Here is a 43,696-nt window from a genome sequence, read left to right as displayed (position 1 = left end):
CGTCAAAACATGAAAGGCTCTAAGAGCGCGGTCGCAATGTCGACAAACCCAAGGCCCGCCGGCTCCGAGGAAACCCATCGGGGTCTATGCGGGAGCTTGTCCAGGATAGGCACGATGTTGCGCACGCCAAAGGAATTGCGGATGTAGCCGAACATCGGGGCGTCGTTGCGTGAATCGCCCACGAAAGCCGTTAGGGAAGGCGTATTGACGGGATCCACGCCGAATGCCTCACGAAGCACCCGCTCGCTCATGGCCCGCTTGTCGTAGTTACCGATCCATGTGTTGATATGAATGGAACTGATGGCGACGGTCGCACCCGTTTCCCGGATTTGAGCGGCCAGGATCTCGACGTCTTCGTGCGCTACTCCACCAATGTCGATAGCAACGTCGGCCAGCCGGAACGGCTGGTCGTGGGCAATCTTGAAGGGTAGGGTGCTCAGGCTCAGAAGCGCCCTAATGGTCTCCAGATGCTCTCGCTGGCGTTTCGCCTGCGCGATACCGTCCTCCCAGTAATCGAAGCAGACCTGGCCATTTCGCCGGAAGGCCGCGAAGGCACCGCTCTCGCCGATGACCGCAGCCACCGGCCAGGCCCGGACGATATGTTCGCACCAGCCAGCCGATCCTCCGGTGACGGGAACGATCGAAACGCCGGCATGGTAGAGATCCCAAAGCGCCTGGTACGTCTGCGGCAACAGCTGGCCCTCGGTGGTCAGCGTGTCGTCAACATCGGTGAACAGGTAACGCACGTCGCGCAGGTCCACCGGCGATGGCGCAGCGCCTATGAATGTCATGAATGCTCCTCGCCGCACACCACGATGTCGATGCTGCTTGCCGCGCATGCGGCCACAACACCGGGGTCATCAGGCAGTCGGTCGGTATAGAACCGGGTCAGTTTGTTGAAGGGGGCAACGCGCACCGAAGCGTTGCGCGTCCACTTGCTGGCGTCGGCTGCCAAAAAGCAGCTCTTGGAGTTTTCGATAATGGCGTTGGTGATCTGGGCTTCGCTGTAGCTGAAGTCCATCAGGCCGTGAACGGGACTGAGCGCACCGGCTCCGACAACCGCATGCGTGGCATAGAACTTCTCGAAAAACCGGATGACGTCGGCGCCGACTACATCCCGGTCGTCGTGACGCAACAGGCCACCAGTCAGATGCACCTCGATGTTTGACGCGTCGCAAAGGATCAGCGCGACATGGATATTGTTGGTGACGACCGTGAGGCCGCGGTGATCACGTAGCGCCTCGGCCACAAACTGGACGCTGCTGCCGATCCCCAGAAAAACCGTGGAGTCCGGGCCGATATCGGCTGCGACGCGTTTGGCGATGCGCCGCTTTGCAACGCTGTTGAGCTGTGTGCGCGCATTGACGGAGATGTTCCTGCCCTCGACAGGCACATCGACGCCGCCGTGAAACCGCCTGGCATAACCGAGGTCGCAAAGCGCATTGATATCGCGCCGGATCGTCTGCGTCGTCAGGCCGTAACGACGCGCAAGATCCTCAATGAACTGTGTCCCCTCGTTCTCAATCAGCGCGAGGATGTCGCGTTGTCTGCTCGATATCATTTCCGGCCCCCTGCACGCCTTCAAGTCAGAAAGAGATTTGGGTCGTCAGTAATGACACCTGTCAAGCCAGCGTCCCAGAAAGGAACAAGAAGATGTGGTGCGTTGCATGTCCAGGCCCTTACCTTGACCCCGCGACGGCTCGCCTCCTCGAGAAGGCCGAAGCTCAGCGCCTTGTAGTTCAGGTGGATCGTCGTTGCCGGGATCGAGGTCAGGATATCGGCCCAGTCACGCGGAAGCTCGCTCCAAAGCATGGCGAGATCATAGCTTGGATCGAGCTTGTGCATCGCCTTCAGCGCTTCTGAATCGAAGCTCGAAATCATGATCTCGGTATGTGGCGCACGCTGGCGCAGGTGCGCATGCACGGTCTCAGCCAATTGCGCCAGGGATATGTGATGCGCATGCTGCTTGATCTCGACATTGGCGCTGAGCCCAAGGTCGCCCAGCTTCTCGATCGCATGTGCGAGTGTCGGCAGCGCCTCTCCGCTGAAGGCTTCAGAGAACCAGGAACCGGCATCGATGCGGGCAAGATCAGTCGCCACCATGTCGGCAAGATGGCCACGCGAGCAAGAGCAACGGTCGACGCTGACGTCGTGGATGACCACCGCCGTTCCGTCCTTGAGGAGGGCGACGTCGAGTTCGACCCATTTGCTGCCTTGCTCGGCTGCTGCCTTGAAGGCGGCAATCGTATTTTCGGGAGCAACGGCGGAAGCGCCCCGATGCGCCTGGACCTCGTTGCGTGTTGGGCCGGACCGGCGCTGCGGAATCGTCATTTCGTTACGTCTTTCATCAAGCTGCAGGGCAGACGTGTTTGCATTGTCGTTACAGTGCGGATGCGACATCTGTTCGCTTGCCGGTTTCGCGGCTGAACGGATGCATCCCCTTGACGCGGGCATAGACCGGAAACTTCGCTGCCTCTGCGACGTCGGGACGTCCGGGGACGCTGAGGATGGCGGTGTGGTGAGTGTCACCAAGGCGCACGTGAAGATGGCTTTCTCCACCAATCGGCTCCAAAAGTTCGGCCGTCGCCTCCAGCCGGATCGATGGCTCGGACAGCTCGACAAGCGACAGTTCATCGGGGCGAAGCCCAACAATGTCGGTTCCGTCAGGCAGGTCGAGTGCATTCGCCCCGTTGGAACCGGTGACTATCTCGATTGGCATCAGGTTCATCGGCGGCGAACCGATGAACCCCGCGACGAATAAGCTGGCAGGTCGATCATAGACCTCTACAGGTGAACCTATCTGTTCGACGAGCCCGCCGTTCATCACCACCAGCCGGTCGGCGAGCGTCATCGCCTCGAGCTGATCATGGGTGACGTAAATGCTCGTCGTCTTAAGCCGCCGCTGCAACCGTCGGATTTCCACGCGCATCTGCACGCGCAGCTTGGCATCAAGGTTTGAGAGTGGTTCGTCGAATAAAAACGCTGCAGGCTCGCGCACGATCGCCCGACCCATTGCAACGCGCTGGCGTTGGCCACCCGACAGTTCCCGCGGCTTGCGCTCCAGCATCGGTCCGATCTCCAGAATCTCGGCCGCTTCCTGCACACGCCGATCGATTTCGGCCCGTGGCGTTCCTCGGTTTTTCAGCCCGTATTCCAGATTACCGCGCACCGTCATGTGCGGATAGAGCGCATAGTTTTGGAAGACCATCGCGATGTCGCGTTGTGCGGGCTCGGCATTGTTGACGTTGCGGCCGGCAATTTCGATCTTGCCTTCGCTAACGGTTTCAAGCCCCGCAATCATCCGCAGCAAGGTTGATTTGCCGCACCCAGAGGGACCGACGAGGACGATGAGTTCGCCATCGGCAACAGAGAGGCTCACGCCCCTGACGGCGGGTACGGAGCCGTAGTTCTTCTTCAGGTCGACGATATCGATCGTGGCCATTTTTCTTATTTCTCCGTTTCAACCAGGCCTTTGACGAAAAGGCGTTGCATGGCGAGGATGACAAGCACGGGTGGTAGGGCTGCGAGGATCACGGCTGCCATCACGAGGTTCCAGCGTGGCTCCGCGTCTGCGACGGCCGCCATGCGCTGAATGCCCATGACAACGGTGTAAAGGCTCTGATCGGTGGTGATCAGCAGCGGCCAGAGGTACTGGTTCCAGCCAAGCACGAAGAGAATGATGAAGAGTGCCGCGATATTGGTGGTCGAGAGCGGCAGGAGGATATCGCGAAAGAACTTCATCGGGCCAGCGCCATCGACGCGCGCAGCTTCCATCAGTTCTTCCGGCACGGTCAGGAAGAACTGGCGGAAAAGGAAAGTCGCGGTCGCCGAGGCAATCAGCGGAATGATGAGGCCGCCATAATTGTTGAGAAGCCCGAGATCCGCGACGACCTTGAACGTCGGCACAATACGAACTTCGACCGGCAGCATTAGCGTGATGAAGATCATCCAGAAGGCAAGCGTTCGAAAAGGGAACCGGAAGTAGACGATCGCAAAGGCCGAGAGGATGGAAATGACGATCTTCCCGACCGCCACGCCAACGGCCATGACCAGCGAGTTGACGATCATCGGCCAGATCGGCGGGGCGCCCGAACTCGTCATCCCGGCTGACAGCATCGTGGCATAGTTCTCGACAAGATGAGGGCCTGGAACAAGCGGCACGATGCCGGAGAGGAAGTCATTGCCGCCATGCGTGGAAGCGATGAAGGCAACGTAGACCGGAAAGACGACGACGGCGGCACCGATAATCAACACAAGATGCGCCAGAAAATTCAGGAATGGACGGTTCTCAACCACGGCAGAACTTTCTCAGTATTGAACGCGCCGCTCGACGAAGCGGAACTGGATAGCCGTGAGGCCGATGACAATCAGCATCAGGATGACGGACTGTGCTGCGGACGATCCCAGATTGAGGCCGATAAACCCGTCGAAGTAGACCTTGTAGACGAGGATTTCCGTTGCGCGCGCCGGGCCACCCTGTGTCGTTGCGTGAATGATCCCGAAAGTGTCGAACATCGCGTAGACGATATTGATGACCATCAGATAGAAAGTCGTCGGCGAAATCAGTGGGAAGACGATCGTCCAGAAACGCTTGACCGGACCGGCGCCGTCGATTGCGCCGGCCTCCTGGAGCGACCGCGGCACCGATTGCAAACCCGCGAGGAAAAACAGGAAGTTATAGGAAATCTGCTTCCACGTCGCGGCAATGACGATCAGCGCCATGGCGTCGGTGGAGTTGACGAGATGGTTCCAATTGATCCCGACAGCGCGCAGCATGTAGGCGACGATGCCAATCGACGGATTGAACATGAACCACCAAAGAATGCCGGCAATCGCGGGCGCGACCGCATAGGGCCAGACCAGCAAGGTAGAATAGATCCGCGATCCCCGCAGAACCCGCATTGCTGCAACAGCCAGAAGCAGCGAGATCGACAGCGACAGGAACGTGACGAGGACGGCGAATACAATCGTATTCCCGAATGCGCTGATGTAGATCGGATCGGCAAACAGCCGTCGGTAATTCGCGAACCAGACGAAAGTGGTCTTGAAACCGAAAGCATCGTTACGGAGAAACGACTGCCAGAACGCCGTTCCGGCCGGCCAGACAAAGAAAACAATGGTCACCAACATCTGCGGTGCAAGCAGCAGATAAGGCAGCAGTTTGTTTGGGAAGACGGTTCGCTTGGTCTGCATGGGTCCCCTCACGCAAGAACAGATGGCAAGGAGGAAGCCGGCTGGGCCGGCTCCCTGTGTCGGGGACTATTGATTGGCCGATTGGAAATCGCGCAGCTGCTCGTTGCCACGGCTAACGACGAAATCGAGCGCCTCCTTGGCGGATTTCTTGCCGCCGAGCAAAGCTGCGAACTCGTCATCGATAATGCCGCGCACCTGCACGTAGTTGCCGAAACGAATGCCCTTGGAGTTTTCCGTAGGCGCGACCCGCGTCAATTGCTTGATGGCAACATCCGAGCCGGGATTCTTCTCGTAGTAGTCTTGGTCCTGGCCAAGCTTGTAGGCCGCTTCCGTGATCGGAAGGTAGCCTGAGAACTGGTGCCAGCCGGCCTGAACTTCGGGCTTTTGGAGATAGGTGTAGAACTTCGCTACGCCCTTGTATTCTTCTGCCGGTCTGCCCTGCAGGGTCCAGAGGGTCGCCCCGCCGATGATTGAGTTCATCGGTTGCTTGATGACATCGTCATAGTAGGGCAGCGGCGCGAAGCCGACCTTGAAGTCCTTTGCGTTGTTGACCACGCCGGCGCGCCCAGCCGAAGAATTCATGTACATGGCGCATTCCTGCGAATAGAACATTGGAGGCGCGTTATCGCCACCACCTGGGCCGCCATATTTGAACAGCCCGTCATCCTGCCACTTTTTGAGGTTGCCCCAATGGCGTTCCGTGAGGTCGTTGTTGAAGGTGAACTCGGCATCGAGACCACCAAACCCGTTGGCCTTCGTCGAAAACGGCTTGTCATGCAGCGCGTTCAGATTTTCAGTCTGGATCCACGAGATCCATGCGCTGGTGAAGCCGCACTTGGCAGCACCCGACATAACGATCTTGCGCGAGAAGGATTCGACGTCTGCCCAGGTCTTCGGCGGAGTCTCCGGGTCGAGACCGGCTTTCTTGAAGACATCCTTGTTGTAATACATGATCGGGGTCGAGGAGTTGAACGGCAACGACAGCACGTTCCCATCCGTGTCGGAGTAGTAGCCAACGACCGGAGTAATGAATTTGCTCTGATCCCAGGCTTCGCCCTGATCTTTCATCAACTGGTAAATCGGGTAAATGGCACCCTGCGCGGCCATCATCGTGCCGGTGCCAACTTCGTAAACCTGCACGATTGCAGGCTGCTGGTTGGCTCTAAAGGCCGCAATGGCCCCCGTTAGCGTCTCGTCATACGTTCCCTTGAAGACCGGAACGATCTCGTAGTCGCTCTGCGATGCGTTGAACTTCTTTGCGATCTCTTCGAGCTTGGCACCGTTTTCGCCCCCCATGGCGTGCCACCACTGAATCTTGGTTGCTGCGTATGCCGCCTGCGATGCCAGAAGCACTGCCGCCACACCTGCGGACAGGAACAAAGCCGTCTTTTTCATGCTCACTCCCTTTTTGGTTCAGAGCCTCCCGCTCCAAACTTGCGGGGACCGTATCAGGCGATGTTCATATTGCAAGAACAAATATTCACATGAACATTGCCAATGAAAATAACGCCAACAGCACCGCCACCGATGGAGAAAAACTTATCGGGAGCTGACGTCTATGGGCGCGGATGCCGCATATCTCATTCATATGAACCTTTTGCGACTACAATATCGAAAGGGCGCAAAGGTCGGGCGAATGCCGTGGCGGAGGTCCCGCTAGAGATGGAGTTCCATCCTCGATCGAACTGGCCAAGGCGAAAGACTGTGGAAAGTCACCCTGCCACACCCTATCTAAAAGTATGCTGGGTTTCCGGTGCCCGATGCTGTGATATTGCCCGATCTCAATCGGGAGAGATTCGATGGCCTTGATCGATATTCTGACGTCCGTGGCTCTCGCGGCAACTGCAACGGTCACCGCGTCCATTTCGCCGGCTCAGACGTCAACTCCTGCCTTCCGGCCATTCGGTGTTTCGCAAGATGCCCTGCCCTCCGCGCTCGGCTGCACGCCGATTTACGGCAACCCACCCGATGCGACAGGACAATATTCGTGCAACAGCTTGCCGGACGGAAATGACCTCTACGACCAGTATGTGCTCGCCTATGTCCGCGGGATGGGAATCTGCAACGTCGTTGCGGTCTCTCGCTACATCAACGATGACCAGCGCGGCACTACGACGCGGCAGGTCTATAAGGAGGCGGCTTCCTTGCTCGCATCCCAATTCGGTCCCGCGGACGAGAAGATCGACCATGTTGCCACGTCCAAATTCGGAAAGGATGGGATGTTCAAAGAGGCGGTCATCGCCCAGGAACGACAGATCTTCGAGCAGTGGGACAATCTGAACACTAAGTTTCAAAATGCTCAATCTGCCAGCGTGACCATTTCCGGAAGTGAGGACGCGGGGTTGGCGGTCTACAGTATTCTCCGCTTCGCCCACAACGATGCGTGCCTCAGCAATCTCGAGCAGCAGACGGGACTGTCCGGCGACGATGCACAGTGATTGGTGTTGGCAGATTTCGGACAAAAGGCCGCCAGCCGGCGGCCTCAAGGCAAAGCAGCTCAGGCGTCCGATCGAGCCCGACCCGTTTGTGGTCAGGATATGAACAATGCCCGCAAGCGAGAGAATAAGCCCGGCCGTTCTGCGCCGAGGATCCCGCGCACATAATGGGCTGCCGTTGCGGCGTTGACCGTCGCGCCGAAATGGCAATAGCAAAGCACATTGTGCAGTTCACTATCGGTAAGACTGAAGAATTTCCTGGCCTGACCGTAAGTGTCATTTTCCAATCCAGCAGCCCGCAGGATCGGATCCTCGAAGGCGACAGAAATCGGCGAGTTATCACTGCGCAGCAGCGACAAGACTGAAGTCGGCTGATGTTCCGTCTGGTAGAGGGTCGCCAGTCGTCGATGCGGACTCAGCTCGAGAAGCTCCACCCAGCGCTCGAGACGCTCGTTTCGCGACATGATGCGGTGCGGATATGTCTGGTCGATATCCGCAATATTTTGCAGTTGCTCCAATGTCTGATGTTTCATGGTGGGCTCCATTCGGCTGAAATTTGCGCAGCCCCAATCACGCGTACGCCCTGTATAATTGAGCTAGGGGACAGGGAAGCCCAATCAAGATAGCTTCGAAGGATTTATGCAGGCTTCGAGCAAATTGAATGACAGGCCGCTTTGGTGCCGCGCTCTGTTACACGGCGCATCCGGCCGCAACGCGCTCTTTGGGCCAGCCTTAAGGATATCAAAAAAAGCCCAGGCTGTCGGAAACTGAGCGGCCGAAAAGCCCTCAAGCCGTATGAATTTCATTCATAAAGGGTTTCGCGCGACGAACAATATAAGTTGACATCAATAGTAAAGTTTCGCAGGAGCGTACGAACCGGCAATTGCTATCCGAATGCGAACAAAGAGACACCGCATGTCGACGCCCTTCCTGACCATGTCACAGATTGCATATCAAGCCGAAGGAAAGACTATCCTTGCGGCAATCGACCTGACATTGAAGAGCGGACGCGTCTATGGCCTGGTTGGGCAGAACGGTAGCGGCAAGAGTACGCTTCTGAAGATCATGGCCCGACAGATCACTCCGACCGCTGGCGCCATCGATCTGAAAGGACAAGCGCTTGCGCGCTGGGGCGGCAGAACCTTTGCCCGGCAGATCGCCTATATGCCGCAGTTTACGCCGGCAACCGACAGTATGACAGTTCGAGAACTGGTGGCACTCGGCCGCTTCCCCTGGCACGGCACGCTCGGCCGATTTACCAGCGTCGATCAGAAACTGGTCGATGAAGCCATAGAGCGCACCGATCTCGAGCGCTTTGCACACAGCTCGGTTGCCCACATGTCTGGCGGCGAGCGGCAACGGGCCTGGATTGCCATGATGCTGGCACAGAATGCGCAGTGCCTGCTTCTCGATGAACCGACTTCCGCGCTAGACCTTCTGCATCAGGACGGTGTCCTGGCACTGCTGCGCGAACTCAGCCATGAGCGCCGTCTGACAATCGTCGTCGTCCTCCACGATATCAATCTGGCCGCCCGCTATTGCGATGAGATTATGGCCCTGAAGAATGGTCGTGTCTCGGCTCACGGCACGCCCGCCGACATCATAAAATCCGATGTGCTGAAATCGGTCTTCGATTTGGAGATGGGTGTATTTTCGCACCCGGTCAGCAACGATCCGATCAGCTATATCCTCTAACAACGGCATTGTGGTCGTCATGCGCGTCGACGGGACCGGGATTGGCGGGTTCACCGTATTCACGCCTATAATCTATTATTTCTATGGACTAAGAAATACGCAGCCGCCACGGCCGTCAAATAGGAAAAGTCTTTCCTCGATGCCCCTCTCCGGATGCTGCATGGTGACGCCAAATGAACGGGAGTCAGCCATGAACGCACAACTGCATCACCTCGTACCGGACCGATCTGCGGCTATTTCTCTTGAGAATGAACAACAGGCAATTGCTGTCGCGCGGGAGCTTGCCAAGCAGTTTCAGACAACCGCATCAAGGCGAGATCGTGAGAGGCTGCTCCCCTTCGCTGAACTCGATGCCCTATCGCAATCCGGCCTGCTTGGTATCACGGTTCCTGAGCAGTATAGCGGGCTCGACGTGTCCAATTCGGTATTGGCTGACATCATCGCCATTCTTTCCGAAGCAGACGGCTCGATTGGTCAGATCCCGCAGAACCATTTCTATATCCTGGAGGCGCTGCGCACCGACGGAACGGAAGAGCAGAAGCGCTTCTATTTCGGCCGTGCGCTTGCAGGCGACCGCTTCGGCAATGCTCTTTCGGAGCGCGGAACAAAGACTGTCGGCCACTACAATACCCGCATCACACGCGACGGCATCGGCTACCGCATCAACGGGCGGAAATACTACTCGACAGGCGTCCTGTTTGCCGACTGGATCGCGATTTTCGCATTGGATGAGGAAGAGCGGCTGGTTATGGCCTTCGTACCGAAGGGCACCGAGGGGGTGGAGATTATCGACGATTGGGACGGTTTCGGTCAGCGCGTCACCGGCAGCGGCACGACGGTTCTCAACAATGTCTATGTCCATGCAGATTCCGTGGTGCTTCATCATAGAGGGTTCGAGCGTGCGACGACCATCGGCTCTGTCGGACAGATCATTCACGCCGGCATCGATCTCGGCATAGCCCGCGCTGCCTTCAGCGAAACGCTCGACTTCGTGCGCACCAAATCGCGCCCTTGGACGAACAGCGGCGTCGACCATGCGTCGGACGATCCGTTGACGATCGCCAGGATCGGCCAAATCGCCATTCGGCTGGAGGCCGCCACGGCGACAATCGAACGGGCCGGCCGCAAGGTCGACGCGGCACAGATCGACACGACGGAGGAGAAGGTCGTTGAGGCAACGCTTGCCGTGGCGGCAGCGAAAGTCCTGACGACCGAGATCGCCCTTGAGGCCACCAACACCCTCTTCGAACTTGCCGGCACCGCGTCGGTGACGCTCGATGCCAATCTCGACAGGCACTGGCGCAACGCACGCACCCACACGCTGCACGATCCGGTGCGTTGGAAGTACCATGTTGTCGGCAACTATCACCTGAACGGCGTCATCCCGCCGAAAAGCGGCGCCCTATAAGTCATCCGTCAAAGCAAAACCCCATTCCCTCTGGGTATGGGGTTTTGCGTTTTGAGACTGTAGTGCACCTTAGCTGTAAAGGCTGACCTCAGGAATCTTGTCGTTCAGAACAAACTCGCCGATTTCCTTGGCCTTGTAGAAGACTGGATCGTGCAGCGTGTGTGTGCGCACGTTTCGCCAGAAGCGATCAAACCGATATCGTTCTGCCGTCGAGCGCGCACCGGTCAGTTCGAAGACGCGCGAGGTGATGTCGAGCGACACATGGGTCGCATGCACCTTGGCAGCATAGGCCTCCGCCGCCGCTTCGCCACGCTCGCGTGCCGTCACATGGTGCCCACGCGCGAGACTTGCCTGAACGGCTGCAGCAGCATGGTCCGCCAACGCGGCCGAGGCTTTCAGCGCTGCGGTGAACTCGCCGATGCGCTCGAGAATGTAAGGGTCATCGGCGGCGCGCTCGACGCCAGAGGTGATCCACGGCCGCGTCGTCGTGCGGACATAGTCGATGGCCGCCTGCAGCGCCCCTTCTGCCGTACCGAGGTAGAAATTGACGAAGACAAGCTGGATCAGCGGCGTGTTGAAGGTGGCGAGCACGGGCGGCAGCGCACCCGGCGCATCAACGAAATCCTCCTCGTAGACGGGAAAGTCGCGGAACTCAACGCTGCCGCTGTCGGACAAGCGCTGGCCGAAATTGTCCCAGTCGTCGTTGGCCATGTAGCCCGAGCGGCTTGTCGGTACCGCAAAGCCGACGCTCTTGCCATCCAGGCTCGCATTCGCGTTGATGTAATCGGAGACATGCGCCGCCGTGGAAAAGGACTTGCGCCCGTTGAGCACATAACCGCTGCCGCGACGCGTCAGGACGAGACCGGTATCGCGTGGATTGACAGCGGCCCCCCAATAAAGATTCTTGGCGACCGTTTCGCTCCCGAGCACGCGGGCACGGGCCTCGTCGAACGCCCAGTAGACGTACTGACTGTTGACGAAGTGGTAGCCGAGCAACTGGCCGATGGAGCTTTCGCCGCGTGCGAGAATGCGCGTGAGCTTCAAACCGTCCACCCAGTTCAGCCCACCCCCACCGATCTCCGGCGCATGCAGAGCGTTCAGCAGACCAGCGTTCTTGAGTTTGACGATCTCTGAAAGCGGGGGACGCCCATCGCGGTCGAGCTGGGCGGCGCGCTTGGAAAGATCGGCGGAAATATCCTTTGCACGGGAGAAGAGATCCTCTCGGCTGGCTGTGCGATTGCTTGTAAAGAGCACGTTGGATTGGCTCATGGGTCGGAACTCCAATTCTTGAAATGGTGTCGGCGGGACCTCGCTGCTCCCGCCGACAGGTCGAGGCAGGCAGCTTAGAAAAGCCTGTCCGGAATCCAGCTTGCGGTCGCCGCGTCGCTCGTGCTGAAGGCCGGAACCTTCTGCGCCAGGTCCTCGATCGTCTTGACCCCGGCCGCGCGCAGGCTTTCCTGGGTGAGCAGCGCCGGCTTGACGGTGATCTGATGGGGAACGTCCTCGCCCGCGACCTGCAGCGCCGCCGCACGCACGGACACGGCCCCGACCACCGCCGGATTGGTCGCGACCGTCGCGACCCAGGGGCTACCGTCTTCGATGATCTCCTGAATGTCCGCAGTCGAAACGTCAGCAGAGTAGATCTTCAACTTTTTGGCGATGCCGAGATCGCTTGCCGCCAATTTCACGCCGCGGGCAAATTCGTCATATGGCGCGAAGACGACACTGATGTCGGGATTGGCCGAGAGAACGGCCTTCGCCTGATCGGCCGTAGAGGTTGCCGTCGTATCGTTGACGACACCAAACCGCGCCTTCTCCACAATGCCGGAGTTTTCCGATCGGAACTTGTCCCAAACCTCGTTGCGGCGGTCGAGTGGCGCAAAGCCGGCGACATAGGCGTAGCCCGCCTTGAAACTCTTGCCATTGTCTTTCACCGCCTGATCGAGTGCGAGTTGCGCAAGCTCGTGGTCGCTCTGTTCGACCTGCGGGATCTTCGGGTTATTGAGGTTTACGTCGAAAGCGACGACCTTGATGCCCTTGTCCAGCGCTTGCTGGGCTACGTCTCCGAGCGATTCGGGCAGGCCGTGATCGATCACGATGGCGGATACGCCGAGGTTGATTGCCTGCAGCACCTGTTCGCGCTGCTCCGCGGCGTCCTGACGGCCCGGAAAGACACGCAGATCAATATCGAGCGACTTCGCCTGCGCTTCGGCACCGGCCTGATAGGCCTGGAAGAAGTCGCCGGCGGAAATGTAGCTGATCAGCGCTATTTTGACGCCACCCTTGTCGAAGGGGGCGGGCGCACCGGCGAGGCCTCCGGCGAAGGCCGCCTCAGAGACAAAGAGTGGGATGGCGGCGCTCAGGGCCAGCCGTGCAAGAAGTTTCATCGTCGCGTTCCTCTAGTCATTTGAAAGCGTCGTCTGACGGACGGCAGATCCCTGCGACGCACGAATTATTAGATATAAACTCTATGTTTTTAGTAGATTAAATCGTCTGATTTTGCAGGCTTGCAGAGATTCTTTGTTTCGTGGGTAAGACCTGCCCGGCAAAGGCTTGCCTGGAAGTTCGGCCATTCTCCAGGTCAATATCAGCCGCTCGAAGCCGATCGGAATACCCACGATGCCACTTCTTCATATAGACAACCTCACCCGCAGCTTTGGCGCGACGCGTGCGCTGACGGGGATCGATCTTTCGATCGATCGGGGAGAGATCGTCGCGTTGATGGGCGCGAACGGCGCCGGCAAGTCGACGCTGGTCAAGATCCTGTCGGGCGTGCTTGCCGCAGACGGCGGCAAGATCAGCCTCAAAGAACATGCCTTCGCTCCCCGTACGCCTTCCGGGGCCAGCAGTGCCGGTATAGCGACCGTTCATCAATCGACAGATATTGTCGGTGCCGCCGGGCTTACGGTAGCGGACGCACTGCTCCTGCATCGCTTTGCCGACCGCGGCACGCCGTTCTTCGTCTCGCGCCAGAGCCTCCGTCGCCAAGCGCGGGCAATGCTCGACGCCGCAGGCTTTTCGCTACCGCTCGATCGCGACTTCGGCGATCTCGCTGCGGCCGACCGTCAGCTCGTGGCGATTGCCCGGGCTCTTGCGGACAGGGCCGATCTGCTGATCCTCGACGAGCCGACCGCCAGTCTTTCCGGCGACGAAAGCCGCCGACTGTTCGACATACTTTTGCGGCTGCGTTCCCAGGGCCTCGCGATCCTCTACATATCCCATCGTACGGCCGACCTCGAAGCCATCGCAGATCGAGCCCTTGTGATGCGCGGCGGCCGTGTCGTGCGCAGTTTGCGGCGACCGATTGACTTCTCGAGTGCCATCGAAGCAATGATCGGCCGCCGGCTCGAAGCGGCACATCCGGATGCACGCGGCCAGGCTGGACCCTTGGTCTTTGAGATGCGTAGCGCGCGGCTCGTGCCGACAAGCGTGCCCTTCGATCTGGCGATACGAGAAGGAGAGGTTGTCGCGATCACCGGGGCGCTCGGCGTTGGCAAGAGCCGACTGCTGTCTGCGATCTTCGGCGCGAACCGGCTTGCCGGCGGAGAAATGCTGCTCGACGGGCGACCGCACGCGCCGCGATCCCCTGCCGAGGCGCTTGCCGTTGGCGTTGCAATGGCTGGGGAAGACCGCCATCGTTCATCCTTGATCCCAGCGGGCTGGCCGGGACATTCGCTTGCCGCCACGATCAGTCTTCCGCATTTGTCGAAATGGTATCGGCAAGGCTTCCTGCTCGGCGACCGGGAACGGCGCGAGGCAGCAAAGGCAATTTCCCGTCTCGGGATCAAGACTTCTGATCCCCTCGCCTCCGTCTGGAGCCTTTCCGGCGGCAACCAGCAGAAGACTGTGATCGCCCGCTGGGAGGCCGAACCAAGCCGACTGCTTCTCCTCGACGAGCCTTTCCAGGGCGTCGATGTCGGGGCGCGCCGCGATATCATCGACGCGATCCGCGCCCGTACCGATCGCGCCACATTGATCGCCAGCTCCGATCCTGAGGAGGCCTACGAGGTCGCCGATCGCATCCTGAACATCGAACGCCATACCCTGCGACCGATCGCAGCCGCCAATCCAGTCATTCAAGGAACATATGCATGACGACGATCGATGATAGTGCTCTTTCAAGGGAAACAGCTGCACCTGACGGCAACAGCAAAGATAGACGCAGCGCCGGCGCGGTCTTGCGCTCCGGCGCGGTCTTCATTCTGCTCGGCCTGATGCTGGTCGGCTTCGGCGTTGCCGAACCAGCCTTTATCAACATCGGCAATCTGATGAGCGTCCTGCAGGCAGTGTCTGTCGTCGCGATCCTCGGGGCCGGCGTCACAGTGACGCTCGCCGTCGGCGGTTTCGATCTTTCCATCGGCGCGGTCGCCGCCTCGAGCGTCATGGCGGCAAGTTACGCCATGATCGTCTGGCAGTTCGATGCCTTTGCTACGGTACCTCTCGTGTTGGCCTTCGGCGCGACAATTGGGCTCATCAACGCCGTGCTTATCGTGCGCCTGCGCGTGCCCGATCTGCTGGCCACGCTTGCCATGATGTTCCTCTTGTCCGGATTGCAGCTCATCCCGACGGCGGGCCGCTCGATCTCGGCCGGCCTGGTTCTGCCGGATGGATCGAAGGCGGTAGGGGCCTTTGATCCGGTCTTTCTCCTCATCGGCCGGTATAGCTTCCTCGGCACCTTGCCCGTCTCGGTACTGCTCATGACGCTCGTGGCTCTTGTTCTCTATGTCCTCACCGAACGGACGCGCATTGGTCGCCTGCTCTTTGCAACCGGCGGCAACGAGGTGGCGACACGGCTTGCAGGAGCGTCCACCGCGCGACTGAAGACGCTTGCTTATGTCATTTCAGGCGCGCTCGCCTCTCTCGGCGGCATCGTAATCGCCGCCCGCGTCGGTCGCGGCGACGTCTCGTCCGGCGGATCATTGCTCATGGATGCCGTGGCCGCCGCTCTGATCGGCTTCGCCGTTCTCAACCTTCGCCGCCCCAATGTGCTCGGAACTCTGGTGGGGGCGGTCTTCGTCGGCGTGCTGCTGAACGGCCTGACGATGCTGAACGCGCCCTATTACACGCAAGACTTCGTGAAGGGTGCCGTGCTGGTCGGCGCACTTGCCCTCACCTACGGCCTTGGCCGCAACCTGGATCGCTGAGGGCTGACTGCCGCCTTCCGAAATTTTCCCGTCGGGCGGTCCTTTTGGAATGATGTTTCTCCTTAATGATATAAATCCATATATTTTATGGATTAAAGGAAAAACGAGAGGGCTATTTCCATGACTGAAGAAACGGCATCCGGCTTCGGCCGTCGCGAAATATTGAAGCTCGCGGCCGTCGCGGGGGCAACTTTTGCAGGCGCAGGCGTATTTGCGTCGGCGTCGGCCAGCGCTGCGGAGGATGGGCTTTCGCTGAAAGGCAAGCGCATCGCAATCAGCGCGACCGGCACCGACCACTATTTCGATCTGCAGGTCTACAACGCCCAGATCGAAGAGGTGAAGCGGCTGGGCGGCGAGCCGATTGCTGTCGACGCCGGCCGCAACGACGGCAAGCTGATCGCCCAGTTGCAGACGCTGGTTGCCCAGAAGCCCGACGCACTGGTGCAGATCCTGGGTACGCTTAGCGTCATCGACCCGTGGCTGAAGAAGGCCCGCGACGCCGGTATCCCGGTGCTGACCGTCGATGTCGGCTCGACCAATTCGCTTAACAACACGACCTCGGACAACTGGGGCATCGGCAAGGATCTCGCCTTGCAGCTGGTGTCCGACATCGGCGGCGAGGGCAACATCGTCGTCTTCAATGGCTTTTACGGCGTGACGCCCTGCGCCATCCGCTACGACCAGCTGGTCAATGTCATCAAGTACTTCCCGAAGGTGAAGATCCTTCAGCCGGAACTGCGCGACGTCATCCCGAACACCGTCCAGGACGCGTTTACGCAGATCACCGCGATCCTTAACAAGTATCCGGAAAAGGGTTCGATCAAGGCCGTCTGGTCAGCCTGGGATATTCCGCAGCTCGGCGCTACACAGGCGATTGCCGCGGCCGGCCGCAACGAGATCCGTACCTACGGCGTCGACGGCAGCCCCGAGGTTCTGCAGCTCGTCGCCGATCCCAAGTCTCCAGCAGGCGCCGATGCTGCCCAGCAGCCGGCCGAGATCGGTCGCGTCGCGATCCGCAACGTCGCCAAGCTCCTGGCTGGCCAGACCCTGCCGCGCGAGACTTATGTCCCGGCTCTCCTCGCAAACAAGGACAACGTCACCGAGATCACCAAGAAGCTCGGCATCGGCTGATAGCCGTCTCGCGATGCGGCCAGGCCGCATCGCGCCCCTTACCTCTGAAGAGCCAGCAACATGACCGCAGCTGAAACAGCCGAGCCCGGCGACGACATCATTCGTTTTGACCGTATCGTGAAACGCTTCGGTGGCGCGCAGGCGCTGGCAGGCGCCTCCTTTGCTGTGCGACGCAGCACCGTGCACGGCCTCGTCGGTCAAAACGGCGCCGGCAAATCCACACTCATCAAAATCCTTGCCGGCCTGCATAGGCCGGACGAAGGGCGCATTGAAATCGAAGGACGCGGCTACGAAAGCCTGACGCCGCATCTCTGCGAAGAGCTTGGTATCCACTTCATCCATCAGGACCGCCTGTTGGTGCCGACGTTCACTGTCGGGGAAGCGCTTTTTCTCGGCCGCGAAACACGCCTTCCCGGAACACCGTTCCTTGATCGCCGCGCCATGCAGCGCCGGGCAGAAGAAATCCTTCTCAACTACTTCGGGCTGCGGCTTGCGAAAGATGCACTGATCGGCGAACTTTCCACTGCCGAACGACAGATCGTGCAGATAACCCGTGCCCTGCTCAACCAACCCAAGGTACTGGTCTTCGATGAGCCAACGGCAGCGCTGGTGCGGCGTGAGGCGGAAACGCTCTTCCGGCTAATCCGACGCCTTCGCGACGATGGCGTCACCATCATCTATATCTCTCACTACCTCAACGAGATCGAGGAACTGTGCGACCACGTGACGGTCCTGCGCAACGGCCTCGACGTCGCCTCGCTGCCGATTGCCGAAACCTCGGCGAAGGGCATCGCCGGACTGATGATCGAGTGCGATATCACCGAGATGTTCCCGAAGTCACATGTCGAGCCGGGCGCTGAAATCCTCAGGGTCGAGGCTCTATCGGCACCGAACCGTTACGACAATGTCGGTTTCACGCTGCGCCGTGGCGAGGTGCTTGGCATCACCGGTCTGCTGGGATCCGGAGCCAAGGATCTCATCCGTACGCTCTTCGGGCTGGAACAGGCGGCATCCGGTCGGATCGAGATGGACAGCAAGGCTGCGCAGTTGCGCAACCCCAAACAAGCCGTCGAGCGAAGCGTCGCATTGGTGCCGGAGGATCGGCGTGGCCATGGAGTGGGTCTCGATCTTAGCCTGACCGAGAACATAACCTTGTCGAGCCTTGCGCGATATACCCGCTTCGGCTTCCTGAAGCGGAAGCGTGAACGCTCGGACACCGACGACCTCATTTTACGCCTGCAGATCAAGACCACCGGACAAGACGCTCTGGTGCGCACACTTTCCGGTGGCAACCAGCAGAAGGTCGCAATTGCCAAATGGCTGAGCCGACAATCGGAGATCTACCTCCTGGACGAGCCGACCGTCGGCGTCGATATCGGCTCCAAGGTGGAGATCTACGCGTTGATCGGAGAGCTCGCCGCCCGTGGCGCCGGCGTCATCGTTCTTTCCTCTGATCTGCCCGAGCTTGTGGGCATTACCGATCGGATCCTCGTTTTCTTCCGCGGGCGTGTTGTCCGCGAACTCGTCTCCTTGGACACCACAACGGATGAAGTGCTGGCGGCATCGACCGGCGCTTCGGAAGGATTGCGCCATGTCGGCTGATGTTCAGTTCGCTTCCCTGCCCGCCATTGCCGACAGCGACGCACCGAAGTCCAGGGGCAATCTTGCAGCCGCTGCACTTCGCTTCGGCTCGTTGCTCGCCTTTGCCTCCATTTTTGTCGTCTTCTCGCTCACCGCTCCTTATTTCTTCACGATCGGCAACATCGGGAATGTTCTCGGTCAGTCGGCCATCGCAGGCGTTCTTGCGATCGGCTTGACGATCGTCCTGATCGCCGGAGGCTCAAACGTGGTCACTGGCGGCATCGATCTGTCGCTTGCCGCCAATATGGGCTTGAGCGCTGCGGTCTATGCTTCGCTCATTCAGCTCGGCTATAGCGATGCGACTGCCGCCGTGGGAGCAGTCCTCACCGGGTTTGCGATCGGTGCCGTCAACGCTGCCGCCGTCGTGCTCGCCGGCATCGTGCCGCTTCTGGCAACGCTTGCAGTGATGAATGTTGTTGCCGGTCTTGAACTGGTTCTGACCCAGAACACCGTGGTACCCGCCTCCACCGACGTGCTGACCGCGATCTCGACGTCTGACAGCTTCGGAGTGCCGATCCTCGCCTATATCCTGATCGGCTTCACAGCCATTGTGGCGGCGATCATCCAGTACACGCCACTCGGGCTGCGGCTTTACGCGGTCGGTGATTTTCCGGACGCTGCCCGCGCAGCTGGCCTTCCCCTCAAGCGTCTTGTCGCCAGTGCATTTATCGCAAGCGGCCTCTGCGGTGGCCTCGCCGGTGTTCTCTCGGTGTCCTATCTCAGCGGCAGCACGACGGGTTCCGGGGAAATGCTCCTGCCAGTCGTCGTCACCGCCCTGCTTGGTTCGGTGTTTTCGCGCCGCCTTGTTCCGACGATCACCGGCACCCTGATATCGGCGCTCTTCGTCGGCTTCCTCGTCAACGGCTTCCAGCTTCTGAACCTGCCGAGCACACTCGTCAGCGGCGTCCAGGGTCTCCTGATCCTGATCGTCGTCTCTGCCACGACCTTGCTACGCAAATGGGAGATCTGACCATGTCTGCTTCAATTTCCGCCGGGCGACTGATCGCCCGTCTTTCCCGGTATGGTCTGATACTCGCTCTCATCGCCGTCTTCTCGATCTTCTCTGCTGCCGCTCCAACCTTCCTGACGACGGGCAATCTGCAGAGCATTCTCGTCAACAACTTCACGCTGCTCGCCATCGTCTCGATTGCCATGACGCTCGCCGTGTCGGCTGGCGGGATCGACCTCTCGGTCGGCACCGCAGTTGATTTTGCAAGCTTCGCGTTCGTTTCGCTCGTTCTTGCCGGCCAACCCGTCGCGCTCGCACTGCTCGCGGCCCTCCTGGCCGGCGCCCTTGTGGGAGCCTTCAACGCGATCCTGATTTCTGCAATCGGGGTGTCGCCGTTCCTGGCAACACTCGGCACACTGTTCATTGGCCGCAGCATCCAACAGCTGCTGACGAATGGCGGCAATCCCGTCTATCTGCCCCCGAACGGCGTTCCCGATGCCTTCCGCTTCCTCGGGCACGGAACCATCGCAGGCCTACCAGTTCCACTTCTAATCGCTGCCGTCGTGATCTCAAGCGTCGCAGTGCTGTATTCTCAAACGCGTTTTGGTCGTGTTGTGCTATCCATCGGCCTGCAGCCAAGCGTGGTGCGCTATTCTGGCATCGCGCTTGGACGAGATGTCGCCGTCATCTTCATTCTCGCAGGCACGGTCGCAGCAATTGCCGGCATCATCCTGACCTCCACCGTCACGGTCTACATTCCCTCATCAGGCAATGCTTTCCTGCTGAATGCGATCGGCGCCACGTTCATCGGTACAACCTTCTCGCCACTCGGCCGGCCGAACGTCGCCGGTACGGTGCTCGGGGTTCTACTTCTCAGCATCGTGTCCAACGGTCTGCTTTTGACCGGACTGAACTTCTACTGGCAGCAGGTCGGCACCGGCAGCCTCATCTTCGCCGTGCTGGCATTCAGCTTCATCAACCAGAAAGCGGTCGGCGCCTGATCGCGGCCGAACCAAACCAATGCAGGAACAGTGACATGAGCCGAGAAATCAGGCTGAACGCCTTCGACATGAGCTGCGTCGGACACCAATCGCCCGGGCTCTGGCGCCACCCGCGCGACAAATCCTGGACCTACAAGGATCTCGATTACTGGGTGCATCTTGCCAAGACGCTCGAGCGCGGGAAGTTCGACGGGCTCTTCATCGCTGACGTGCTCGGGGTCTACGATGTGCTGAACGGCAATGTCGATGCGGCGCTGCGCCATTCGGCACAGGTGCCGGTCAACGATCCGCTGCAGCTCATCCCAACCATGGCCCATGAGACCGAACACCTCGGCTTCGGGCTGACCGCATCGCTCTCCTTCGAGCACCCCTATACCTTCGCCCGCCGGATCTCCACGCTCGATCACCTGACCAAGGGGCGGGTGGGCTGGAACATCGTCACCTCCTACCTCAACAGCGGTGCCCTCAATGTCGGCCAGCCCGCGCAGACGAACCACGACGATCGCTATGACCTCGCCGACGAGTATCTCGAGGTCTGCTACAAGCTTTGGGAAGGCAGCTGGGAGGATGACGCCGTCGTCCGTGACCGCCAGAAGGGCGTTTTCACGGACCCGCGGAAAGTGCACCCGATCCGCCATGCAGGCAAGCATTTCACCGTGCCGGGCATTCACCTCAGCGAGCCCTCCCCACAGCGCACACCGGTACTCTATCAAGCGGGCGCCTCCAGCCGTGGCAAGGACTTCGCCGGCGCTCATGCCGAGTGCATTTTTGTCGCCGCACCGTCGAAAGCCGTGCTCAAGCGCTATGTCGCCAATGTCCGGCAGGCGGCCGAGCGGGCCGGCCGCAACCCGCGCGAAATCCTCGCCTTCAATCTGCAGACGGTCATCCTCGGCGAAACGGACACCGCGGCGCAGCGCAAATTCAGCGAGTACCGGCAGTACGCATCCTTTGAAGGAGCACTGACACTGATCTCAGGCTGGACGGGGATCGACTTTGGCCAGTTCGGCCCCGACGAGGTGCTGCGCCACCGCCATACCAATGCCGTGCAGTCCGCCGTCGAGACCTTCACGACGATCGATCCGAGCAAGGAATGGACCGTACGGGAAATGGCCGATTGGGTCGGTGTCGGCGGCTTCGGACCCGTCTTCGTCGGCTCACCATCGACAGTCGCGGACCTGATGCAGGAATGGGTCGAGGAGACCGACGTCGACGGTTTCAACCTTGCTTACACGGTAACCCCGGAGAGCTTCGAGGACGCGGTCGAGCTACTGGTGCCGGAACTCCAGAAACGCGGCGTCTACAAATCGGAGTATCGACAGGGAACCCTTCGCGAAAAGCTGGGTGGCACAAGCCCTCGCCTGCGGGCGCCGCATCCAGCCACCGCCTATCGCAATCTCGCAAACACGACGAAGCTTGCCATGTAAGGCCGACGCAACGGCAAGAAGCCTATGACGTCTTCACACATGCGGTCCAATGTTTGATCATTGCCGGCTCGGCTTAAGAAGCAACCTATAACGTTACCGTGCTGAGCTTCGACGTACTGCTGGCAAAGTTGCGCGCACGACTTAGCTTCCTAAAGGGCGAAAAAGGGCATCGCGTTGACCTAGAAGAAAAGCCGCGCGGGAAATGGTCCGCGTTTGGCTTTTGTCGCCAGGCGCCCTTAGCTTAGCGCGCCAACACGCCGATCCGAGTTGCGTGAATAGCCGAGCTTCTCGGATATTTCCGATGCAGCGTCGAGAAGACTCTCAAGGTAGGCCGCCCGATTGCGCAAGCCATCTTCGCGCGGCGCGACTAAACATAGCGTTGCGATGCATGCACCATCCGCCTGATGAACCGGCACGGCGAAGCAATGCGTAAAGTTCTCGACTTCGCTGTTGAAGGTGAAATAGCCGTCGCGCGCCGCGTTGCGGACTTGCCCGATGAAGTCGGCTGGATCGAGGCGCCTGCCGTTCGGCAGGACGAAGTCGTCCGGGGGAATGAGGTCAAGGATCTGGCGGTCGGACAGGTGCGACACGAGCAGCCGCCCCGAGGCCGTCCAGGGTATCGAGACGAGTTCGCCGACATTTGAGGAAATGCGGAACGGGCGGATGCCTTCCCGCATCATAGCCACCGTATACTTCGTACCCTCGAGGACGCACATCTGCGCCGTCTCCCGGGTTTCCTCTGCGAGGCGGATCAGCATGCGCTCGCATTCGCGCATGAGGTCGAACTGTTCGGCATAGGCGGTGCCGAGGAAATAGAGCCGGCGGCCGAGATAGACCCGGCCATCGTCCTGATAGTAGTCGAGCATGCCATGGCTGAGCAACAGGTTGACGAGCTCGTAGACCGAGGAGCGCGGCGCACCGATCTCGGCGGCGATCTCGTTTGGCCGCATGGGCTGGCGCCTCACGCGCAGGAATTCGAGGATCTCAAAGGCACGATCCAGTCCTCGGGTGCGCCGCGACACTGTGTCGACACCAGCCTCAGCCATGCTTTTCTCCAGTATTAGGCGCGATCCGCGCGGTAGGCAACGCAGTCAACTTCGACCTTGCAATCGACCATCATGCGTGATTGGACGCAAGCGCGCGCCGGAGGGTTTTCGCCGAAATAGTCGGCATACACGCCGTTAAAGCTCCAGAAATCGCGCGGATCGTCAAGCCACACGCCCACGCGCACGACGTCTTCAAGGCTGTAGCCCGCCTCATTGAGAATGGCAATCAGGTTTTCGATCGCCTTTCGGCTCTGGGCAACGATTCCGCCACCGACAATCTCCCCCTTTTCCATAGGGACCTGACCGGAAACATACAGCCAGCCGCCTGCTTCGGTGGCTCGGGCGAAGGGAAGTGGTTGTCCGCCTGCGCCAGTTTCACCGGCCCCATAGCGCTTGATCGTCATTCTTTTCACTTTCTCTTTTAGTTGAAGCTGGAGGTCTTCAGGAATTCAGCCAAGCGCTCGGTCTTGGGCCTCACGAACATCTCCTTTGGATCACCCTGCTCGCAGATGACCCCTTGATTCATGAAGATGACACGCGATGAAACTTCGTAGGCAAAGCGCATCTCATGGGTGACCAGCAGCATGGTCATGCCGTCTGCCGCGAGACCCTTGATCACCTGCAGCACTTCACCCACCAGTTCGGGATCAAGAGCCGAGGTCACCTCATCGAACAGCATAAGGCGTGGTGACATTGCGATTGCACGGGCGATTGCCACGCGTTGCTGCTGACCACCGGAAAGCTGGCCTGGGTAGTGATTGGTTCGTGCCGACAACCCGACGCGGTCGAGCCAACGCTCGGCGATTAAGCGCGCTTCGGCTTTCGGCATCTTCTTGACCTTGATGAGGCCAAGCATGACGTTCTGGGCTGCAGTCATGTGCGGGAACAGGTTGAATTGCTGGAAAGCCATTCCCGTAAGAGCGCGTTGACGGGCAATCTCCTTCTCGGTCTTGCGCCGACGCGTCGATCCTTGGACGTGGTAGCCGATCTCTTCTCCATCGAGGCTGATCGTGCCGCCCTGGAATTCCTCCAGCATGTTCACGCAGCGCAGCATCGTGGTCTTGCCCGAGCCGGACGAGCCGATGATCGAAATGACCTCGCCTTCCTGCACGGAGCAGTCGACGCCTTTGAGAACCTCGTGTTGGCCATAAGTTTTGCGCAGGCCCTTGATTTCAAGCATTGTCTTGGCCATCGATCGGCCTCCTCAGGATGGAAGGGCAGTCTTGCGCTCGACGAATTTGCCGAAACGCTCGATACCGAAGTTGACGACGAAATAGAGGGCTCCTGCCAGGAAGTAGAACTGCAGACTCATGAAGTTGCGGGAGATGATCTCCTGCGTGCGCAGCAGCAGCTCCGCCACACCGATTACCGACAGCAGGGTCGATGCCTTCACCATTTCTGCCGCCGTGTTGACCCAGGCTGGCAGACACTGGCGCAGGGCTTGAGGCCACAGGACGGAGGTGAACGTCTGCGTGAACGTCAGTCCGATCGCTTTTGCAGCTTCGGTCTGTCCCTTCGGGATGGCTTGCAGGGCACCGCGAACGATCTCACCGACGTGGGACGAACAAAATATCGCCAGCGCCAGAACGCCCGCCGCGAATGGTCCCAATTCGATGCCCACGGCGCTCGAGACGTAGTAGCTGGCGAGGACAAGGACCAAAACCGGCGTGCCGCGGATCACGTCCGTATAGGCCCTCACGATCAGGCGCAGCACACCGTTTCCATAAACCAGAGCCAGACCGACAAAGATCCCGAGCACCGAGCCTGCGAGGATGGCCAGCAGGGAGATCGATACCGTCATCGCGACGCCATTCACGATGACATGGCGGGCGATCCAAAGTTGATCGAGAAAAGTTTGAGACATTGGCTTACCTCGGCAATGCCAGACGCCGCTCGACAAGGCGCATCAGGGCGGCAATGAGGAAACAGGTGACGACATAGAGAGCGGATGTGACTATCCAGGTCTCGATGACACGGAAGCTCTCGACGTTGATCTTGCGCGCTGCAAACGTCAGCTCGGGCACGGCGATCGTTGCGGCAAGCGATGTGTCCTTAAAGAGAGAGATGATTGTCGACGATAGCGACGGCAGAACGTTGCGGATCATCAGTGGCGCTATGATCGAGGTGCGTATCTGCATCGACGTTAGGCCAATCGCCATTCCGGCTTCCGTCAATCCCTTTGGAATAGAGAGAAGTCCAGCGCGGAAAACTTCCGCCAGATACGCTCCCGAGTAGAGCGACAGAACCAGGACGAAGCTCTTTATCTTGTCGAGCCGGAAGCCGATCTGAGGCAGCGCAAAGAACGCAAACAAGACGAGAATGAGGATCGGCAGATTTCGTATCACAGTAACATAGGAGCGCGCCGGCACGACGATGAGGCGGTTCCTCGAAAGCAGCGCGAAAGCTACAAAAAGACCGAGGACAGCCCCGATCAAGATCGAGACCACCGCCAAGCCGAGGCTCAACATCAAGCCGCTAAGTAGGAAATCGAAGTTGCGCCAAACGGCAGCGAAATTCAGCGTATAACCCATTGTAGGCCGCCCCTCCAGAAGCGGGAGCGGGATGGACCCGCTCCCTCGGGCCATTTACTTGTATTCGACCGGGAAGCCGATTTGCGGAGGCGTCAGATCCTTGCCAAACCAAGTCTTGAACGATTTGGCATAGGCATCAAATTCGACACCGGTCATGGCTTCGTGAAGGGCGGTGTTGACGAAATTCAGCCAATCCTGGTCGCCGCGCTTGACGCCGCAGGCATAGGTCTGCGGATTCCAGCCGAAGCCTGCATCCTTATACTTGCCGGGGTTTTGGGTCATGTACCACGCCAGCGAGGACTGGTCGGTGGCCACGGAGTCGGCACGGCCGGATTCCAATGCCTGATAAATCAGGTCTACGGAGTCATACTGGTCGACTGTCGCTTCTGGAAGCGCGGCATGAACCATAGCTTCTGCATAAACATTCTGCAGGACCGAAATTGTCACCGATGAGCCGGCAGCCTTAAGCGCTGCGTAGTCGGCATACTTGCCATCAGCCTTCAGCATCAGGCCGACACCTTCACGGTAATAGGGAATCGTGAAGGCGATCTGCTGGGCTCGCTCGCCCGTCACCGTCATGAACTGGCAGGTGATGTCGACTTTGTCCGTGGTGATGTTCGGAATGCGGGCGTCTGAGGACTGATTGACGTACTCGATCTTCTCAGGATCGCCAAAGAGAGCCTTGGCGATGATGTGACCCATATCGACGTCAAACCCCTGGAGCTTGTCATCGGCGCTCTTGAAGTGCCAGGGCGCATTGGTGCTGCCTGTCCCCATGACGAGGTGACCGCGAGCAAGCACCTCGTCGAGCTTGCTCCCGTCCGCGAGAACCGGGCTGGAAAGAATTGTGGCTGCGGCCAAAGCGATCAGGCCGACACGAAAAGAAGATGTCATGGCGTTCCCCTTGTGAACATTTTGCTCTTGTCCAATATTCCGGACACATGTCTGTTTTATTGGATTTTCACAGGAAGCGGCATCAGCAATAAATTGTCAAGCTGCATCGCCAAAAAAGCTGCAGCGATGCGAACTGGCTTTTTTTGCAGGGCAGCATTTCTCCCATATTCGAGTTAATAGCCCTCGACACGTCGCCTTGGCCGCAATCAACGGTTGAGCGGACGGACGGCTAAGGTTGTCGGTCACCTTCGAGAAATCGGGGCTCCGCGAAAAGAGGCTGCCCGAAAAGACTTTCACGGATGGCCGACGTCACCGTCCGATCCAGGGAAATGTCTTCGCCCGAGACCATTGCGCGCGCCGCTCATACGCGCTGGCAGCCACAGTCGGCCAATTGACGGACCGTCTCTTCGCCCAAAGTCGATCAATCAATTTCGATCAAGTTGCCATAGCAATTTCGCCACCTTACGTTTAAGTAAGCGCGAGTTTTCGAAGTTAGGTGAATCCCTGAAATGCACAGCGATACAAACTTCCATGAAGAGGCAAGATTGCTTGCGCTTCTGGCAAATCAAAAAAGGCTCCTGATTGCCAGCCTCCTCTTAGACAACGAACTGAACGTCGGCGAGCTCGCGAAACGAGTTGGACTTTCTCAGTCGGCTCTATCCCAGCATCTGGCGAGACTACGTGAAGGCGACATCGTAACAACCCGACGTGACGCCCAGACAATCTACTATTCGACCACCCACTACGGCGTCCGAAAAATCCTTTCGACCCTAGATGAAATCTGCACTCGTCCGACAGTAACGGTGAGCGCGTCGAGGTAAACTTCTGGGGAGTGCCCGGTACTGAGAAGTGCCAACTTGCGGAAGAACAGGGCTGCTCCATCTTCTCCTCATAACGGTCTTTGAGGAGCGGCCATGATACCCCAAGGCGATCACCTGTTTTCCACGCAAATCTCAGGCGAACCGATGCCCGATGCCGGATTGTTTACGTGGGACCTCCGGAGCAATCTCGTCTATGCAGACAGCGCCCTTGCGCGGTTGTTTGGCCTTGAGCCTGACGAAGCAGAACATGGCCTGCCGCTACAGACCTACATGGAGCGTATTCATCCTCAGGATGCGCCGACCCTGGCCAAACAGATCAACGACACCATTGTTGCGGAGCATCCCACGGTGCAGAACTACCGCGTCCTGAACGAAGATGGGATCTATGTCGCTGTTTGCGCGTTTGGCCGGTGCTTTCGTGACCGCGAAGACGTTCCGGTTCATTATGCGGGTATCGTCGTACCCGCCGAGACATTGCCGAACTACAAATCTCACTAGGTTGGTTCGCCTAAAAGGCGCGGCGCTGGTCGTCGAGGGGATGCAAATTGCGCTGTTATAGTGGTATGCTGAGATTATCCGGTGCTGAACGTCTTGCCGTTTCCGCCGTCGTGATCGTCGCCGCTCCTCATTGCCCTCTCTAGCCGGATCACCGCGTCAATGAACGCGGGAAAGGCAGACTTGAGAAGCTCGAGGTTTGTGGCGACCTTGTCGGGCTTCAGGTCGAAACCGTATTTGTGGCGCACGAGATGGCGAAATCCCTTGAGTTCAAAAAGAGCGTCATAAAGTTCGAGATCGAGTAGTGCCGGACGCGTTCCAGCAATCTCGGCTGCCATCTGATCAAGGATGTCCTGGTGGGCAGAACCGCCTGTTGGGACGTAATCATCGACATCTTTCGCGATACTGAGAAGAATGTCCTCAATTCCATTATAGACATTGTGGATGCCCGATGAGACCGCCGCCACGGCTCCCCAGTCTCCATCTGCCACCTCAGCCGAATGGCTTGCGTAATACTGTTCCATCTGTGCCAGCTCGCGCTCTGCGCGGGCGATTCTTGGGGAAAGTTTCGCGAACTCTGGCAGGCTAAACGATGTCATGCAGTAACTCCAGGACACGATCTTCGGTCAGATCGTCCTCAAAAATCAGATCGTAAGGAATCGCGGATGACCGCATGCCGTCAGCTACCAGTCGCTCAACCAGATGACGGCGCTTGGGTTCGATCGGCCCGCGGACGAGAAAATCAACATCCGAATGGGAGCGGAAATCACCTTTCGCCAAAGAGCCGATAATGGTTATTTCGATCCCATCCCTTTCAGCGGCACGCAGAATACGCGCAACGGCTGCCGACGCCCGTTCGTGCCGGGTCTCACGTCTCCTCACCGTAAGTGCGTCCATCCTGTTCATGCGGGACTCCAATCTCCTACGACGAGCCTACAGCAATACAAGGAAAGCCGAAAGCCGGCGACATCTCTCCAGAATGTCTGGTCATCGAATTGGTGGCACTTCCTGCCTAATAGTGCTTAACGTTTGGCTCACGGCCCAAAATCATCCGACCATGCCGAATATAATACTCTCGCCGACCGATGTTCAGGATGTCTCTGCTTATATCCTAAGCCTTACGAAATAGAGGCTTCTCCAGCCGATGGAGCCATAACATGATCGCGAGGCGGAACACAGGCGCCGTCGCAGGCCGAACTGCAACAGCTGCGGCGAACCCTCGAAGTCTTCTGAAGGAGGCGAATGCGGGCGACGGCTTCATCCCGGTCAAGCCTCTGCAAAGTGATCCAACCATTGCCGTCGATGTGTGCGCCAGTTAATACTGCCGCTTCAACGAACTGGGATCGACGGAAACGTCCGATAACGCCCTATCGGACGTTTTGACAACGTGACCATCCCCATGGGAGATTTAGCTAAAAAGGTAGATTTCTGGAGCCTTTCGTGTCCCTGAACATCAAAAATCCGGCGACCGTCGCTCTCATAGACGAACTCGCGCGCCGCCAGGGCATCAGCAAAACCGCCGCCATTCATCAAGCGCTCAGCGAGCGCTTGCATCGCATGGGGTACGGCGATGTTGCCCAGGAGCGTCTGCTCGGCGAACTGCGCGCGATCCGCGAAAGGGTGGCGCGCCTGCCGGAACTAGACAGTCGCAGTGACGAGGAGATCGTCGGCTATGACGAGCATGGAATTCCGAACTGATGGTGATCGATACCTTCGCCATCGTCGCGATCCTGCGTAACGAACCTGAGGCGGCGAAACTCGAAAGAGCGCTTGTCGCCAGCCCAGTTCACCTAGTTCCGGCGACATGCGTGCTCGAAGCGCGCATGGTGCTGGTCAGCCGGCGCGGAGAACACGCATTGGCCGAAATCGATCTGTGGCTCCGTAAGATCGAGGCGGACATCATCCCGGTCGATTCCGATTTAGTCGATTTGGCGACGCAAGCCTGGTTGACCTACGGCAAAGGCCGCCATTCAGCGGCATTGAATTTCGCCGATTGCTTTTCCTACGCTTTGGCAAAGCGCGCGGACGAACCGCTGCACTTCATCGGCGAGGACTTTTCCCGGACCGATATCGGGGCGGCATGCTGCGTCGGACAACCTGCCTGACATCGTCCTCTCCCCTGCTCTACCCGCGCATTTGATCTAACTGATTGTGCCCGAGGCTATGTCGAGGACGGCGAACTCTGCCTACCCGCCGTGCCTATGCCGCCGACCGGAAACACTTTGCCGCCTGGTGCTGGCGGCAGACCTTGCCTCCCTCTCCCGCCCCCCAGATGGTCGAGTTGTACATCACAGCTCCCGCGTCCGGCACGGCCAGACGTCCTATCAAGCAAGCACCGTCTCCACCATAGAACGTCGCCAACGCGGCTGTCGCTTGACCGCAAGGATCGGAATATCGCCACGTGCTCTCTGGCATCCGCAACCGCCACGCTTTCCTGTCCCGGCAGAAGGAAGCCATTCTGCCGGAAGACCTGGTCGCCATGCTGGAGGCCCTGGATCGCGGTTCTCTGCGCGGCGGCGGGACCGTGCCATACTGCTTCTCGGCTTTGCCGGCGGCGAGCGACGCTCCGAAATCACCGGGGCGGACCTTGGCCGTGATCAAATGGAGGATGGGCGCGGCTGCATCGAGATCCTCGATAAGGGCCTGCTGCTGACGCTGCGCGGCAAGACCGGCTGGCGGCGCGAGGTGGAGTCGGCCGCGGGTCGTCGGATGCGACCTGCTCCGTCGTCGCCATCGAGACCTGGACCAAGTTCCTCAGGCTTGCCCATAGGCCCCCTGTTTCGCCGCGTCACCGGACAGGGAAAGTCTGTAGGGCGAGAGCGTTTGAACGACAAGGAAGTGGCGCCCGGTCAAGCGGGCCGCATATGGCCGCCGGCATTCGCGGCCATATGCGCGAAATAAGGCGCGCCCTTCAAGTTCTCGGGGCACTCGCTGCGTGCGCACCGGGTTTGCCGCTCTCGAGCCGGTTGGAAGGTCTGCAACAGACGTCCGCTTCTACCACTTGGCGACGGTCTTTTGATTGATCCCGTAACGCTTCGAAAGCGTCCTCAGGCTCTCTTGACTGTGTTGTATCGCTCGACGGACTGCCTCTGTCGTCGTGGCGCTCCCATGAAGAACCTGGCCCATAGCGCATCCTTTGATTCGGAAGACAGGAATGCCCCATCAAAGCCTGGGATCAACCTCTAGAACCGCGACCGCCTCGCCGCAGCCGCGATCACAGCGGCCCCGCTTCAATCTTTTAACGGCAGCGAGCTCCCGTTCAGATTGGTTAAGGGCCACGTGCTCGAACCGGCGAGGGGATCGAGATCGCAGCAGTCATCTTCAGCAATCGCGACGAAGACAGTCTTATCGAAAGCGTCGTCGGCCGGTTGAGCAAATTGGACGATAGCGCCCGAGGAGCGCCGGATCAGGCCATTGCGGCCGAGCGGAGGCTCACGGGCTCGCCTCGTCAGAGCGAGAATCTTGCCAAGCATTGCCGATTGTCACGACTATTGGTAGCATTTGCGGCCGCCGCTGACCTGCAGTTCGCGATGCCTTGAATTGATAGACTTCCTCGTGTTCGTTGGAGACTGATCGATGAAAGTGCCACGTCGAGTTTCACCGGCCTATCTGAGCGTACTCCTCGTTGCGTGGATGTCAGCGCCTCAAGGCGCCTTGGGGCAGACGGTGCCAACCGTCGGGATAGCGAGCGTTCAGATTGAGGATGTCTCTCCAAAGCATGAATTCGTCGGACGTGTCGAAGCGGCGGACGCGGTAGACATCCGCTCACGGATCGAAGGCTTCCTCGACAAGCGGCTTTTCGACGAAGGCCAGATCGTCAGGAAGGATCAGGATCTTTTCCTCATCGACAAGCGATCGCTCGAAATCTCCCTCGAAGATGCCCAGGCTTCCCTTGCAAGCGCTCAGGCAACGCTGACGGACGCGCAACGACGGCTCGAACGAAATCAGTCATTGAGCTCACAGACCGTCTCGCGCGCCACGCTGGAGGAGAGCCAAACTGCGGTGGAAACGGCTCAAGCGAACGTCTTGTCGGCGCAGGCACGAGTAGGGCAAGCAGAGCTAAACCTCAGCTATAGTCGAATAACCTCCCCGATCGAGGGACGCATCGGGGCAGCAGAGTTGTCAATTGGAAGCTTCGTAAGCGGCAGTTCACCGATACTCGCACGCGTCGTCGAAATGGACCCGATCCGCGTCGTATTCTCCGTCAGCGACCGGTCGATCCTTGACCTGCGGGCTGCCGCGGGCGGCATAGGCAAAGACGATCTGGCCAGGAAGTATGAGCCCACCTTACGTCTGTCCAATGGCCAGCAATACAGTGAGCCGGGCAAGATCGAGTTTTTCGGAAACGAAATCGACGAGACAACGGGCACACTGGCAATTCGAGCACTGTTTAGCAATCCAGAGCACCTGCTCGTTCCAGGCCAGTTCGTGACAGTCATCATATCGGAGGCGGAACGGAAGATGCGCCCGGTTGTCCCGTTAGGCGCTGTCCAGCAAGACCGCGAGGGCAAATTCGTCCTGCTTGTCGATCAGAAGAAGCAGGTTACGCTCCAGCGCATAAAAGTCTCAAAGCAGGTCGACGGAAACTGGGCTGTGGACGAAGGACTGAAAGGGGGCGAGAACCTCATCGTGGAGGGACTGCAGAACGTCTCCGAGGGAGCGGCCGTGAATGTCACGCCGGTGGCTCCGGAAGGCATCGTAGCCTCGCCGTCCTCCGTCGCGCCCCAAGCTGGTACACAGCAATGAATATATCCGGACCCTTCCTTGCCAGACCAAGGTTCGCGATGGTCATTGCGATCGTCATGATGATCGCGGGCGCCGTCTCCCTCCTCCTGATACCGGTCGCTCAATTCCCTCAGATTACACCGCCGGAGGTGCAGGTAACTGCCAGCTATCCCGGTGCCAATGCCAGCGTCATGACGGACAGCGTGGGAGCGCCGATCGAGGACCAGGTGAACGGCGTCGAAGACATGCTCTACATGTCGTCGTCCAGCACCAACAATGGCACATACAGTCTGACGGTGACATTTGCCGCGGGGACAGACCCTGCAATCGCCCAGGTCAACGTTCAGAATCGGGTGGCCATGGCAACGCCGCGACTTCCGGCTGCGGTGACCCAGACCGGTGTGTCTGTGAGAAGCCGTTCGTCGAGCATGCTTCTCGGTTTCGCGATCTACTCGCCGAGGGGTACGAAAGACGAAATCTTCATCAGCAACTACGCGACGATAAACATCCGAGACGCGATCGCCCGGCTCCCCGGCGTCGGAGAAGCGAGCGTTTTCGGTCCCACCTATAGCATGCGCGTGTGGATGAACCCTGACCGCATGCAAGCCCTCGCAGTAACGGCCGCCGATCTGACGGCAGCCATTCAGGCTCAGAACGCTCAGGCATCAGCCGGGCAGCTCGGATCACCGCCGTTGGTAGCAGGCCAGCAAATGCAGTTGACCGTTATGGCCCGAGGACGGCTTGCGAGCGAAACCGAGTTCGGCGACATCATCGTTCGTACGAACCGGGATGGCGCGATCGTACGCATCCGCGACGTTGCCCGAGTAGAACTCGGCGCACAATCATATGACACTGCCTCCACCTTGAACGGGCAGCCCAGTGCGACGGTGGTCGTCTATCAATCGTCAGATGCCAACGCCCTGGCCGTGTCCGCCGCTGTCCTCAAAGAATTGGAGACATTATCGAAGCAGTTTCCCGACGACGTCGCGTATACGGTGGTTTTCGATACGACCGCTTTCGTTCGACAGACGATCGAAGAAATTCTCGTCACGCTGGCCATTACCTTTGCCCTCGTCGTCGCGGTGGTCTTTATCTTCCTACAAGACTGGCGCGCGACAGTAATCCCCACATTGACCATACCCGTTTCGCTGGTAGGCGGCTTCGCCGTGCTCTACCTCATGGGATATTCGGCCAACACCATCACCCTGTTTGCGATGATACTCGCCATCAGTCTCGTGGTGGACGATGCAATCATCGTCGCGGAGAACGTTCAGCGAGTGATGAGCGAAGCCCGCGTTGGCGTACGGGAAGCGACCTTGCGCACCATGAACGAGGTGACGGGTCCGATCGTCGCCACCACGCTGGTCTTGGCCGCCCTTTTCATTCCGGTGGCCTTTCTTGCCGGCATAACCGGTGAGCTCTACCGTCAATTTGCCGTCACGATTCTGGTCACGATCACTTTCTCAACGATCAATGCGTTGACGTTGAGCCCGGCCCTATGCGTTCTCATGCTCCGGCCCGCGCGACACAGCCCGTCACGACTTTTCAGCAAGGTGAACAAGGGACTGGATGCGTCACGACGCTTTTATCTGAACTTGCTGGAGGTTTTTTCCCGCAGGCTGGTTCTAGCTGCCTTGCTCCTTGTAGCCGTTCTCGGCGGCATTTACGGCTTCTATCGTGTCTTGCCGACTGGATTCGTTCCTGCCGAAGACCAGGGCTATCTCTTCATGAACGTGCAATTGCCAAGCGGGGCATCCCTGGAAAGAACGCAGCAAACAATTGCAACGGTCAGCTCCGTGCTTCAGCGAACCCCTGGCGTTGCAAATACGATCGGAATCGCCGGCTCAAGTATGGTGGGTGGCGGGGGCTCCAACTCGGGAATGGTCATCGCGGCATTGCGCCCTTGGAATGAGCGGGAGAGCGATCAAAGCGTCTTTGCACTGATAGACCGACTACGCGCTGAATTCGCAACGATTTCGACCGCGTCGGTTGTACCGTTCAATCCACCGGCGATACCCGGCCTCGGTACGACGGGGGGGTTTGACTTCCGTCTTCAGGCGCGCGAAGGGCAAAGTCAGGAGGAACTGGCCGAAGTGATGCGCGGTCTGATCGTAGCGGCAAACCAGACGGGGAAGACGGCCAGCGTATTCAGCACTTTTTCTGCTGATACGCCGCAAATCTATCTCGATATCGACAGGAAGCGCGCCGAACTTTTCGGCGTTTCGCCAGCAACGATTTTCAGCACGCTTCAATCCCACCTCGGATCGTCATATGTCGACGACTTCAACATCTTCTCGCGGGTGTACCAGGTACGCATTCAGGACGAGCCCAGTTTCCGAACCCGAATTGAAGATATTCAGCGATTGCGGGTGCAAGGTCAGTCCGGCAATCTCGTTCCGCTGCAAGGACTGCTTTCGATTTCGACCGTCTACGGTCCGAACTCGGTTAACCGCTACAATCTCTTCCCGTCGGCTGCGATCAACGGCCAGGCAGCGGCCGGCTCCAGCACCGGCGATGCGCTGGAGACCATGGAAACGCTTGCGGTGGAAAAATTGCCCCCCGGCTTCGGCTACGAGTGGACCGGATTGGCGCTGCAGGAGCGGCAGGCAGGCAATCAGACAGCAATCATCCTCATCATGGGGATCCTCTTCACCTACCTTTTCCTCGTCGCTCAATATGAAAGCTGGAGCGTGCCGCTGGCGGTGATGCTGTCGGTGACGGTGGCCGTTGTCGGAGCGTTGGGCGGTCTCGTGATTGGTGGCATCGATCTCAATATCTACGCGCAAATCGGCCTGTTGCTGCTTATCGGGCTTGCTGCGAAAAATGCGATCCTCATCGTGGAATTTGCCAAGGAACGCCGCGAAGGAGGCCTCAGCATCATGGAAGCAGCCACCGCGGGAACGGCACAGCGCTTTAGACCCGTCTTGATGACTGCGATGGCGTCCGTGCTTGGCGTTGTGCCTTTGGTCGTCGCCACGGGCGCGGGAGCAGCCAGCCGGCAGGCAATCGGTACGACAGTCCTGGGAGGACTACTCGTTGGCACTGTCGTCGGCCTCCTGGTTATCCCACTTCTGTATATCCTCGTCCAAACCGTCAGAGAGGCTGTCAAACGTCGAATTTTCGGCCACGGCCGCGACGAGGCCAGCGGACCTCCGACTGCCATAGCTCCTGAGTAGATGACGGCTCAAAAGCAACGGTGTTTTGCAGGCAACAACGGTTGCGCGCAACAGGCCTGCTTGCCGGCTGGTTTGTCGCTTCATTGTCATTGCCAGCACCTGGGTGCTTGCGCGTGCGATCCATGCGCACATCCATCACCGCGTCTTCTTGAACGGCAATCGTAGCGTCGTGTTCCCGCCGAGCCCAGGGAGCTACGCATCGGAGCGGATGGGATAAAAGCCTACAGGCATCACAACATTGCGACGACCTTCACGTCGCTGCTCAACCCTGTTGAGAGCAGAAGCAATGGCTTGCCGACCGTCCGGACAGGTTTGATGGCCGCCGGCGTGAAAATGGGCGGCTGGGCGGCTGTTATCCTGTTCTAGGCGCAATGCGGTCGCCGGCTGCGATTGACGTCGATTGTCGTGTGCCAGAACACGGCACCAAGAATGATCGCGCCGCCGAAATAGGTGGCGACGGGCGGCTGTTCGGAAAACAACAGCCAGACCCAGAAGGGGGTGAGCACGATTTCCATCGTTCCGATGAGCGCCGCTTCCGCCGGCGCCATCCGCTTTGCCCCGGCAAGGAAGAGCACCAGCGCGAGGGAGAAATTGGTCGCGCCGAAGGCGGCAAGAACGATCCAGTTGTGCAGATCGAGCGAGCTCAATGAACCGAACGGAGCAAAAATGACGAGGGTCAGGAAAGCGCTGACGACGGTCGGCGGCAGGCTCGGCACGTCGGGATCGATGCGGGGGATGACGATGACGAGCGCGAAGGACGCAGTCATGCCGAGCGCCAGCAGATCGCCCCAACCCGTGCCGCCGCCAATCGACGAGGCGACGATGACCGCGACGCCGAAGAACGAGATGCCGCCGGCAATCAGCGTCCGTCTGGCAACCCTCTCCTTGAGGATGAGCCAGCCGAGTAGGGCTGCGATGAAGGGCGTCGTCGCATAGATCATCGTCACATTGGCGACGGTGGTCATGTAAAGCGCCCCGATGAAGCATCCCTGACTGAAAGTCTGGCATGCGATCATGGCAAGACCGGACGGATGGAAGACGGAACGCCATTGCCGCCGTGAGATACCCCCTTCGAGGAAAAGACAGGGGATCAGCAGGAACAGTCCGCCGAACAACGACCGCCAGGCGATCGCTGTCCATACGTCGGTGGTCAGGAGCCGCGAATAGACACCGCTCGCGCTCCAGGCAAGCGTCGCGGCAACGATGAGAAGCACACCCTTCCCATGCTCGCTGCCTGCGAGGCGTCTGGCCGGATTTTCTATGGTCACGCAGATATTCTCAAAGAAGGAAGTCGAACGCCGTTCTTTTCTGCGCCAGGAGTTGACATTAGACAAACGAATAGTTGAGATAGCTATCATCGATTTTTTCTATGGCTACTCATGCACGAGCCAATCGAGAGCGACTTACTGAGAACTTTTCTAGTCGTCGCAGAGACGTCCAATTTCTCCGCGGCTGCCCAGCGCATTGGGCGGACACAGTCGGCCGTCAGCACCCAGATCAAGAGGCTCGAGGAGACGATCGGCGAAACTCTGTTTGAACGGGGCGCTCGCGGCGTCGTGATGACGCGCCAGGGCATACAGCTTGTGCCTTACGCCCGCAGGATCATTGACCTGTTGAGCGAGGCTGCCGCGACGATCCGCAGCAAGCCGCTGGATGGGCCGGTGCGCATCGGAATTCCCGAGGAATACAGCCAGACGGTGCTGCCGGCGGCACTTGCGGCTTTCGCCGTACGCCACCCGGCCGTCGAGGTCACCGTGTCCTGCGACTATACGGTCCGCAACATTGCCGCCCTGGAGCGCGACGAGCTCGATCTGGCCGTCGTTTTCGACTGGAGCGACCAGACGAACGGCGAGGTCCTCTGCATCGATCCGACCGTCTGGGTCACATCCATGGTCCACCGGCTGCATGACATCGATCCCCTGCCTGTTGCAACCTATCGCAACTCCATCTGGTCGCGCGATTTTGCGCTGCGGTCGCTGGAGCAGCTGGGCCGCAACTACCGGATCGCATTCATCGCCGATACCGGCTCGGGGTTGAAAAACGCCGTGACGGCTGGCCTCGCCGTCACCACGCTCTCCCGCAGCAACATTCCGCCCGGCTGCCGGGAGCTGACCGCCGAAGACGGTTTCCCGCCGGTCGATTCCTCCAAGGTCGTGCTGCGCCGGAGCACTTTTCGCTCCAGTGAGGCCGTCCGGGAACTGGCCGAAATGGTACGGGACGCGTTCCAGCCTATGTCGGCGATGACGTGATACGGCGGCGCAATCGGCGCCGGGTCTCGGATGGGCTCTCGGAAAAACTCGTCCGGTAGCTTCTCGCAAAGGCTGAGGCCGAGTTGAAACCGGTCGCCGCGGCGATATCGGCGAAGGAGGCTGTCGTCTCAATTACCTTGCGGCGCGCCGCATTCAAACGCAGGGCGAGATAGTGCACATGCGGCGGCGCGCCGATGTTCTGCTGGAAAAGATCCTGCAGATGCCGGGCGCTGATGCCCACCTTGCGGGCCAACCGCGCCAGAATGAGAGGCTGCTCGATATGCTCCTCCATCAGCCGCACTGCCTGTGCCACGCGGGGATCATGCATGCGCAGCCCTGCCGAGGCTGCGGAAAGCTGTTCGTCGGCATGGAAGGAAGGCTGCTCGTAACGGAACAGCCGGCTGACCTCGAGTGCCAGCGAATAACCCTGCCGTTGCCTGATCACCTCCAGCATCAGGTCCACGGTCGGAAGCGAACCTGATGTCGTCAGCCGCTTGCCGTCGATGACGAAACGATCCTTCACGGCCCTCACCTGCGGATAGGCCAGCGCAAAATCTTCGTAGTCCTCCCAGTGGACGGTCGCCGGCAGTCCGTCGAGTAGGCTTGCCTCGGCCAGCAGCCATGTGCCGGACTCGATGCCGGCAATCACGTTGCGGTAGCGGGCAGCCTGGGAGAGCTGCATCTTGAGCGCCGGCGTCACGCTTCGACGCCAATTGTAACTGGCAAGCACGAAAAGCGGCGCATCCTCGCTCGTCGCCCGGAAGGCCCCTTGGGCGGGCACGGCGATATGGCTGGTGGTCGGGACCGGCGCCCCGTCTGGCGTCAGGAGCCGCCAGCGATAGAGCTCGCTGCCGGAAATGCGATTGGCGCCGCGCAGCGGCTCGATGACCGACGCGATCAGGATCAGGTTCGTATCCGGCAGGACGAGAAGGTCAATATCGAGCCGTTCCGTCGATCGCTGCAGCAAAGCCACCTCCCTTTAATTCTGACAATGTATCGATAGCTTCCGAGATTGCAAAGCATCTCCATTCATCCTGCCGCGTAATGCGGACAAGACGGGGAGAACGACAATATGCCTCTTGCGATGAACCGCGATGTTTTCATCACCTGCGCTGTTACCGGCGCCGGCGATACGGTTTCCAGATCCAGTCACGTGCCGATCACTCCCAAGCAGATCGCCGAATCCGCCATCGACGCGGCCAAGGCTGGTGCTGCGGTCGTTCACTGCCACGTCCGCGATCCGCAAACGGGTGCGGCCAGCCGTCGCAACGACCTTTACAAGGAGGTCACCGACCGCATCCGCTCGGCGGATGTCGACGTCGTCCTCAATCTCACCGCCGGTATGGGCGGGGACCTGATCTTCGGGGATGTCGAAGCCCCCCTTCCCCTCAATGCGAAAGGCACTGATATGGCGGGCGCCACCGAGCGCGTCAGCCATGTCGCCGAATGCCTGCCGGAAATCTGCACACTCGACTGCGGCACGATGAATTTCAACCTCGGCGACTATGTCATGACCAACACGCCGGCCATGCTGCGGGCCATGGCCAAGAAGATGACGGATCTCGGCGTGCGACCCGAGATCGAGGCCTTCGACACCGGTCATCTCTGGTTTGCCAGGCAGCTTGCCGAGGAAGGCCTGATCGAAGATCCGGTACTGATCCAGCTGTGCCTGGGAATTCCTTGGGGCGCTCCCGATGATCTCAATACCTTCATGGCGATGGTCAACAACGTACCGGAGAGCTGGACCTTTTCGGCCTTTTCGATCGGCCGCAACGCCATGGCCTATCCGGCGGCGGCCGTGCTGGCGGGCGGCAATGTGCGCGTCGGGCTCGAGGACAATCTCTTCGTCGGCAAGGGCCAGCTCGCCACCAATGCGCAGCTCGTCGAAAAGGCCGTGCAGGTCGTCGAAGGCATGGGCGCGCGGATCATCGGTCCGGACGACGTCCGCAAGAAACTCAAACTGACGAAGCGCTGAGGACGGGATGGCAGGGATCAACAAGGCGGCTTGTATCGGGGGCGGCGTCATCGGCGGCGGATGGATCGCACGGTTCCTGCTGGCCGGCATCGACGTGAATGTGTTCGACCCGCATCCGGAAGCGGGCCGCATCGTCGGCGAAGTAATCGCCAATGCCGAAAAAGCCTATGCCATGCTGACCGGGGCACCCTTGCCGCCGCGCGGCAGGCTCAACTTCTGCAAGACATTGGAGGAAGCTGTCGCCGATGCCGACTGGATTCAGGAAAGCGTGCCGGAAAGGCTTGACCTCAAGCGCGGCGTCCTGACTGAGATCGATGCCGCTGCGCGCCCCAACGCTCTGATCGGCTCTTCCACGTCGGGCCTGCTGCCGAGCGATCTGCAGCGCGACATGACGCATCCCGAACGCCTCTTCGTCGCCCATCCCTACAACCCCGTCTATCTGCTGCCACTCGTCGAAATCGTCGGCGGCGAGAGGACTTCAGCGGCGACTATCCGCGCAGCGATGGACAGCCTGCCGCCGATCGGCATGAAGGGCGTCCACATCGCCAAGGAAATCGAGGCCTTCGTCGGCGACCGGCTGCTCGAAGCGCTGTGGCGCGAGGCCCTGTGGCTCATCCATGACGATATCTGCACCGTCGAGACCCTCGATGACGTCATCCGCTATTCTTTCGGCCTGCGCTGGGCGCAGATGGGCCTGTTCCAGACCTACCGCATCGCCGGCGGCGAGGCCGGGATGCGCCATTTCCTCGCCCAGTTCGGTCCCTGCCTCGCCTGGCCCTGGACCAAGCTCACCGATGTCGTCGATCTCGACGAGGCTCTCATCGAAAAGATCGGCCGGCAATCCGACGAACAGGCGGCTGGCCTCTCGATCCGCGAGCTCGAACGCATCCGCGACGAAAATCTCGTCGGCATCCTGCAAGCCCTCAAGGGTGGCCACGCCGGCAAGGGATGGGGCGCCGGCAAGCTGCTGAAGGACTTCGAGCAATCGCTCTGGGCGCAAGGCGGCAGGGCAACCGTGTCTTTTGACCCGTCGAAGCCGCTGAGGCTCGTCGAGACGAAAGTCAGCCCTGCCTGGGTCGACTATAACGGCCATATGACCGAACACCGCTACCTGCAGGTTTTTGGCGACACCTCCGATGCGCTGTTGCGCCTGATCGGCGTCGATCTCGCCTATGTCGAGGCGGGACAGAGCTACTACACAGTGGAAACCCACATCCGCCATCTCGGCGAGGCAAAGCTCGGCCAGGCGATCCATTCGACCTGCCAGATCCTGTCTGTCGACGAGAAACGGCTGCATGTCTTCCACACCCTTTACGGCACGGCCACGGGCGAGGCTCTCGCCACGGCCGAGCACATGTTGCTGCATGTCGACACCAAGGCAGGCAAGGCTATCCCTGCACCGGCCGCTGTGTACGACAAGGCGAAGGTGATTGCGCAAGCGCACGCGACGTTGACGGTGCCTGAAGGCGTCGGCCGTCACGTCGGCCAGAAACGGTAGGAGGATCGGCATGAATTTCGGACTGAGCGAAGAACAGGAAATGATCGTCGAGACGGTCCGCGCCTTCGTCGAATCCGAAATCTATCCGCATGAGAACGAGGTCGAGCGCACCGGTATCGTCCCGCCGGAGCTCGGACGCGAGATCCAGCGCAAATGCATCGATCTCGGCTTTTACGCCTGCAATTTCCCCGAGGAGGTCGGTGGCGCCGGCCTTGACCATGCCACCTTCACGCTGGTCGAGCGGGAGCTCGGGCGCGGCTCGCTGGGGCTGACGGTTTTCTTCGGCCGGCCCTGCGGCATCTTGATGGCCTGCGAGGGCGAGCAGCGTGAGCGTTATCTCCTGCCTGCGGTACGCGGCGAGAAGATCGACGCGCTTGCCATCACCGAGCCGGACGCCGGGTCCGATATGCGCGGGATGAAATGCGCCGCCCGCCGCAACGGCAGCGATTTCGTCCTGAACGGCACGAAACATTTCATCTCGCATGCCGACGTCGCCGATTTCGTGATCGTCTTTGCCGCGACGGGCGAGGAGGACACGCCAAAAGGCATCAAGAAGAAGATCACTGCCTTCTTGGTGGATCGCGGCACGCCCGGGTTTGAAATCCTCAAGGGCTATGATTCGGTTTCGCATCGCGGCTACCACAACTGCACGCTGAGCTTCGAAGATTGCCGGATTCCCGCAAGCCAGGTGCTCGGCGAAGTACATCGCGGCTTCGATATCGCCAATCAATGGCTTTACGGCACGCGGCTGACGGTTGCGGCCACCTGCATCGGCCGGGCACGACGCGTGTTCGACATGGCCCTGTCCTACGCCGCCGAGCGCAAGCAGTTCGGCAAGCCGATCGGCGCCAATCAGGGTGTTTCCTTCAAGCTTGCCGACATGATCACCGAAATCGACGCAGCCGAGTGGCTGACACTTTCAGCCGCCTGGCGGCTCGACGCCGGCCTTTCGGCAGACCGCCATATCGCCTCGGCCAAGCTCTATGCCTCCGAGATGCTGGGCCGCGTGACGGATGAGGCAATCCAGATCTTCGGCGGCATGGGCCTGATGGACGACCTGCCGCTTGCGCGCTTCTGGCGCGATGCGCGCGTCGAGCGCATCTGGGACGGCACCTCAGAAATCCAGCGGCACATCATCAGCCGCGACCTGCTTAGACCTTTAGGAGCGTGAGCCGATGACGCCTGGCCCGCTCGACCGCCTGCTCAGACCGCAAACGATCGCCGTTTTCGGCGGCCGCGAGGCGCGCAGAGTGATCGAGCAGTGCGACCGCATGGGTTTTGCCGGCGAGATCTGGCCCGTCCATCCCAAGCTTGGCGAGGTGCTCGGGCGGCGCTGCTATCGCTCGGTATCCGATCTGCCTTCGGCACCCGACGCTGCCTTCGTCGGCGTCAACAGGATGCTGACCGTCGAGATTGTGCGCAGCCTTTCGCGGGCCGGCGCCGGCGGGGCGGTCTGTTATGCGTCGGGCTTCAGCGAGGCGACGGCGGAACTCAGCGACGGCGCCGAGCTGCAGCAGGCCCTTTTGGAAGCAGCCGGCGACATGCCGATCCTCGGGCCAAACTGCTACGGGCTCATCAACGGTCTCGACGGCGCGCTGCTATGGCCCGATCAGCACGGCATGCGGCGTATGGCACGCGGCGTCGCGATCCTCACGCAGTCCTCCAATATCGCCATCAACCTCACCATGCAGACCCGTGGCGTGCCCATCGCCTATGTGGTCACTGCCGGCAACCAGGCGCAGACATCGCTTTGCGACGTTGCCTGTGCGCTGATCGACGATCCGCGCGTCACAGCGGTCGGCCTTCATGTCGAAGGCTTCGGCGATCTCGCTGCACTCGAACGCCTGGCCGCGATCGCCCGCCATTCACGCAAGCCGGTCGTCGTGCTGAAGGTCGGCAGGTCCGAGCAGGCAAAGCGTGCGGCCGTGTCGCACACCGCCTCGCTTTCCGGCAGTGATGCCGTCGCGAATGCCGTGCTCGCCCGCCTCGGCCTCGGCCGCGTCCAGAGCTTGCCGGCGCTCTTGGAAACCTTGAAGCTGCTGCATGTCGCCGGCCCGCTCGCAGGCCATTCGATCTCGTCGATGAGCTGTTCGGGAGGCGAGGCTTCGCTGATGGCAGATGCCGCCGTCGGCCGCGCCGTGGAATTCGGTGCGTTGCGGCCGCAGCAATTGCCACGGCTGCGGCGGGTCTTGGGCGAGATGGTGACGCTTTCCAATCCGCTCGATTACCATACCTTTGTGTGGGGCGATTTCGCACGCCAGACCG

The 43,696-nt window shown here is 59.8% G+C and carries 42 protein-coding genes and 3 pseudogenes (1 of these 45 running past the window's edge); 23 read left to right on the top strand and 22 right to left on the bottom strand.

Going from position 1 to position 43,696, the window contains the following annotated elements:
• Window positions 1-2: 2 nt before the first annotated feature.
• From PMI09_RS23300 to ugpB, 7 genes are all read right to left on the bottom strand, one after another.
• On the bottom strand, window positions 3-791 hold the full coding sequence (locus tag PMI09_RS23300; protein ID WP_007800208.1) for an HAD-IIB family hydrolase: 789 nt from the start codon (window positions 789-791) through the stop codon (window positions 3-5).
• Window positions 788-1,561, bottom strand: a complete 774-nt coding sequence (locus PMI09_RS23295; RefSeq protein ID WP_007800206.1) for a DeoR/GlpR family DNA-binding transcription regulator — start codon at window positions 1,559-1,561, stop codon at window positions 788-790. Before PMI09_RS23295 ends, PMI09_RS23300 begins: the two co-directional genes overlap by 4 nt.
• Window positions 1,562-1,581: 20 nt before the next feature.
• The gene (locus tag PMI09_RS23290; protein WP_037083878.1) at window positions 1,582-2,331 is read right to left on the bottom strand and encodes a glycerophosphodiester phosphodiesterase family protein; all 750 of its coding nucleotides are present in this window, start codon (window positions 2,329-2,331) and stop codon (window positions 1,582-1,584) included.
• 49 nt (window positions 2,332-2,380) lie between these two features.
• A complete protein-coding gene (gene ugpC / locus PMI09_RS23285; protein WP_007800203.1) occupies window positions 2,381-3,442 on the bottom strand; it encodes a sn-glycerol-3-phosphate ABC transporter ATP-binding protein UgpC in 1,062 nt (353 codons plus the stop codon).
• 5 nt (window positions 3,443-3,447) lie between these two features.
• Window positions 3,448-4,296, bottom strand: coding sequence for a sn-glycerol-3-phosphate ABC transporter permease UgpE (ugpE, locus tag PMI09_RS23280; protein ID WP_007800201.1), 849 nt, complete (start codon window positions 4,294-4,296; stop codon window positions 3,448-3,450).
• Between the two features lie 12 nt (window positions 4,297-4,308).
• Window positions 4,309-5,193 carry a sn-glycerol-3-phosphate ABC transporter permease UgpA gene (ugpA, locus tag PMI09_RS23275; protein ID WP_007800197.1) on the bottom strand — a complete coding sequence of 295 codons (885 nt, stop codon included), beginning with the start codon at window positions 5,191-5,193 and terminating at the stop codon, window positions 4,309-4,311.
• A 66-nt stretch (window positions 5,194-5,259) separates the two neighbouring features.
• Window positions 5,260-6,588, bottom strand: a complete 1,329-nt coding sequence (gene ugpB, locus PMI09_RS23270) for a sn-glycerol-3-phosphate ABC transporter substrate-binding protein UgpB (RefSeq protein ID WP_007800195.1) — start codon at window positions 6,586-6,588, stop codon at window positions 5,260-5,262.
• A 404-nt stretch (window positions 6,589-6,992) separates the two neighbouring features.
• Between ugpB and PMI09_RS23265 the strand changes: the two genes are divergently transcribed.
• Window positions 6,993-7,631 carry a hypothetical protein gene (locus tag PMI09_RS23265; protein ID WP_007800191.1) on the top strand — a complete coding sequence of 213 codons (639 nt, stop codon included), beginning with the start codon at window positions 6,993-6,995 and terminating at the stop codon, window positions 7,629-7,631.
• 92 nt (window positions 7,632-7,723) lie between these two features.
• Here PMI09_RS23265 and PMI09_RS23260 read toward each other — a convergent pair whose 3' ends face one another.
• Window positions 7,724-8,161: a hypothetical protein gene (locus tag PMI09_RS23260; protein WP_007800189.1), complete on the bottom strand. Its 438-nt coding sequence runs from the start codon at window positions 8,159-8,161 to the stop codon at window positions 7,724-7,726.
• 382 nt (window positions 8,162-8,543) lie between these two features.
• Between PMI09_RS23260 and PMI09_RS23255 the strand changes: the two genes are divergently transcribed.
• Together PMI09_RS23255 and PMI09_RS23250 are read left to right on the top strand one after the other, a co-directional pair.
• Window positions 8,544-9,323 carry an ABC transporter ATP-binding protein gene (locus tag PMI09_RS23255; RefSeq protein ID WP_007800186.1) on the top strand — a complete coding sequence of 260 codons (780 nt, stop codon included), beginning with the start codon at window positions 8,544-8,546 and terminating at the stop codon, window positions 9,321-9,323.
• A gap of 190 nt (window positions 9,324-9,513) precedes the next feature.
• On the top strand, window positions 9,514-10,731 hold the full coding sequence (locus PMI09_RS23250; RefSeq protein WP_007800184.1) for an SfnB family sulfur acquisition oxidoreductase: 1,218 nt from the start codon (window positions 9,514-9,516) through the stop codon (window positions 10,729-10,731).
• Between the two features lie 69 nt (window positions 10,732-10,800).
• Here the strand turns inward: PMI09_RS23250 and PMI09_RS23245 are convergent, their stop codons facing one another.
• On the bottom strand, window positions 10,801-12,000 hold the full coding sequence (locus PMI09_RS23245) for an acyl-CoA dehydrogenase family protein (protein WP_007800183.1): 1,200 nt from the start codon (window positions 11,998-12,000) through the stop codon (window positions 10,801-10,803).
• A 74-nt stretch (window positions 12,001-12,074) separates the two neighbouring features.
• Window positions 12,075-13,118 carry a substrate-binding domain-containing protein gene (locus PMI09_RS23240; protein WP_007800180.1) on the bottom strand — a complete coding sequence of 348 codons (1,044 nt, stop codon included), beginning with the start codon at window positions 13,116-13,118 and terminating at the stop codon, window positions 12,075-12,077.
• A gap of 232 nt (window positions 13,119-13,350) precedes the next feature.
• On the opposite strand from PMI09_RS23240, the gene PMI09_RS23235 reads away from it, so the two are divergent.
• From PMI09_RS23235 to PMI09_RS23205, 7 genes are all read left to right on the top strand, one after another.
• Window positions 13,351-14,826: a sugar ABC transporter ATP-binding protein gene (locus PMI09_RS23235; protein WP_007800177.1), complete on the top strand. Its 1,476-nt coding sequence runs from the start codon at window positions 13,351-13,353 to the stop codon at window positions 14,824-14,826.
• Window positions 14,823-15,875, top strand: a complete 1,053-nt coding sequence (locus tag PMI09_RS23230) for an ABC transporter permease (RefSeq protein ID WP_007800174.1) — start codon at window positions 14,823-14,825, stop codon at window positions 15,873-15,875. Before PMI09_RS23235 ends, PMI09_RS23230 begins: the two co-directional genes overlap by 4 nt.
• A gap of 120 nt (window positions 15,876-15,995) precedes the next feature.
• Window positions 15,996-17,006 (top strand): sugar ABC transporter substrate-binding protein, encoded by a 1,011-nt coding sequence (locus PMI09_RS23225; RefSeq protein ID WP_007800172.1) that lies wholly within the window; start codon window positions 15,996-15,998, stop codon window positions 17,004-17,006.
• Window positions 17,007-17,066: 60 nt separating this feature from the next.
• A complete protein-coding gene (locus PMI09_RS23220; RefSeq protein ID WP_007800171.1) occupies window positions 17,067-18,608 on the top strand; it encodes a sugar ABC transporter ATP-binding protein in 1,542 nt (513 codons plus the stop codon).
• Window positions 18,598-19,617 (top strand): ABC transporter permease, encoded by a 1,020-nt coding sequence (locus PMI09_RS23215; protein ID WP_007800169.1) that lies wholly within the window; start codon window positions 18,598-18,600, stop codon window positions 19,615-19,617. Before PMI09_RS23220 ends, PMI09_RS23215 begins: the two co-directional genes overlap by 11 nt.
• A gap of 2 nt (window positions 19,618-19,619) precedes the next feature.
• On the top strand, window positions 19,620-20,597 hold the full coding sequence (locus PMI09_RS23210) for an ABC transporter permease (RefSeq protein WP_007800167.1): 978 nt from the start codon (window positions 19,620-19,622) through the stop codon (window positions 20,595-20,597).
• 35 nt (window positions 20,598-20,632) lie between these two features.
• Complete coding sequence (locus tag PMI09_RS23205; RefSeq protein ID WP_007800165.1) at window positions 20,633-22,021, top strand: LLM class flavin-dependent oxidoreductase; 1,389 nt, start codon at window positions 20,633-20,635, stop codon at window positions 22,019-22,021.
• Window positions 22,022-22,257: 236 nt separating this feature from the next.
• Here PMI09_RS23205 and PMI09_RS23200 read toward each other — a convergent pair whose 3' ends face one another.
• The 6 genes from PMI09_RS23200 to PMI09_RS23175 are packed head-to-tail and all read right to left on the bottom strand — an operon-like array spanning window position 22,258 to window position 26,492.
• Window positions 22,258-23,067, bottom strand: a complete 810-nt coding sequence (locus PMI09_RS23200; RefSeq protein ID WP_007800163.1) for an IclR family transcriptional regulator — start codon at window positions 23,065-23,067, stop codon at window positions 22,258-22,260.
• Between the two features lie 14 nt (window positions 23,068-23,081).
• Entirely contained in the window at window positions 23,082-23,471 is a 390-nt protein-coding gene (locus PMI09_RS23195) for a RidA family protein (RefSeq protein WP_007800161.1), read from the bottom strand.
• Between the two features lie 17 nt (window positions 23,472-23,488).
• On the bottom strand, window positions 23,489-24,259 hold the full coding sequence (locus PMI09_RS23190) for an amino acid ABC transporter ATP-binding protein (RefSeq protein ID WP_007800160.1): 771 nt from the start codon (window positions 24,257-24,259) through the stop codon (window positions 23,489-23,491).
• Window positions 24,260-24,271: 12 nt separating this feature from the next.
• Entirely contained in the window at window positions 24,272-24,931 is a 660-nt protein-coding gene (locus PMI09_RS23185; protein ID WP_007800158.1) for an amino acid ABC transporter permease, read from the bottom strand.
• Between the two features lie 4 nt (window positions 24,932-24,935).
• Entirely contained in the window at window positions 24,936-25,598 is a 663-nt protein-coding gene (locus PMI09_RS23180) for an amino acid ABC transporter permease (protein ID WP_007800156.1), read from the bottom strand.
• Between the two features lie 54 nt (window positions 25,599-25,652).
• Complete coding sequence (locus PMI09_RS23175; RefSeq protein ID WP_007800155.1) at window positions 25,653-26,492, bottom strand: transporter substrate-binding domain-containing protein; 840 nt, start codon at window positions 26,490-26,492, stop codon at window positions 25,653-25,655.
• Between the two features lie 509 nt (window positions 26,493-27,001).
• Between PMI09_RS23175 and PMI09_RS23170 the strand changes: the two genes are divergently transcribed.
• On the top strand, window positions 27,002-27,313 hold the full coding sequence (locus PMI09_RS23170) for an ArsR/SmtB family transcription factor (protein ID WP_007800153.1): 312 nt from the start codon (window positions 27,002-27,004) through the stop codon (window positions 27,311-27,313).
• A 93-nt stretch (window positions 27,314-27,406) separates the two neighbouring features.
• Window positions 27,407-27,811, top strand: coding sequence for a PAS domain-containing protein (locus PMI09_RS23165; protein WP_007800151.1), 405 nt, complete (start codon window positions 27,407-27,409; stop codon window positions 27,809-27,811).
• A 74-nt stretch (window positions 27,812-27,885) separates the two neighbouring features.
• On the opposite strand, the gene PMI09_RS23160 is transcribed toward PMI09_RS23165, so the two are convergent.
• Together PMI09_RS23160 and PMI09_RS23155 are read right to left on the bottom strand one after the other, a co-directional pair.
• Complete coding sequence (locus PMI09_RS23160) at window positions 27,886-28,407, bottom strand: hypothetical protein (RefSeq protein ID WP_007800149.1); 522 nt, start codon at window positions 28,405-28,407, stop codon at window positions 27,886-27,888.
• The gene (locus PMI09_RS23155) at window positions 28,394-28,705 is read right to left on the bottom strand and encodes a nucleotidyltransferase domain-containing protein (RefSeq protein ID WP_244423808.1); all 312 of its coding nucleotides are present in this window, start codon (window positions 28,703-28,705) and stop codon (window positions 28,394-28,396) included. Before PMI09_RS23155 ends, PMI09_RS23160 begins: the two co-directional genes overlap by 14 nt.
• A gap of 543 nt (window positions 28,706-29,248) precedes the next feature.
• On the opposite strand from PMI09_RS23155, the gene PMI09_RS23150 reads away from it, so the two are divergent.
• The 3 genes and pseudogenes from PMI09_RS23150 to PMI09_RS32330 all read left to right on the top strand — a co-directional run.
• On the top strand, window positions 29,249-29,506 hold the full coding sequence (locus PMI09_RS23150) for a type II toxin-antitoxin system VapB family antitoxin (protein WP_007800143.1): 258 nt from the start codon (window positions 29,249-29,251) through the stop codon (window positions 29,504-29,506).
• Complete coding sequence (locus tag PMI09_RS23145) at window positions 29,506-29,913, top strand: type II toxin-antitoxin system VapC family toxin (RefSeq protein WP_007800141.1); 408 nt, start codon at window positions 29,506-29,508, stop codon at window positions 29,911-29,913. Before PMI09_RS23150 ends, PMI09_RS23145 begins: the two co-directional genes overlap by 1 nt.
• 36 nt (window positions 29,914-29,949) lie before the next feature.
• Window positions 29,950-30,748 (top strand): annotated as a pseudogene (locus PMI09_RS32330) (integrase); the annotation flags it as partial.
• A 57-nt stretch (window positions 30,749-30,805) separates the two neighbouring features.
• Here the strand turns inward: PMI09_RS32330 and PMI09_RS31485 are convergent.
• Together PMI09_RS31485 and PMI09_RS23135 are read right to left on the bottom strand one after the other, a co-directional pair.
• Window positions 30,806-30,934, bottom strand: a pseudogene (locus PMI09_RS31485) (IS481 family transposase); the annotation flags it as partial.
• 104 nt (window positions 30,935-31,038) lie between these two features.
• Window positions 31,039-31,281, bottom strand: coding sequence for a hypothetical protein (locus PMI09_RS23135; protein WP_007800133.1), 243 nt, complete (start codon window positions 31,279-31,281; stop codon window positions 31,039-31,041).
• Between the two features lie 103 nt (window positions 31,282-31,384).
• Between PMI09_RS23135 and PMI09_RS23130 the strand changes: the two genes are divergently transcribed.
• The 3 genes and pseudogenes from PMI09_RS23130 to purU form a co-directional block, all read left to right on the top strand.
• The gene (locus PMI09_RS23130; RefSeq protein ID WP_007800131.1) at window positions 31,385-32,554 is read left to right on the top strand and encodes an efflux RND transporter periplasmic adaptor subunit; all 1,170 of its coding nucleotides are present in this window, start codon (window positions 31,385-31,387) and stop codon (window positions 32,552-32,554) included.
• The gene (locus PMI09_RS23125) at window positions 32,551-35,709 is read left to right on the top strand and encodes an efflux RND transporter permease subunit (protein WP_037083849.1); all 3,159 of its coding nucleotides are present in this window, start codon (window positions 32,551-32,553) and stop codon (window positions 35,707-35,709) included. Before PMI09_RS23130 ends, PMI09_RS23125 begins: the two co-directional genes overlap by 4 nt.
• Window positions 35,710-35,812: 103 nt before the next feature.
• A pseudogene (gene purU / locus PMI09_RS30620) lies at window positions 35,813-35,926 on the top strand (formyltetrahydrofolate deformylase); the annotation flags it as partial.
• Window positions 35,927-36,071: 145 nt separating this feature from the next.
• Here purU and PMI09_RS23120 read toward each other — a convergent pair.
• Window positions 36,072-36,977: a DMT family transporter gene (locus tag PMI09_RS23120; RefSeq protein WP_007800126.1), complete on the bottom strand. Its 906-nt coding sequence runs from the start codon at window positions 36,975-36,977 to the stop codon at window positions 36,072-36,074.
• Between the two features lie 111 nt (window positions 36,978-37,088).
• On the opposite strand from PMI09_RS23120, the gene PMI09_RS23115 reads away from it, so the two are divergent.
• On the top strand, window positions 37,089-37,958 hold the full coding sequence (locus PMI09_RS23115) for a LysR substrate-binding domain-containing protein (RefSeq protein ID WP_007800124.1): 870 nt from the start codon (window positions 37,089-37,091) through the stop codon (window positions 37,956-37,958).
• Here PMI09_RS23115 and PMI09_RS23110 read toward each other — a convergent pair.
• Entirely contained in the window at window positions 37,939-38,931 is a 993-nt protein-coding gene (locus tag PMI09_RS23110) for a GlxA family transcriptional regulator (RefSeq protein ID WP_037083847.1), read from the bottom strand. The two genes, PMI09_RS23115 and PMI09_RS23110, sit on opposite strands and share 20 nt — an antisense overlap.
• A 99-nt stretch (window positions 38,932-39,030) precedes the next feature.
• Between PMI09_RS23110 and PMI09_RS23105 the strand changes: the two genes are divergently transcribed.
• The 4 genes in view from PMI09_RS23105 to PMI09_RS23090 are tightly spaced (at most 10 nt apart) and all read left to right on the top strand, a layout consistent with a single transcriptional unit that may run on beyond the window.
• Window positions 39,031-39,933, top strand: a complete 903-nt coding sequence (locus PMI09_RS23105; protein ID WP_007800119.1) for a 3-keto-5-aminohexanoate cleavage protein — start codon at window positions 39,031-39,033, stop codon at window positions 39,931-39,933.
• Between the two features lie 7 nt (window positions 39,934-39,940).
• Entirely contained in the window at window positions 39,941-41,431 is a 1,491-nt protein-coding gene (locus PMI09_RS23100) for a carnitine 3-dehydrogenase (protein ID WP_007800116.1), read from the top strand.
• Between the two features lie 10 nt (window positions 41,432-41,441).
• A complete protein-coding gene (locus tag PMI09_RS23095; protein ID WP_007800115.1) occupies window positions 41,442-42,602 on the top strand; it encodes an acyl-CoA dehydrogenase family protein in 1,161 nt (386 codons plus the stop codon).
• Between the two features lie 4 nt (window positions 42,603-42,606).
• Window positions 42,607-43,696, top strand: partial view of an acetate--CoA ligase family protein gene (locus PMI09_RS23090; RefSeq protein WP_007800113.1) — the 5' portion only. Its footprint extends 965 nt past the window's final position; the window shows 1,090 of its 2,055 coding nt (coding positions 1-1,090); it begins with the start codon at window positions 42,607-42,609; the stop codon falls past the right edge of the window.

Source organism: Rhizobium sp. CF122 (assembly GCF_000282035.1).
Lineage (GTDB): Bacteria > Pseudomonadota > Alphaproteobacteria > Rhizobiales > Rhizobiaceae > Rhizobium.
The sequence above is the reverse complement of the archived record's forward strand: the minus strand, read 5'-3'. Positions and strand labels throughout refer to the sequence as shown.

Excerpts from the sequence above, each read along its gene's own strand:
- PMI09_RS23300 (WP_007800208.1), bottom strand. The coding sequence starts at position 791 with ATGACATTCATAGGCGCTGCGCCATCGCCGGTGGACCTGCGCGACGTG.
- PMI09_RS23295 (WP_007800206.1), bottom strand. The coding sequence starts at position 1,561 with ATGATATCGAGCAGACAACGCGACATCCTCGCGCTGATTGAGAACGAG.
- PMI09_RS23290 (WP_037083878.1), bottom strand. The coding sequence starts at position 2,331 with ATGACGATTCCGCAGCGCCGGTCCGGCCCAACACGCAACGAGGTCCAG.
- ugpC (WP_007800203.1), bottom strand. The coding sequence starts at position 3,442 with ATGGCCACGATCGATATCGTCGACCTGAAGAAGAACTACGGCTCCGTA.
- ugpA (WP_007800197.1), bottom strand. The coding sequence starts at position 5,193 with ATGCAGACCAAGCGAACCGTCTTCCCAAACAAACTGCTGCCTTATCTG.
- ugpB (WP_007800195.1), bottom strand. The coding sequence starts at position 6,588 with ATGAAAAAGACGGCTTTGTTCCTGTCCGCAGGTGTGGCGGCAGTGCTT.
- PMI09_RS23265 (WP_007800191.1), top strand. The coding sequence starts at position 6,993 with ATGGCCTTGATCGATATTCTGACGTCCGTGGCTCTCGCGGCAACTGCA.
- PMI09_RS23260 (WP_007800189.1), bottom strand. The coding sequence starts at position 8,161 with ATGAAACATCAGACATTGGAGCAACTGCAAAATATTGCGGATATCGAC.
- PMI09_RS23255 (WP_007800186.1), top strand. The coding sequence starts at position 8,544 with ATGTCGACGCCCTTCCTGACCATGTCACAGATTGCATATCAAGCCGAA.
- PMI09_RS23250 (WP_007800184.1), top strand. The coding sequence starts at position 9,514 with ATGAACGCACAACTGCATCACCTCGTACCGGACCGATCTGCGGCTATT.
- PMI09_RS23245 (WP_007800183.1), bottom strand. The coding sequence starts at position 12,000 with ATGAGCCAATCCAACGTGCTCTTTACAAGCAATCGCACAGCCAGCCGA.
- PMI09_RS23240 (WP_007800180.1), bottom strand. The coding sequence starts at position 13,118 with ATGAAACTTCTTGCACGGCTGGCCCTGAGCGCCGCCATCCCACTCTTT.
- PMI09_RS23235 (WP_007800177.1), top strand. The coding sequence starts at position 13,351 with ATGCCACTTCTTCATATAGACAACCTCACCCGCAGCTTTGGCGCGACG.
- PMI09_RS23230 (WP_007800174.1), top strand. The coding sequence starts at position 14,823 with ATGACGACGATCGATGATAGTGCTCTTTCAAGGGAAACAGCTGCACCT.
- PMI09_RS23225 (WP_007800172.1), top strand. The coding sequence starts at position 15,996 with ATGACTGAAGAAACGGCATCCGGCTTCGGCCGTCGCGAAATATTGAAG.
- PMI09_RS23220 (WP_007800171.1), top strand. The coding sequence starts at position 17,067 with ATGACCGCAGCTGAAACAGCCGAGCCCGGCGACGACATCATTCGTTTT.
- PMI09_RS23215 (WP_007800169.1), top strand. The coding sequence starts at position 18,598 with ATGTCGGCTGATGTTCAGTTCGCTTCCCTGCCCGCCATTGCCGACAGC.
- PMI09_RS23210 (WP_007800167.1), top strand. The coding sequence starts at position 19,620 with ATGTCTGCTTCAATTTCCGCCGGGCGACTGATCGCCCGTCTTTCCCGG.
- PMI09_RS23205 (WP_007800165.1), top strand. The coding sequence starts at position 20,633 with ATGAGCCGAGAAATCAGGCTGAACGCCTTCGACATGAGCTGCGTCGGA.
- PMI09_RS23200 (WP_007800163.1), bottom strand. The coding sequence starts at position 23,067 with ATGGCTGAGGCTGGTGTCGACACAGTGTCGCGGCGCACCCGAGGACTG.
- PMI09_RS23195 (WP_007800161.1), bottom strand. The coding sequence starts at position 23,471 with ATGACGATCAAGCGCTATGGGGCCGGTGAAACTGGCGCAGGCGGACAA.
- PMI09_RS23190 (WP_007800160.1), bottom strand. The coding sequence starts at position 24,259 with ATGGCCAAGACAATGCTTGAAATCAAGGGCCTGCGCAAAACTTATGGC.
- PMI09_RS23185 (WP_007800158.1), bottom strand. The coding sequence starts at position 24,931 with ATGTCTCAAACTTTTCTCGATCAACTTTGGATCGCCCGCCATGTCATC.
- PMI09_RS23180 (WP_007800156.1), bottom strand. The coding sequence starts at position 25,598 with ATGGGTTATACGCTGAATTTCGCTGCCGTTTGGCGCAACTTCGATTTC.
- PMI09_RS23175 (WP_007800155.1), bottom strand. The coding sequence starts at position 26,492 with ATGACATCTTCTTTTCGTGTCGGCCTGATCGCTTTGGCCGCAGCCACA.
- PMI09_RS23170 (WP_007800153.1), top strand. The coding sequence starts at position 27,002 with ATGCACAGCGATACAAACTTCCATGAAGAGGCAAGATTGCTTGCGCTT.
- PMI09_RS23165 (WP_007800151.1), top strand. The coding sequence starts at position 27,407 with ATGATACCCCAAGGCGATCACCTGTTTTCCACGCAAATCTCAGGCGAA.
- PMI09_RS23160 (WP_007800149.1), bottom strand. The coding sequence starts at position 28,407 with ATGACATCGTTTAGCCTGCCAGAGTTCGCGAAACTTTCCCCAAGAATC.
- PMI09_RS23155 (WP_244423808.1), bottom strand. The coding sequence starts at position 28,705 with ATGGACGCACTTACGGTGAGGAGACGTGAGACCCGGCACGAACGGGCG.
- PMI09_RS23145 (WP_007800141.1), top strand. The coding sequence starts at position 29,506 with ATGGTGATCGATACCTTCGCCATCGTCGCGATCCTGCGTAACGAACCT.
- PMI09_RS23135 (WP_007800133.1), bottom strand. The coding sequence starts at position 31,281 with ATGCTTGGCAAGATTCTCGCTCTGACGAGGCGAGCCCGTGAGCCTCCG.
- PMI09_RS23130 (WP_007800131.1), top strand. The coding sequence starts at position 31,385 with ATGAAAGTGCCACGTCGAGTTTCACCGGCCTATCTGAGCGTACTCCTC.
- PMI09_RS23125 (WP_037083849.1), top strand. The coding sequence starts at position 32,551 with ATGAATATATCCGGACCCTTCCTTGCCAGACCAAGGTTCGCGATGGTC.
- PMI09_RS23115 (WP_007800124.1), top strand. The coding sequence starts at position 37,089 with ATGCACGAGCCAATCGAGAGCGACTTACTGAGAACTTTTCTAGTCGTC.
- PMI09_RS23105 (WP_007800119.1), top strand. The coding sequence starts at position 39,031 with ATGCCTCTTGCGATGAACCGCGATGTTTTCATCACCTGCGCTGTTACC.
- PMI09_RS23100 (WP_007800116.1), top strand. The coding sequence starts at position 39,941 with ATGGCAGGGATCAACAAGGCGGCTTGTATCGGGGGCGGCGTCATCGGC.
- PMI09_RS23095 (WP_007800115.1), top strand. The coding sequence starts at position 41,442 with ATGAATTTCGGACTGAGCGAAGAACAGGAAATGATCGTCGAGACGGTC.